Below are 57,671 nucleotides of genomic sequence, written 5' to 3' on the forward strand. Positions count from 1 at the left end.
TGTTTTGATAAGGCCAAAAGGTATGCTCCGGGTAAGAATCTGTGCCAAGTCCATCCTGGTTCGTTACCATGACCAACTCGTAATCCAGCTCATTGTATATTTTGTATAGATTGCGGATCACTTTCGGCAGAAACTCAAACTTCTCAAAAGAATCTACCTGAAAATCCGTTTTCGGCTCCACCAGAATGGTACCGTCACGGTCTATGAATAATGCTTTTTTCATTTTGTTATTTATAGCATTTTTAAGTGAGATGGCATTTACATATTGTTCTCAAATACCAAGCACTTGTGATTATTTAAAATTAGAGATGGCTTGAAACAGCTGTTGGTTTTCATCTACTGTCCCTACTGATATGCGCAGGCAGCCCTCGCAGCCAGGCAAACTGGAGCGATTGCGCACCACGATACCTTGATCCAGCAAATAGCTATACAGACGATTAGCTTCTTTTACTTTTACCAGCAAAAAGTTAGCATCCGATGGGTATACCTGCTCTACCGCCTCGAGTGACGGAAGTGCCTGCACAAGCATCTCTCTTTCCTGCACGATTTCTTCGATCATGTAGGCCAGTTGTTCGGTCTGCTCTAACGCTTTAAGCGACAACTCCTGGGTTGCTTCGTTTATATTATAAGGCGGTTTGATCTTATCGAGTAGCGCAATGATTTCCTCTGAGGCAAAGGCCATCCCCAGCCTCAAACCTGCCATGCCCCATGCTTTGGAAAATGTCTGCAGGATAACCAGGTTCGGATATTCGGCTAATCTGGTAGACCAACTAGGTGCATCAGCAAAGTCTATGTAGGCTTCATCAACCACTACCAGACCGTCGAAATTATCCAGTAGCGTTTCGATGCTTTCCGCTTCGATCAGGTTACCGGTTGGGTTGTTAGGAGAACAGACAAAGATCAGTTTGGTCGTGTCCTTCACCTGCCGCAGCACTTCCCGTACCGGAATTTTAAAGTCAGGTGTCAGCTGTACAGCATCCAGCTGCACCTCGTTCAGATTAGCCGATACTTCATACATGCCATAAGTTGGCGGAAGGTGCAGCATGCTGTCCTGCCCCGGTCGGCAAACCATGCGGAACAGCAGATCGATGGCTTCATCAGATCCATTGCCTAAGAAGATCTGCTTTGGTGAAATCCCTTTAATTTCTGCTATCTTCTCCTTTAGCTTTTTCTGATGCGGGTCCGGATAGCGATTGTATCCTTCTCCGGCCAAACTACCCAGATTATTTTCATTCGCATCGATGAATACATTGGCTGTACCTTTAAACTCATCCCGAGCTGAGGAGTAGGCTTTCATCTTGAGTACGTTAGGACGTACAATATTCTCCAGGTTAAACATTCTGCACCTCCTTCAGTCTGATACTTACTGCATTTTTGTGAGCTTCCAATCCCTCCGCTGCCGCCATAACTTCAATCGTTTTTCCGATGTTCTGCAAGCCTGCCGAGGTGATGTGTTGGAAGGTAATTTTCTTCACAAAGCTATCCAGCGACACACCGCTGTAAGCACGGGCATAGCCATTCGTGGGTAAGGTATGGTTAGTGCCAGAAGCGTAGTCGCCTGCCGATTCAGGACTGTAGTTTCCTAAAAAGACCGATCCTGCATTGGTGATCTCGTCGAGCACTTCTTCAAAATTTTGGATAGAGAGAATTAGGTGTTCAGGGGCATACAGGTTCGAAAAACTTAGCATTTCTTCCACACTGTTGAGCAGTATACCTAAGCTGTTATCCAAGGCTTTAGCTGCAAATTCATGCCGTGGTAAAACAGATAATTGTGCTTGCAACTCCTGCTCTACCCTGCTTAGCATGTCAGCAGAATTACTTAGTAGTATTACCTGCGAATCGGCTCCGTGCTCTGCTTGCGAAAGCAGATCTGCTGCTACAAAAGCGGGATTAGCAGAATCATCAGCGATCACCAGTACTTCGGAAGGACCGGCCGGTAAGTCAATGGCTACTCCCGTCTTGCTGAGCATTTGCTTTGCCACAGTCACATATTGATTGCCCGGCCCAAAAATCTTGTTCACAGCAGGTATAGATTCCGTACCGAATGCCATAGCCGCGATAGCTTGCGCACCACCCACTTTGGCAATCTTATCTATACCTAGCAGCGCAGCGGTATAGCGTATAGCCGGGTGGATGTTTCCATCTTTAGACGGAGGTGTGCAGAGTATAACTTCTTTACAACCTGCCAATCGGGCTGGAACGCCCAGCATGAGCAAAGTAGAGAACAGAGGTGCTGTGCCACCCGGTATGTACAAGCCAACACGATCGATCGCAACACTTTTTCGCCAGCAAGTCACACCCGGCATTGTCTCCACCTGCTTCGGCTGCTCAGCCTGCTGCACATGAAAAAGCTGTATATTGCTGTAAGCTTGGTGAATGGCGGCTTTTAGTTCAGAGCTAAGTTCGTTCTCAGCCGCTGCTATTTCCGCTGCAGAAGCAAAAAGGCCACTTAAGGTTACACCGTCGTACTTCTGAGTTAGCTCGTGCAAAGCAGCATCACCCTGCTCCTGCACTAGTCGGAAAGTCTGAGCGATACCTGCTTCCAGGTCCTCAAAATTCTGTGTTGGTCGCCTCACTAAGTCCTGCCAAGTTGCGCTGGCCGGATATTCTATTCTGCGCATCATACAATCATCTTTTCAATAGGTACAACCAATATACCTTGTGCTCCGGCAGCCTTTAGTTTCTCAATGATCTCCCAAAAATCATCCTCGTTAACTACAGAGTGCAGTGAACTCCAACCTTCTTCGGCTAGTGGTAAAATAGAAGGAGATTTAGCGCCAGGCAGTAACTCGCTGATCTCGGCTATTTTATCATTTGGGGCATTCAACAGAATATACTTAGCCTTTTGAGCACGTTGCACGGCATGAATACGGAACAACAGCTTATTCAGGATCTCCTGCTTTTCAGCATTCAGGCCACCGTTAGCGATCAATACAGCCTGTGACTTGAACACACGCTCTACTTCACGCAGCCCATTGCTGATCAGGGTGCTGCCGGAACTTACAATGTCGCAGATGGCATCTGCAAGACCTATGCTAGGAGCAATTTCCACAGAGCCACTGATGGTATGAATATTGGCCTGAACTCCTTTTTCTTCAAGATATGATTGCAGCAAATTCGGATATGAAGTTGCAATGTTTTTGCCCTGCAGATCACTGATGTCTTCGTAGCGGTCACTTTTAGGTACAGCCAGGGACAAACGGCACTTCGAGAAACCAAGCTGTTCAACGGCCAGGTGCTGCATGCCTTCTTCTACCAGCACATTCTCTCCCACGATGCCAATATCGGCTACGCCATCGGCTACATAGCCCGGGATATCATCATCGCGCAGGTATAGGATCTCGAGTGGGAAATTCGTGGATTCAGTTTTGAGTTTTAGAGAGCTGGTGATGAAAGAGATACCACACTCACGGATCAGTTTAAGCGAGTCTTCACTCAGCCTACCGGACTTCTGGATTGCTAAACGTAGCATATATGTTGATTGGATTAATTAGGTACAAATAAGAATAACCTTGCTGCTGGCAAAGTATAATAAGGGTACGATGACCCTATTGGGGGCTATATGGTGCTATGATTCCTCTTACGAGGAATGATGGAAATGATGATGGTGCGCAGCAGAACCACAGGCAACAGGTGCTGCCGTGATAGAGGAAAGAATGATATGTAGCGTGGTTTTGCTCATACTGCTGTCGCAAAGGTACTGTTGATTTTGATTTATACAAATTTCAACCGATAATGTTTTTTTATTGGCATAATTTGGCCCTTAAATAAAAAGGCACCCGTCAGTTACGACAGGTGCCTTTTTATTTAAGGGCCAGAGACCCTGCAAGCGTTAGCTTACTTCTTAAGGATCATTTTAATGGTCTGTGCTTTAGAACCGGTGATCAGGCGGGCAAAGTATACGCCTTCTGCCAGGTGACGGGCATCCAGTTCATACTCGTATACCTGTCCGGCCTCAGCCTTGCCAGTCGCCACTTTCTTGATCAGCGAGCCTCTCACATCGTATACTTCCAGCGCAAAACTCTGATCCGTATCGAAAGCGAAGCGAATCGTCGTGCGATCAGCGAAAGCGTTTGGATAGTTGTCAAAGCGGGCAGTTGATAAGCCTTCCAGTTGGTCAGCAGTTTCGAGTTTTTTGCCGCCTGGGCTAGCCGCAACTGCTTTATTCTCGTGGATTACGATAGAGCCGCCGCCGAGGGCTGTTGCAACACTTCCTGGTTCTGCACTCTCGTCAGAAGTGTATTCATTGTCATACACAACTGTGCCAGAGTGCTTTTCCCAGATCTTAATTCTGAATTGGTCAACATTTCCACTGCCTTTAAGTTCACCATCTACAGCAATTACTCTGAATGCATAGCCTCCATTACCATTGATTGTACCTTCACCAGTGTACGTTGCTTTGTGTTTGGCGATTACAAGTGACATGGCAGTATGCGAAGAGCTCTTGAAATCCAAATTACCTGCATTGAGGTGGAATGTCGTATTACCGTCCACCTCGTTCACTTCGTTCTTGCCTTTCTTGTACTTAGCGTTGAAACCAAAGTTAGCTTTACCTGCAACTTGCATATACTGGTAAGCTGTATATTGTGGAGAAGAAATCCAGCCCCCACCTGTTACGAAACCATCTGTTGGATCATACACAGGAAGATAAGCAACAGCTTCATCACAACCACCTTCAACTTTGGCTTCTACTTTATAAACCTCTACAGGGAGTGCTTCTGTCATAGCATAGTTGGCTACACCATCAGCACCTGTAATACCAGCACCTCTGAAAGCTCCATTAACATAGAAATTAACTTTCACCCCATCTACAGCTGGAGAAACTTGGGCGCTTAAAGTAGCTAAAGATCCAACTTTAACCGGATTGCTGCTTGCACTTGCGTCTACAGTTACTGTGTTGACTGTGAGAGTGCCGTTGACATAAGTTACATTGTAGTTGCTCAATTTAGGATCTGTACTAGCTGGTATAACTGTTGTGCCGTCGAAACTATAGCTAGTAGTGATCACTTCACCATTTACAGCACCAGATACTGTGCACTTAAGATCTGTTGGATTTACTTGACCACAGTATTTACTCATGCTAGGGGCGGTGATGCTTAGCGGGGCCTTGCCGATGGCGAAGGTCTTGCTGTCGGCAGATGGCTCGTAGTTGGCATCACCGGCGAAGCTGTAGCTGGCCGTGGCTGTACCGGCATTTGTGTTGTCGGCGTACTCAGCAGCTGGAGTCAGGTTCAAGTTACCAGGACCGGTTACGCTAACTGTCGCTGGCGTCTGAGCAGAACCCGTGTAGGTGAACGGACCGCCGTTGATCGTAACGGTGGTTACTGTGCCCGCCTTGCCGATGGCGAAGGTCTTGCTGTCGGCAGATGGCTCGTAGTTGGCATCACCGGCGAAGCTGTAGCTGGCCGTGGCTGTACCGGCATTTGTGTTGTCGGCGTACTCAGCAGCTGGAGTCAGGTTCAAGTTACCAGGACCGGTTACGCTAACTGTCGCTGGCGTCTGAGCAGAACCCGTGTAGGTGAACGGACCGCCGTTGATCGTAACGGTGGTTACTGTGCCCGCCTTGCCGATGGCGAAGGTCTTGCTGTCGGCAGATGGCTCGTAGTTGGCATCACCGGCGAAGCTGTAGCTGGCCGTGGCTGTACCGGCATTTGTGTTGTCGGCGTACTCAGCAGCTGGAGTCAGGTTCAAGTTACCAGGACCGGTTACGCTAACTGTCGCTGGCGTCTGAGCAGAACCCGTGTAGGTGAACGGACCGCCGTTGATCGTAACGGTGGTTACTGTGCCCGCCTTGCCGATGGCGAAGGTCTTGCTGTCGGCAGATGGCTCGTAGTTGGCATCACCGGCGAAGCTGTAGCTGGCCGTGGCTGTACCGGCATTTGTGTTGTCGGCGTACTCAGCAGCTGGAGTCAGGTTCAAGTTACCAGGACCGGTTACGCTAACTGTCGCTGGCGTCTGAGCAGAACCCGTGTAGGTGAACGGACCGCCGTTGATCGTAACGGTGGTTACTGTGCCCGCCTTGCCGATGGCGAAGGTCTTGCTGTCGGCAGATGGCTCGTAGTTGGCATCACCGGCGAAGCTGTAGCTGGCCGTGGCTGTACCGGCATTTGTGTTGTCGGCGTACTCAGCAGCTGGAGTCAGGTTCAAGTTACCAGGACCGGTTACGCTAACTGTCGCTGGCGTCTGAGCAGAACCCGTGTAGGTGAACGGACCTTCAGCTATAGTCACAACTGTAGTTGTGGGAGCTTTAGCAATAATCAGAGAGCCTGTACCGTTGGTAGCAGAGTAGTTACTGTTACTTAACACAGCTACCACAGCATAAGTACCAGCAGCAGTTGGAACAGTGACAGAAGCTGTACCTGTAACACCATCTACAACTGGAGCATAAGTCACATTTACTGCAATGTCAGTAGGTAAAGTAGTTACAGTAGCACCTTGGGCAGAACCGTTATAAGTTTTCTCCAAGCCAGTTACAGTAATAGAAGCAGGAGCCTGAGTAATGGTGGCAGTTGCAGGAGTTATTGTACCCAGGCTATAGTTGCCAGCGGCAGTTCCTAAAAGAGACACGTTACCTGTTACTGTTCTTGAACCAGCATCAGCAGAGCTGAACAAAGCGTTACTAACTTCTCCGGTTACATCATCTCCTGCGAGCACTCCTACTAAAGAAGCAGTAGTGCCTGGAGCAGCTGTGTTGCCGTCGTAAGTTTTGCCCGAGTTAGCCAAAGTGGCTGTGATGCCCTTGGGATTTACAGTTAACATAGCTGTATTACTAGTTACACTAGTATTACATCCAGAGACAACAACACGGTACTCATACCCATTCATCGAAACAGTAGGTGAAGCAACAGTATAAGAAGTTGAATTTGCACCTGCTATTTGTATCCAGTTAGTACTGGTGTTGCTAGTTCTATATTCCCATTGGTAAGTAGGCGTTGTGCCAGATGCAGTAACAGAAAATATGGGGTTATTGGTACCACCATAAGTAACTGATTTAGCAGTGGGATGAGAAGTAATAGAAGGAGTAGTGCAAGTTATAAAGTTACCTGTAACTGAATTATTCCCAGTATAATTTCCATTAACTATAAATCCTTGATCATAATTCGAACTATTAGAAATATATATTCCAGTAGAATTGAAAGTCCAATATATTGGAGTACCATCTAAAGCTGCGACTCCACCATTACTTTGCGACTTAAAACTTACTATTTCTGTTTTAGTAGCAGCTCCTATAGGGGTAGCAGGTGTATAGGTTACAGTAACTGAGACGTCGGTATTGTTAGGTAATCCAGATGCTTTAAACTGAACATTACCATCTGTAAAATGTGTAGTAGCCTCAGCTTTAGTTTGCTGGCCAACCACAAGCACATCGAATGCAACACCAAGATGCCTTTTTTCGATCTGGTAAGTAATCATCCACTTCCCATCTTTATCAACTGGTATATTATGGAAATCATGCTCATGTTCTCCATGGTATGCAGGAGTTTCTTCAAAGTGGATATCAACGTAATCATCCTGCGTCCAGCCATAACCAGTAATGATGGCTACTTCTCCAGGCGCATAGTCAGCCTTATCGGACATTACCGTAGGAGAATAACTATCAAAGGCATTTACGCCCGCAAAGGAAAGCGAAGCAATGAGCGTGACTACATAAAGTAGTTTCCACTTCGCCATGTGATTTAGTAAAGTTTTACCATTCATACATTTTTAATAAAGGGTTTAGGGTTAAAAGCTTTTCAATCATCTCACCTTTTAGATCTAAGGTGCAAGTGGTAGTAGAACAATGGTGACCGTTCAGGTATGGACACAAAAAAAGAACATACCTTTCCTGATTGATGCATAGCAACACTACAGAAGTCATGTTCTTTAGAAATCACACCTAAGCTTATATAATTTAAACTAATTAATAGCTTTATACAAAAATACAGCTAAAAGGTTATACTCTTCAAATAATTTTTTAACTTATTTCCATAAAATATTAAATTTTATATATCTTTCAGCTGATGTTAAGATGATAGCTATCCAATTAATTGCTCTATTAGAAGGCATATATTATGTTATACCACTTAGGAGGATTAAAAACAGTGCTATTTTTAGCTAACTTTGTATCAGAATCTTGATAAATTTTTTTACGTGTTTTGGCATAGTTTTTTCAGTAAAGCCCTATACTACCAAGGACACTCCATACGTATAATGATCATGAAAAAGTATCTGCTTAGCTTATTGACACTGGCTTTTTGCTTTGCGCTCAGTCAGCAGCACGCCGAAGCACAGATTAAACTGCCTCAGGCCAGCCCGGAAGCAATGGTGAAACAAACCATTGGACTAACAGAAATAAAAGTGCGCTATCATGCACCCGGTGTTAAAGGCCGACAGATTTTCGGATCACTCGTACCGTATGGCACACTGTGGAGGGCTGGTGCAAACGAGGCTACTTTGATTACCTTCGAGGATGATCTCTTCCTGAATCACGAGCGAGTACCAGCTGGTACCTACTCTTTCTTTATTTTGCCAGAAAATGAAACGGAGTGGAACATCGTACTGAACAAAGACACGACCCTGTGGGGTTTGGAAGGGTATAGCGAATTGAATGATGTAGCCTACCTGCGGGTGACACCTAAGAAGGTACCTTTCCATGAAACACTACAATTTTCGTTCAGTGATATCAGCACCAATACAGGCACGATGCACCTGACGTGGGAAAACTCACAGGTGTCGATCCGCATTGAGACTGAGATTGAGAAAAAAGCACTGGCTAATATCAAGAAGGCTATCAATGCAGCTGCTCCGGACGATTGGTATACTTGGGCGCAGGCAGCAAACTATCTGCTGGCACGCAGAGATCAGCACGAGAAAGCGCTCGAGTACATCAACAAGTCTATTGCGATAAAAGAGAATTTCTACAACAATTGGGTAAAGGCCAGGCTCTATGCACTGAACAGAGAGTATCAGGTAGCAGCTAACCTAAGCGCGAAAGCTATGCAGCTGGGACCTAAGGAGCCGGAGTCGTACCAGACTTATGCCCGTGAAATTGAATCGTCATATAACGAGTGGAAAAAAAGGAGGTAATCTAAAATCGGGCGATAAAACGTAAGTTAACCCGGCGACCCGTCAAAAAGTTAGGTATAGCGTAAGTCAGTTCATTTACATCGGTCACGTAGCTGTAAGAAATACGGTTCTGGGCATCGATGATGTTAAGCACTTCCAGGCCGATCCACAGGCTTTCCAGTGATACTTTCTTGCGATCCGTCAAGTCGTCACCCAAGGCGATCAGTTTCGAGAAACCAATATCGACTCTCTTATAAGATTTACCGGAGAAGGCACTGCGGAACTCCGGACGATTAGGTGGACCGAAAGGCAAACCACTGCCATACACAGCGTTCAAATACATCCGGATGGTAGGATTATCAGGCAAGTGGTCCTGGAAGAACACGCCTATGTTCACCAATTGGTCTGTTGGGCGCCGCATATAGCCCCGGTCCCTGCTCCCGATTATCTCACCTGAACTGCTATACACCAGCGTCGAGTCGCCTTGTACATTTTCCCTGGTCTGTATCAAACCTAAGCTCAACCAGGACTCCGCTCCTTTTATAAACTCCCCGTTTACCCGCACATCCAAACCGGCTGCATAGGCTTTCGCATTGTTCTGTCCGTAATAGCGCAGTCGCACGTTATCCAGATCATAAGGCACGACATTGGTCATGTGCTTGTAATAGGCTTCCGTAGTCAGTTTGAAGTCACGGTCCCAAGCCTTGAACAGATAGTCGCTTCCGATGACAGCATGAAGGGAGCGCTGTGCCTTCAGATCTGGATTGAGTTCTCCCTGGAAGTTACGTAACTCTCTATAGAAAGGCGGTTGATAATAAAGGCCCACAGCAGCTTTGAAGGAAAGGTCGGGGTTGCGGCGGGTAATGAAAGAATACTGTACCCGCGGTGTGATAGTCAGTTCATCATTGTAGCTCCAGTAGCTGACCCGAATGCCATAGGTGATGGTCTTAAGCGAATCCAATTCGTAGGTATGCTGGACATAGCCATTATAGCGTTGTGTGTGCAGGTTAAGGTCAGAATTCAGCTGGTAGGCAATCGTCACAAAGTCAGAAGAATCTACAAAGCCGTACTCAGATAATCGGTCATTGATGCGCTCCAGACTGGCTTTGGCACCGGCCAGCACAGTGCTGCGCGAACTAAGGCGCCAGGTATTACGACTCTCAGCGGCCAGTACAAGCGCCTTTAAAGCATTGCGGGCATGATCAAACTGACTGCCGATGCCCCTATCCCGCAGGCATTCTCCCATGTCGTTGCGGCCCAAGGTGTTGACGTCACAGAGACGGTACAATGCCTCAATATCACGAAACTCCCGCTCCAGTGAGTGCACACCTGATACAATAAACTCAGTCAATAAGTTATCAGAAACCTGATGGCTCAGATTAGCCCCCACCTGATAGGTATCATATTCCATGTTTTCCTGCCCTTCGTAGGCCACAAGCAGCCGAAGCGGTGCCTGGCGGGTTCCGAAAGTGGTGGTGCGGTTCTCAGGCTTCACCCTGAAATTATTGCGGGCATAACTACCAAGTAGGCCAAGTGTGGTTCGCTGTGGTTCTTTGCCCAGGTCGAAACTCAGGTATACCTGACCGTCTGTAAACACTGGCCGATACTCTCCGTCAACCTGAAGTCCTTGCAACATGTACCGGCTGTTCTTATGGCGCAGGCCCATCAGGTAAGTTACTCGCTTGTTCTTCGAGGCTTCCTCCAGGTGAATCGCACCACCGGTCAAACTACCGGTCACAGAGCCGGCAAAGGCAGTTGGTCGCTTATACTGGATGTTCAAAACCGAGGATAGCTTATCGCCATACTTGGGCTGCCAGCCGCCAGAGGAGAATTCTACATTGGCCACCAAATCAGGGTTGACAAAGCTCAGGCCTTCCTGCTGAGCCGCTGAGATAAGAAAAGGGCGGTAGATCTCAATGCCGTTGACATATACCAGGTTTTCGTCATAATTACCGCCGCGCACCGAGTAGGTGGAGGACAGTTCGTTGTTGCTGGTCACGCCGGGCAGCGTAGCCAGTATCATGTTGAAATCACCGAAAGCAGATGGAAGTGTTTTGGTGAGTGTCGGATCCAGGCGGGTTACGCTGACCTGCTCCCGGGTATCGTCTTCGCGTTTGCCCCGCACATCCACTTGCCGCAACTGCTGCGGGTCGGCTTCTAATACAAAGTCGAGCACCAGCTCCTGCCCTGCCTCCAAGCGCACTCTCTGCTCCTGCAGCTTATAGCCCAGGTAACGTACGACTAACACCAATTCTTCTGCTGCAGGTAGTTTCAGGCTATACCTCCCTTGAGCATCGGTCTGAACACCAAGGGGACGGCCCTGCACCCCGACCGTTGCCATTTCTAGTGGCTGACGACTAGAGCCCTGAACCGTACCCTTCACGATACCCTGCTGTGCGAAGACACCTGCTGGCAGCAGCATTACGAGCCATACCGCAAGATATCGAAACATAGAGGGTGTTTAGGTTAAATTTAAGCCTGGTTTTTCAGATTGGCGATGGTCTGCAACGGATCGGCCGAGTTGAACACAAAGCTACCGGCTACCAAAGCATCAGCCCCTTTCTCCAACAACAAAGGCGCGTTCTGCTGGTTCACACCGCCGTCTATCTCGATCAGCGCATTGGAGTTGCGGGCAATGATCAGGTTCTTCAGTGCTTCAATCTTGCGGTAAGTGTTGTCGATGAACTTCTGTCCACCAAAACCCGGGTTTACCGACATCACACATACCAGATCCACGTCAGCAATTACATCGTCGAGCAGTTGTACGGAAGTATGCGGGTTAAGGGCTATACCTGCCTTGGCTCCTGTTGCTTTTATTTGCTGAATGGTACGGTGCAGGTGGTTGCAAGCCTCCAGATGCACGGTAATGATCTCGGCTCCAGCCTCTCTGAACTGCTCAATGTAAAGCTCTGGCTCCACGATCATCAAATGCACATCCAGTGGCTTTTTGGCGTGGCGCTTAATGGCCTGCAGCACTGGAAATCCAAAGGAGATGTTGGGCACAAAGCGGCCGTCCATAATGTCAATGTGCAGCCAGTCGGCCTGGCTTTCGTTCAGCATTTCTACTTCAGACTGCAGATTGGCAAAATCAGAAGCTAGTACAGAGGGGGCGATAATTGGTTTCATGAAGCAAATATAGAAATTAAGATAGAATCTGTCTTGTGAAAAACACTGGCGCTAGAGTCTAACAAAGCGTAGGGTAATATTTTTACTGTTTGAACTCACCTGGCATAAGTATACACCCTTTTTAAGTTGAGTCGGCCTGATGCTAATTGTATGCATTGCCTTCTGAGCAGGTAGCAGTTGGGTATGTACCAGTTTCCCGGAAGCATCGTAAAGCCGCACCATGGCATGTTCTTTTTGCCAATGCTCGTCCATTCGCAATACGATGGGGGCCTCGGATACGGGATTAGTGATGCTTATACCTGCTGCCTGTTCATCAACTAAACTTGTGACAAGACGGGTATAGTTTGGAATGCCGTAGCCGATGGTATTGTTCGGGTTGTTGTAATTGCTGCCCATCTGGCGCATCAACTCCAGCAATTGTAAGTTGGTGAGCTTAGGACGTGCTTGCCAGATACAGGCAACCATACCGGCCATGATCGGACCTGAAAACGAGGTACCGCTGGAGCGGTTTAGATTACCTGCAGAAGACAACACGTATACCTGTTGTCCCATGGCCACTACATCCGGTTTCAATCTTTGGTCCGCCGTGGGGCCTACCGAACTGAACAGTGCATGCACGGCAAGCGAGTCTACCGCTCCCACCGTAAGCACAGAGTCAGCATCAGCCGGAGCAGAGATAAAACGCCACGCTTTGTTGCCTTCGTTGCCGGCGCTCGTTACTACCAGCATGCCAGTAGCAGCAGCCAGGTCAGCAGCTCGTGTCACAATGGTAGTATTACCGTTTAATTCACTATAAGAATAGCTATAAGAAGGAGCATCGAACAAGGTATAGCCGAGCGAAGAATTGATCACATCCACCCCGGCACTATCAGCAAACTCAGCGGCCAGCAGCCAGTTCACTTCTTCAATGTTATGCTCGGTAGCAGCATCTTCGGTCCGGAACAGGTAATAATTTGCTTTGGGAGCCGTGCCTACTATGCGACCCGGATCGTATGCAGCCATGGTCGATAAGACAGATGTGCCGTGCTGGCTGTGGCCGTACACATTGGTCTTGTTTCCTACAAAGTCGTAAGTACCTTTCAGCTGATCATTTTCGAAAAGATGGGAGAAAGCACCGATGGTGTTCACGCCCGGAAAGCCAGCGTCGAATACGGCAATGGTCATACCTTCGCCCTGATAGCCAGCCGCGTGTAGCTCCGGTATACCCAGCATGTTGGACTGATGAAAGGAAGGTCCGAAGTATGATGCGTCGAAAGAAGCAGCTGTAAGTGCCAGGCTGTCGTTAGACTGTGTGCCACTTTTCTTGTTAGTAGGACCTGGTAACCGGTTGAGTTGCTGTGTGCCTTTGATGAAAGCAAGGGTTTGCAACTCAGCCAATTTCTCAGGAGTGCACTGTACGACTGCGGCATTGAACCAGCGGGAGGTGTAAAGCACTGTTGCACCTGTAGCCTTGAGGCCGCTCACATAAGCAGGGTTTACCGGCAGGTCACGAACAGAAAGCGCTATACCCTGCTTGCTGCGGCGTTCAATTGCCTTGGCAGAAAGGTATAGCGCTGGTTGTTCTAAGGTATAGGGTGAATTGTTCTTGTCAGTAAAATAGATCAGATGCTTTTGCTCTGTGCTGCCACTCCCCTGCCCCCTTGTGGAAGGAGCTATTATCAGGAGACAGATAAGCAGCATCAGAATACGCATAGGACTTACAGTTTACCGTGCTCGACTAAGACTACTTCGCGTTCGTGGCCACTCGTAACTTTAAACCCATCAACGCAACCAGCGCCATTTGCACAATTCTCGTAGTTCAGTCGGTCGGATACACGATGCACCAATCCAATTCCTTCAGCATATACTTCAAAGCGATCATCGAGTTTAGTACTGTTCGTTAACAACTTCTGAATTACGGTAGCTGTATTCGGGTAAGATTGCCCCCCTACTTCGTAACTCAGTCCTACATTTTCGTAGGTATACACTTCTTTTCTATCACGAATCTTATATGTTGAGCCATCAGTCACCTGACCAGTATTATACAAATCGCCCACGAACTCTAAGCCGTTCTTAACCGGAAATACAAGTTTAATGAAACGAGTATTATCCTTGGTAAGCACGACCATTTGTTCGTTCTTGACAACTGTCATCACCGAATCATCAAGCCATGCTGCTGCTGCATTTGGCCGAATAGACCGAACAATCTTATAAACAAGCTTTCCGGTCTGGTCATAAAAGCTGGTATCAACCCGTTCCCTTAGTTGATAGTTGAGTTTAGAAGGTGTTTCACTGAAATAAAGTGTCTCCTTCACGTCATAAATCCGATACTGCCCTTTTTCCAGTGGATAATAATCATAGCCCATCACCTGTGGGTCGGGGTCCTTATATTTATTTTCGCAGCCAGCCACGAAAGCGGCCAGCACAACCAGAAGCAAAAGGGCTCTTCTCATTATTGCAACACGTTCAGGTTATAGTCTGAGTTATAGTTTGACTCGATCCAGCCACCACCTACTACGTCGTTTCCTTCGTAGAAAACTGCAGCCTGACCAGGAGCAATCGCATGTACACCACTCAGGAAGTGTACTTTCATTTTGTCTCCTTCTTGCTCAATAATAGCTTCTGTCCCCGGGTCATTATACCTTACCTTTGTAATGGTTGGAATAGGCTGACCAATCAGGTTCTCATACTTCACCATGTTAAGCTTGCCTACGGTCATGGCATTTTTAGCCAGGTCCTCATAGTTACCCAATATTACACGGTTAGTCTCTTTCTCAATTCGGGTCACATAAGCCGGAAAACCAAGTGCTATACCCAGGCCTTTACGCTGACCGATGGTATAGAACGGGTAACCTTCGTGCTTGCCTACAATAGTGCCATCTTCCAGCACAAATTCACCACCGGCTACCTGCTCTTCCAGGCCTTCAACGCGGCGCTTCAGAAAGCCACGGTAGTCGTTGTCAGGTATAAAACAGATCTCATAAGACTCCGGCTTGTTTACCAGTTCCGTAAATCCACGGTCCATGGCCATCTGACGAATCTCTGTTTTACGCAGTTTACCCAAAGGAAACATCGTACGGCTCAGACTTTGCTGCGAAATGCCCCATAACGCATAAGACTGATCTTTATGCTCATCGAGCCCCTTCGAAATCACAAAACGGCCATTTTCTTCACGTATGTTGGCATAGTGCCCGGTCGCGATAAAATCGCAGCCTAACTGATCGGCGCGACGCAGCAAAGCATCCCATTTAATGTGTGTGTTACACAACACGCATGGGTTTGGCGTGCGGCCTGCTATGTATTCATCTGTGAAGTGGTTGATCACATAATCACCAAATTCTTCGCGTATGTCTATAATATAATGTGGGAAGCCAAGCTGAACCGCAATGTTTCGGGCGTCATTTATGGAGTCGAGGCTGCAGCAACCGGTTTCTTTCTTGCTGGCGCCGCTCGATGCATAATCCCATGTCTTCATGGTCATACCCACCACTTCATAGCCCTGCTCGTGCAACATCACAGCCGCCACGGAGCTATCAATGCCGCCGCTCATGGCTACCAATACCCTTCCTAACTTACTCATTTATCTTTAGAATTGTAATTCGAATTGCTATAATTTTACTACAAAGATAGTAACATCAAGGCACTAATAAAGATTCAGCGTGTCAAATATTGTAGCAACAACTATTTGAGAAGAGATGTCACATTAAAAAAAACATTAAAAAATATGGCATCGTACCCGATAAGGAACTTACTTTGGAATTCAATAAGATTAACTGAACCGATCCGGTTTTTAAAAGACAGATTGCTATGGGCTTACGTACCTCTGTAATAGTAAATGGTATTAACAATTTGAGCGATGCTCGTTATTGCGCCGGTATGGGCGTAGATATTATCAGCTTTAACCTGAAACTGGACGATAAGGAGCGCATGTCTTCTGATACGTTGAAAGAGATTGTAGGCTGGATATCTGGTGTAAAGCTGGCCGGAGAGTTTGAGCGCGCCAAGCCTGATATCATCAACCAATATGCAGACGACTTTGGCCTGGATTATATTCAACTTGACACTCCTTACCTGATTGACGAAATCGAAGAGATCAATCGTCCTGTAATTCAGAAGGTGTTTATCAATAAGGATACCGTTGAGAGTGAATTGCTGGAAATGATGGAGCTATACGGCCCATCCGTTGACAGCTTTCTGATCTATTCATCAGATTTCGAGAATATTGACGAAACTAACACCAAGTTTCTAAAAAACCTGGCGAAACGCTTCCAGATATACCTTGGTTTTGGAGTTCACCGCGATAACATCAACTCTGTATTGAAGGATATCAAACCAGCAGGTATAGGTCTGCGTGGTGGTCACGAGATCAAACCGGGTCTTAAAGATTTTGACGAACTGCAAGAGATCTTCGAAGAAATAGAAGAGAACTAGTCAGTTCAAATGTTGAGGAATCAGGGGGATGAACGCTTGGAAGAGACAGCTTAAATTGGGCTAGATCCCATAGAGACTGACTTGAACCAGCCTAGGTAATACTAACTATACCTTTTCTGTTACGAACTGAATTTGAAACTATTGTACTTACAAAACGGGCCGCTATACCTTCGTATAGCGGCTCGTTTTAATTTAATTAAAAGCTCTAATTAATATACGCTTATACCTTAAACTGCAGGTATTTAATAGTGATTCCTTCTGCCAGGTAGCGTTTTTCGTAAGTAGTATAGATTCCCATGGTGTGGTCTTGCAAATCAGACTTGTAAAGGTCATGCGTATACAAAACATCTTTAGCCTGCCGCTCCTGCAATACTTCCAATGTAAAATCAAAAAGCATCTGGTTATCGGTCTTCAAATGAAGGATCCCTCTAGGCTTTAGTATCTTTGCATATAGATCCAGGAAGCGTGGAGAAGTAAGGCGGCGCTTGATGTCGCGGTCCTTTGGTCGTGGATCCGGGAAAGTAACCCAAATCTCATCTACCTCTCCTTCAGCAAAGTTATCTTCCAGATTTTCAATAAAGGTGCGTAGGAAGGCAACATTATCAAGCTCCTCATCTTCGGCTAAAGAACTGCCTTTCCAGATACGGGCTCCCTTGATGTCAAGTCCAAGAAAGTTCCTCTCAGGGAACAGCTTGGCCATACCGACAGTATACTCGCCACGTCCGCATCCGATTTCAAGGATCAGTGGATTGTCATTGTCAAAAAACTCGTTCCGCCACTTTCCTTTCAACTGTCCATAAAGCTCATCTCCAGGCTCTACTACATTCTCTCGCTCCGCTATCGCGGCAAACTTTGCTAGTTTACTTCTTCCCATTATTTATAAATCATCAATCTCTGCAACCACAAAGGTACTACCTCCAATAAAAATAACCTCATCCGGTTTCGCATTTCCCTTCGCTGCAGCAATGGCTTCCCGCACACTTTCATAAGCTTCACCTTTCAGTCCGACCATATCCGCTTTTTCCTGCAACTCTGCCACAGGTAATGCACGTGGTATCTGTGCCTGACAGAAGTAATAGGTATAGCCCTTTGGCAGAAGCTTTAGAATTGTTGTCACATCTTTGTCGTTCACAGCACCAAAAACCATGTGCACATGGTGAGGGTGCAAGGCCTCTAACTGAATAAGTATTTGTTTAATACCATCCACATTATGACCTGTATCACAAATGGTTAAAGGATGATCACTTAATATATGCCAGCGACCTTTCAGACCAGTAATGGATTTGGTATGCGCTATACCTTGACGGATAGCATCATCTGAGATAATGTATCCTTGCTCTCGAAGTAGCAATAAAGATTGCAGCACGCCGGGCAGGTTAAACTGCTGATACACACCGGCCAAATCGGCCTGTAAAGCAGATAGCCACAATTTGTCGTCCAGGTATACGTCGTATACCTGTCCATCCAGATGCTGCTCAAGCACCTGTACTCGCACGCGATCGGTAGCAAAAAACAAAGGAGCCTGTTCTCTTGCAGCCTTCTGTTCAAATACCTGCACAATCTCCGCTTGTTTCGTGCTAATCACAGCAGGTGTACGGGGTTTGATAATACCAGCCTTCTCTCCTGCAATTTCGGCTAGCGTGTCGCCAAGCAGTGCCTGGTGATCAAAGCCAATGTTGGTGATTAGCGAAAGCTCCGGCTCGATGATGTTGGTAGAATCAAGTCTGCCTCCCAGACCAACCTCAATAACAGCTACATCCACCTGCTCATCAGCAAAATACTGAAATGCCAGCGCCACCGTCATTTCAAAGAAGGAAGGCTTTACCTTTTCAAACAGGTCTTTGTGCTGTTCTACAAAAGAGATGAGATAATCCTGAGGCAGTTCGGCGCCGTTCACTCGCACTCTTTCGGTAAATGACTTGAGATGAGGCGAGGTATAGAGCCCTGTCTTATAACCGGCACTTTGCAGCACAGCGGCTAGCATGTGGGAGCTGCTGCCTTTACCGTTGGTACCAGCCACATGTATTGTCTTAAACTTGTGCTGCGGCTGACCCAGTGCATCACACAACGCAATGATGTTGTCGAGGCTCTTCTTAAAAGCAGCATTGCCGATGCGTTGAAACATCGGCAATTGCTGGTATAGGTAATCAAGACACTCTTGATAAATCATGAATTCAATAGAAATTAGCGTGATCTGATCACAAAGGTAACGGTTCCAGTGGCTCCTGTTGTGCTTCGTCCTCCACCTGTGCGGCTGAAAGTAGTTTTCTGAAGTTGTTCGCGGTACCACTTCTCTACGTGAGGCGATACGGTACTCTCCAGTCGATCGATACCGATCAAGCTGCCGTCTGCGTCAATACGAATGCGGAACTTCACAAAACCAGTTTCATTCTCGTAAGGGTCACGCTTTGGAGAGATGTCGTAGCGCCATCCGGCCATATCCAGACCGTCACCGCCGCCACCGCCGCCAGGCGTACCGTCGTAGTTTTTGGCAGTCATCTGACCACGCGGGTCACCTTTGTCTCCTACTTTGTTCGCGTCATCGCCATTGTTGTTACCAGTAGCCTCGCTGGATGTACCTGCTTTACCAGTACCGGTGCTTTCGGTAGGCTTACCCGGGTATAGCGTACGTGGCTTCTCAGGTTCAGGCTTCTTCACCTCTTCCTTCGGCTGCTCTACCGGTTTCTTTACCTCCTCCACTTTAGGTTGTGGTTTTGGCTGTGGTTTTACTTCCTCTTTCACCGATACGGGCGATTCAACAGGGGCAGTTACCACCTTAGGTGTTTCAACAGGTGTAGGCGGTGTGGGAGTGGCTGCAGCAACAGGCTTAGGCTCAGGTAGCGGATCCGGCTGTGTTGGCGCTGGCTTGCTGTCCTGCACGTTCTTCGACTCGTTCGGAGTAGCCTTTGACTGTACGTCGCCGCTTCCCATGGCATCAGTGCCATAGTTTATCTCAATGCCGATCTCCTCGTCTGGATTGCCAGGGGCACCATTCCAGGCCAGCAGGAAAAAGAGCAGCAATAGAATAATGATGTGCAGGGTAATACTTATACCTGCCGCAATCTTCTTATTCTTTTCCTCTTCCTGTGATAATGCTATCTCCATGTGTAATTCAATGCTACTTTGTAGGCTCAGTGGCCAAAGTTACTTTCGCTTTCAGACTGGCAGCTATACCTGCCACCTTAGCCAGGTACTCCACCGGCACGGTCTTGTCAACGTTCAACACCACCACGCCTTCTTCTGTTCCCTGCAAAAGTGCTGCCAACTGTGACTCCAGCTGCGACTCGTCAATTTGCTTACCGTTCAGAAAATACTGTATGTCTTTCGTTATGGTAATGTTCACCTTCTCCATCACGATGTTAGACACCTTGCTGGAAGGCAAACTAACCGGTAGACCAGTAGGTGTCACAAAATTAGAGGTAAGCATGAAGAAAATAAGCAACAGGAAGATGATGTCCGTCATAGAGGACATGTTGAAATCGGGATTGATCCTGTTTTTAGAGCGTAAATTCATGCTTAAAGTTGTGGTTCTTGTAACAGATCAATGAATTCAATAGATGAGTACTCCATAGCGTGCACGATGTTATCGATCTTAGACACCAGGTAGTTATACCCTACGTAAGCTGGCAGACCAATCATTAGACCAGCAGCCGTTGTTACCATCGCCTGGTAGATACCAGCTGACAGCAACTGCGGACTTACAGAGCCCTCTGCCTGCGCAATCGCAATGAAGGCCTGGATCATACCAGTTACTGTACCCAGGAAGCCTAGCATTGGAGCAGCACCAGCAATGGTTGCCAGGGCAGCCAGGTTACGCTCCAAACGGCTGATCTCGATCTTACCAACGTTCTCGATGGAAGTCTCAATATTTTTGAGCGGGTTACCAATGCGGCTAACACCTTTACCCAGCATGCGTGATACGGGCGTATTGGTCTGAGCACACAGCATGCGGGCACCATTGATGTCACCAGCTAATACCATGCTTTTGATGCGATCACTAAAGCCATCAGGGTTTTTGGCAGCCTTCTTCAGCGTGAGATAACGCTCAAAAAAGATGTAAACGGCAGCCAGAGACAGCAGCAGCAGCGGGATCATGGCCCATCCACCTGCCATTGCCAAGTCCAGTAAGGAAACTGAGCTTTCTGCTGTTTCTGCTCCATCAGCCAACATAGAAGTCGTGTCAGCAGGAGTCGTTGTAATTTGTAAGAAGAGAGATGTCATGTTAATTATTAAAAACCCAAATATTTTCTCCGAATGATTGTCTGTAAGTGTTCATGGCTGCCTGTGCCTCCTCTGCCGTCGCAAAGTCGGCTACAGATACTTTAAAGAGCCTATTGCCTTTGCCAGGCTCTAGTACTTTGGCCTCATGGCCGGTTTCTGCAATTTCCTGACGGCTAAATTCTGCATTCAGCATGCGGGCATAACCGCCAGTAATAATATAAAAGCGTCCGTCCCTGCCGCTTACCGTTGTACTGGCCACAGCTGGCGCAGCAGCTTCTGCAGCAGTAGTTTCTTTCTCATTAACGAATTCACCTGCAGCATATTGAGTGCCCGCGTCAGAAGTAGTGGTAGAAGATTCGTCCCAAACATCTGCATCGCTCTCTATACCTGATCCCGCAGTATCACTTGCATCGGCTACAGCTGACTGCTCAACGATAGAACCGTTCTGCACAAGAGCTGCAGTTGAAGCCTGCTGCGCATCCCCTGCCTGCTTCTCTTCACTCAATAGTGAAATAGGATTTAGGCTGCTGAGGTTATAGTCCGTTTGAAGCGAGAGCATATACAAAGCTGTACCGACCAAACCGGTTAGGGCCAGTCCTGCCGCCACGTGGTAGGCGCGCTTCAGTCGGGCTTTGAAAGGCTTTTTGGCTGGTACTTGTTCTGCTGCCTGTCGCTCCTTTATCAAGGTGCGCAGTACGGCTGGCTCTTCAGGACGGATAGGCCTGGCAACGATTTCAGGCAACCCAAAACTCGCCTCCAACAGGTTATCACCTTCCGTATATTCAAATACCAGCTTCCGTTCATGGTTGTATTTGAACACACCGATATCGGTCAGCTCAAATCGCTGTTCGTTATCCAGGCGGGTCCGCACCGTATGTACAAAAGAGATAACCAATTGTCTGGCCTCTTCTTTTGAAATACTGTTGGCGTAAGCGATCGTACTGATGAGCAACCCATCGTTTAGAACCAGCTTTTCATTGAACGCAATCTTTTTGGACGGTGGCACCAGTGTATGCTTCACCGGATTGATCCGGGCAGGCACATACCTCGTGATCAACCCGCCAAAGTCAGGTATGATCACGCAGTCGTGATTGTAGAGCAGGTGCTTAATGTGCTTTTCTACCATAGGCACTTAGAATGAATAAGAGACGCCTCCTATCAGGTTTATACTTTTGTTCGGGTAATTTACAAACCTTTCGTACTTCTGCGCAAACAAATTATTTACCATCAGGAAAGTGGTGAATCTGTTGGAGAACTTGTAGTCCGCCTTCAGGTTCAGGTCCACGATGGTATCCGTTTCCCGCAGCGCAAATGTGCCGTCAGGACGGCTAATGCGCCCGAAAGAACTCCCAATATAGTAAAGTTCTGAATTAAAGAGAATCTTGTCATAGAAGTTGTAAGTGGCAAAAACGCTTGCCATCAACCCTGGACGGTGAAACGGCTGCTCTAAGGTGGCTGTGCTATATTTGTTATAATCAGCCTTTAATCCAATGCGCAGTTCATCTGAATAATTAAAGGTAGCCTCCCCATAAATATTCAAAACATTTGTCACGCCGTCATCATACACCAGGTCAAACTTAGTAGAGTCGCTTGCCGAGTTGTTGTAGAAGTACATGTTACGGAAGTTCTGGTAGGCCACACGACCTGTCAGGTGCACAAAGTTGGCAATATTAGCCTGCATACCGCCGTAAACCTCCAATCCTTTGTTCTGATCGGCTACTCTTACATTCGGCGCCAGGAAAGGATTCTCCTGGGTCAGCTGATATAAAGTAACTCTTTGCAGGTCACCGCCTATACCTGCATATATCAATAGGTTATCCTTGATAGGCTCCACTCCTACGCGTACTGTTGGGTATACATTAAACTTGCGGGCGTCATTCACGGTGTCACCTGTGTAAGCCACGTTGGCACCAATCGAAAGGCGAATGGCGTTTAACTGACGTTCATACTGCGGATGAAGCTTGAACAATGTACGGCTCACAGATGCAGAGTCCTTGTGAGAAACAAGTGAGAGGTCCGCGTCAACTTTAAAAGCTGACACCTCGTCCAATCCATACTCGGTATTCAACTTGGCTGCAATGTTGGTCTCCCGCATGTCGTAATGATCATTCAGGTAGTTTACATTCAAGCCTGCTCTGAACAACAGCGGCATGCCTGCACCGTGATTATGCATATATCCTTCGGCATTAACGCGGTTGAATACCTGACTGATGGTATCACGGTCCACGGTAGTTTCCTGCACGGGGCTATACCCATAAAAATGGTACTTGTCGCGTCCGTAGCCTAACTTACCACCCAATGTCAACCCTTGCAGGTAGCTTTCGCCGTTCACATTGATCGCTGAGTTAGTTACAGCAGAATTTTTGCCATCTACAGGTCCTCTGGCAGAGGTTATATGACTGACATCCGCTCCATAAGAAGCCACATTGCTGCGCTTGTTATGGAAGTAGCCCTTCAGGTATAGGGTGGCATAGTTGCCTATACCTGCCTTTACATAGTTGCCATAAAGCTTGGTCAGTTCGTCCTGCTTGATGGTGAGCACACGCATCTGCAAGTCCACATCCTGATCCTCGAGGCGGTAGTCATTGAAGCGGTAGCGCACATTGCGTTCGCCTGGCTCAGGGGTCACTACTGCGAATTTCTGGTAGTTGCGTGATGCCCGCGGCAGCTCTATCTTGCGATCCTTCTCTACCACTACTTCCGAATCCTGCAGTTTGGCACCTTCACCCCAGCCCGTTGTCTGTGCCTGGGCACTGTTCAGAAAGCTATAGCCAGCACACAGTACAATTGCTGCTATGGAAGCCTTTTTCAATCTATTCTTCATGTTGATGTTTCTCTTCAGCTTGATCTGATGCATTATCTTTTTCTTCCCTTCACTGAGTCAGCCGGAGCAGTGCTTGGTGCGCCACCCAGCTTAGCCAGCTTTTGCTTCGCTTCTGCCACAATCTCCGGAACTGGCGAGTGCTCAATAATGGAGTTAAGTGTTGAAGTTGCCTGGAAAGTTTCGTTCTGAGCCACATAGTTGTCCGCGATGATCAGGAAGGACTTGCCCAGCCAGAAATCATAATTGGAGAACTTGGTGTTGAAGTCAAATGCTACGTCAATCGATTCTGCATACTTCTTCTGCTTGTAAAGAATCTCTGCTACCAGGTATTGCGCCTCTGCTCCATTTTCATCCGTGGCAGATGCAGCAGCCTCCCGAAGTTCTTTCAGTGCCTGCTCCAGATTGCCTTCAGCATAGGTTGCTTTGCCTTTGTAGAGAAGGGCTGTATTGTAAACGTACAGCGCCGCATTGCCCTGGCTGATCAGTTCATTGGAGATGCGCTTCGAAGCGGCATAGTCTTTTGTGAGGAAGTGGCTCTTCATCAAACCTGTCAGTGCAGTTTGCTGCTCACGACGGTTGATCGCCGTATCACGCAGGCGGCTGTAATACTTGATAGCCTCTGCATAGTTTTTATTCTCAAACTCTGCATCAGCCACTTTCTGGATGGCACGGTTCACGTACTCGCTCTTGTTCTCATCCACAACAGCTTTCATGCGCTGCAAGCCCTGCTCTTTCTGGTTGGTGCGCAAATAAGAATCAGCCAGGAAATAACGGGCATCGCTCACGAAAGGACTATTCGGATAAGTCTTCAGGTAATTCTCCAGTTTAGCTGCTGCCTGGTCGTATTTTTCGTTGAAATAAAGCGTTTTAGAGGCTTCAAATTCAATACTTTCTAGAGCATTGCTCTCAGGGTTTGCGGTCTTGAATTTCTCAGCATACGTATCAAACTCACTGCTGCGGTTCTGACTGGCCAGCACTTCCTGCAGACTATAGAGTGAGCCACTGGCAGAACGGGAGCTCGGGAATTCGTCGAGTACACGCTTGTAATCTGCAGCGGCCTCGGCATTCCTGCCTAGGTTTGCATAGGCTATACCTCGTTTCTCCAGCGCATTTGGTACTAATCGGCTTTGTGGCTTGCCCTGAATCAAGGCCGTGAAACCTGAAACAGCAGATTGGTAGTTGCCGGATTCAAAATCGATGATAGCACGCTGGTACATAGCGGGCTCCGCGTAGCGCGACTTCTGATATTGGCTGTAAACGGTCTGTAGGTTCTGTTTAGCAGCTTCCTTGTTCCCCATCAAACTAAGCACAATTCCTTTCTGGAAGTACACGTAATCTTTATCAGGAGAATTGGAGTTTAGCACTTTGTCATAAAGTGCAAGTGCCGGTGCATATTGCTTGTTCACGTAATGCAAATCAGCCAGTCGCATCATGGCATCGAAGTGGTTCGGATCGCTTGTGCTGGTACCATCTACATAAGCTTTGAAGTGCGGCATGGCTTTGTCGTACTCCTTGTTATTATAGTATGCGTAGCCAATGCCGTAGCGTGACTTCATGTAATACTCTGATTTACGGGCTTCGCTGTTACGGAACACAGCAGCGTAGCTGTTCACGGCATCCACATAACGCTGCCCCATAGAGAAGGCTTCGCCTTTTACAAAATGGCTCGCCGCCGTGATCTCTTTATCGTAAGGATACTGCAGTGACTTGTCCAGCATCGAAACCGCTGTCGGGAATTTACCTTCATTGAAGAGGTTCACCCCATACAGGTGCGTCACGCGCTGGTAAGTTTCCAGCATGCGGTAGCTCTTGTTTGGCATGCTCTCAATGTGACGAATAGCCTCTGGGTAGTTGTTAGAGTTGAAGTAGGCTTCTGTCAACAGGTTGTCGACATCAGCAGCCAACTCAGACTTTGGAAATTCCTGGTTGAAATTCTGCAGCGAGTTAAACACATCACGGAAATTACCCAGCTCGTAGCTAACCTGTGCAAACTTTACAGTTGCGGCTTCTGTGATCGTTTTATCCTGATCATTTTTGCGGGCCTGGTCAAAAGCGGTAAGGGCATATTGCTTATTGTCCTCACGCAGATAACTCATACCTAAGTAATAGGCCGCATTTTGTCCGAGTGCGTCTTTCTTGCTGGCTACTTCTTTAAAATTGGCAATTGCATTCTTATAGTTGCCGTTCTTATAGTCGGTATAGGCAATTTTATACTGTATTACGGGCTCTAGTTTCCGCTTGCCCTGTGCATATTGGCTGAAGTACTTTTCAGCAGTTTTGTATTCGGCACGTTGGTAGTACGCGTCACCAACTAAAAGCGCGATTTCGTCTGCCTGCTGCACCTTAGGTGTTTTAGCCAATGCTGCCTCACCGTATCGGATCACTTCGAAGATATCATTTTCCTTATACAGGATTTCCGTGATCATATAAGGCACGATCTGCGCGTAAGCCTCGTTTTTTTCGGCTATGAGAAGGTCAGCCTTTGCTGCATCGTAGTCTCCTTCGCGGTATGCGATATAGCCGGCGTAGTAGTTAGAGGCATAGGCAAAACGATGCTCATCTTCTCTGAAGCCAGTTGTCTTGTTCTTGTCAAACCAAATCTTGGCGTTCTTGAAATCTTTGTTAGCGAAGTAAGAATATCCCAGTTTGAACTCCAGTTCCTTGGTCTGCTTGATACTCAGAAGATGCATAGGAGCGCTTTCGAGCTTCTCCACTGCCTTTTTGTAGTCTTTGTTCTCGAAGTAATATAGGCCCAGTTCATAATTTGCCAAAGCCGTCTTCGGGTGCGTCGGGAACTTGCGGGTGAAGTTGAGAATCAGCTGCTCAGCATCCGGATGCAACAGGTATAAGCCACTCAAGGCGTAATAGTACTGTGCGTCTGCCGTCTTGGCATCATCACCGATCAGATTAATGTACTTGCGGAAAGCCTCCTGCGCCGCGCCGTACTTGGCTCGGTCGAACAGCTCTACGCCTTCATGGTAATGCTTGTCTTTTGCGGTGAACACCTGTGTGTGCTGGGCCACCGCTATGTGGCTACCTCCAGCCAAAACCGATGCCAACGCTACTTTATAGGCTATCTTCATATGTATCTTACTGCTCGCTTACGAGCTATTCTTATGGCTTTATCTTAGAAAACAGGTATAGACACTCTACAGCGCCATGCCTTGCAGGCAAATTCAAAGTTAGTCAAAAATCGATAACCGCACGAACCATAGGTGATAAACATCGGGCTCTCAAAACCGGGCGAACACCTCACACCTCTATACAATGCCGCAGCAGTAGCAAATATTGTGCTGTTCGTATGAAATTGTGCTTACTGAAAGGCCAAAGTTCTAGGAACCGGATGCAATATCTTGAAAACCAGTTCCTTTAAAATTTCTGATTCTCCCATATCACCTCCGCATATGCCTTTCACCTGTAGGTCAGCTACCCGGATATGATGTATAATGTCCACCACTCGCATCAACGGAAACACCCGAAGTGCCTGCAAGTATTCCTTTACCAGGAAGCCCCGGTTACCCAGGCTCTTCCGGACACCCGACTCTGACTTGTCAGCAGACTGATGCAAGGTCAAAAGCTTGGTGAAAAACGTAAAGAGCAAACTCAGGTTAGGTATAAGCGGGTTATTTTTGGGATTCGCCTCAAAATAGAGGATAATCCGGTTGGCCTTGAGAGCATCCTGCGCGATAAGGGCTGACTGGAGTTCAAAGATATTGTACTCCTTGCTAATGCCCACATTCTCCTGCACCACCCGCTCATCAATCGACTGTCCTGGCTTCAGATTGATCAGTAGCTTGTCGATCTCATTGGCCTGACGTGACAGGTCTGCGCCGATGAATTCACTGAGCAGTAGCACTGCCTTAGGACTTATCTGCACCCCTTTGCTCTTCACATACCCGGTGATCCAGGCAGGTATTTGATTATCGTAAAGCTTTTTGGTGGTTAGCAGCACGGCGTGCTTCTGAATGGCCTTCCCCAAAGCTTTGCGACCATCCAGGGTCTTGTGCTTGTGGCAGAACACCAGAATGGTAGAGGGTAGCGGATTTTGGAGGTAAGCCTCCAACTGTTTCATGCCTTCTTCGCGCTCCAGATCCACAATACTTTGCGCCTCTTTCACAATCACGACCTGCCGCTCAGACATCATCGGGAATCGCTTGGCCTGTAGCAGTACCGTGGCCACATCCACATCCTTGCCGTATACTACCACCTGGTTAAAGCCCTTTTCGTGCTCCTGCAGGGCGTTCGCCTCGATAAAGTCTGCGATCTGGTCAATGTAAAAAGGCTCCTCTCCCTGCAAAAAATACACGGGGGCGAACTGCCTTTTCTTTAATTGCTCCATTATGCCCTCCGGGGTGTGCGACATGCTATTGCTCAGGTATAAATTGGTGGTTGATCATGTATACTGACATCAAATATACTGGTATCTGCCCAGCAAATAAAAGGTCAGAAGACCAAAAAAAGAATAAACTTCCAATATGTTCTGACCGTCCTGAATATTATCTAATTTTATAAAGTGAACACCTACCTGCTCTTTGTCGACACCGAAACCTCGGGCCTGCCTAAGGACTGGAGCAAGCCCTATTCGGCCCGAGACAACTGGCCCCACATTGTACAGGTGGCCTGGGAGGTCTATACCTGGCAGGGAGAGTTAGTGAAGACTGAAAACTTCTATATCAAGCCATCAGACTATGAAATGAGTTCCGTTTCAGAGCGTATACATGGTATCAGTGTAGCCTTTTTGGAGGAGAATGGAATTGGGCGCCACGAGGCTTTACACTGCCTGCAGCAGGATCTGCTTCAGTTCCAGCCGCTGGTTGTGGGGCATTTCATGCAACTTGATTACAAGATGCTGGGGTTTGGCTTTTACAGAGCTGGTCTGGATAATCCGCTGGAGCAATTACCTACCTTCTGCACCATGCTCGCCACAAACCATTTTGTGCGGGAAGCAAGACACCGGCAGATGCGCCTGGGTGAGCTGTATATGCGGCTTTTCGGAGAACCGCTGCAAAACGAACACGATGCACGCCATGATGCCCATGCAACGGCTCGCTGTTTCTTTGAGCTCTGGCAAAGAGGCGACATTGACGACCATACTATCCAATTACAGCAGATGCCTTCGCCTCCACAGCCGCTCCGACGAAAACCACGCAGCCATCGGCGCAGACTCATGTACTTCGTCGGATTCTTACTATTGATCATTCTCCTATACCTAATCGCCTTACTGCTGACATGAATCCAAAATATGAATTTCTAAAAACCGTCAGGCCTTTTGACGTGCTGCCTGATGAGGTGCTGCAAGGGGTGGCAGAACTGCTTCAGGAGGTACAGCATCCAAAAGAGAGCATTCTATACCTGCAGGATGTGTCGAAATTACGTGGAGTGGATTTGATCGTGCGGGGCGCATATGAAGTGTTTTTTTATGATAGCGAACAAAATAAACGGCTGGTAACAAACTACGCTAGTGGCACTTGCTATGGGGGTGCCTCTCTCCTGCTCAACCGGCGCCGTTCGTTTCGCACCGTTATTTCGCGCAAAGGCACAGTGGTCTATACCTTGCACCGCAAGGAGTTTTTAGCGCTGTGCCAGGCCTATGAAGCCTTCTTCCATTACTTCACAGCCGAATACGGTCGACGGATGCTGGATGAAGAGTACGCACATTTTATAAGGCCATCGCACATTCAGCCTGAAAACAACATAGCCGCTGACCAACTCTACTCCCGCAAGCTCGAAACCATAGAGCCGCGCACCATAGTAGCCTGCCCCGGTAGCACCTCTATTGCCGCGGCCGCTCAACTGATGATCAGCCAAAAAGTGAGCTGCCTATTTGTGCAGAACGAGCAAAACCAGATCAAGGGCTATATTACGGACCTCACCCTGCGCAACAACGTGGTGGCACGGCAGGTACCCTATACCCAGCCCGTGCAAGACATCATGGATCAGCCCATCATATCGATTGAATCCAAGGCTTATATTTATGAAGCGGTGCTGCTGATGTTTCAAACCCGCGCACGTTACCTACTGATTACAGATGACAGTGGCTATACAGGTTTTATTAGCCGGAATAAACTGCTGAGCAGTCTGGCTCAGTCCCCGTTCATGTTCATACAGTCGGTCAAACTAGCACGTAGCGTATCCGAACTAAAGCAGCGCTGGCAAAAAGTTCCGGAGCAGGTATACCAGCTGCTTAACCGAGGTGTCAAGTCCGAAATTGTGAACCAAGTCATTACGACAGTGGCCGACACAATAGCCATTAATGTAATTGAAGGCGTTATCGAAGAAATGGGGCCACCTCCCGCCAGGTTTGTATTTATGGTGCTGGGGAGCGAAGGCCGAAAAGAGCAAACGCTACGGACTGACCAGGACAATGCCATCATTTATGAAGACAAGGCCAATGAACAAAGGGAGATGGTACGGGCATATTTCCTGGCCTTTGCGTCCACTGTATCCGAACGGCTTGACCATATAGGTTTCAGTTTCTGTGAAGGAGGATTTATGGCCAAAAACTCAAAATGGACGCATTCCCTCTCCCACTGGAAGCGTAATTACAGCAATTGGCTGCAGGAATCTGCCCCGGAGGCGGTACTGAAAGTAGCCACCTTCTTTGATTGTCGCTTCTTGTATGGAGAACAAAGCATCATGGATAACCTGAAAGGCTTTCTGCATGAAGAACTGGAGCACCCTAGGTATAAGTTTTTGCATCACATGGCCCAAAATGCATTGCAGTATGAGCCGCCGCTTACTTTTTTCAACAACATCAAAACCTTCAGCAAAGGTAGCCAGCAGGTGTTTAACCTGAAAAAGACCATGACACCGATTGTGGATCTGGTCAGGGCCTATGCACTGCGCAACCGTATCTTCCTAACCAATACAGGGGAACGACTGGAGGCCCTTGCCAGCATGGGTATTTTTACCGAAAAGGAACGCCAGGAATTGCTACAAGCCTATTATTACCTGATGGGGATGCGCTTGAAAAAACAGTCTATCCAGATTATCGATGACCGCAAAGAACCTGACAATTTGCTTGACCCGAAGACACTTACCAAAATTGAACAGGTAACGCTGAAGGAAATCTTCAAGGTCATCAGTGATTTCCAGACCAAAATACGGGTCAACTTCATGGAAACACTTTACTAAAACAAATAAGACTTTAAGAAAAGAACATATGCAGAACAGCCTACGGATAGGTATAGCGGTACTACTTCTGACCTGGTTTGGAACCACTCTGACAGCCTTTGGCCAGAGTAACAATCCTGTGTATGTAGATAAACAAGGCGTGCTGCGCTGGCAGAAAAGCAAGGCCGAAGCCAACTTCTTTGGTGTGAATTATACTGTGCCCTTCGCTTATGGCTATCGTTCCCACAAAGCTTTAGGTATAGACATTGAAAAAGCTATAGATCAGGATGTTTATCACATGGCCCGGCTGGGTTTCAACGCCTTCCGAGTGCATGTCTGGGACACCGAAATCAGCGATTCGCTGGGCAATTTGCTGGAAAATGAACACTTGCGCTTATTTGACTATCTGATCTACAAACTAAAGGAGCGGAACATCAAGGTCCTGATCACCCCTATCGCCTTTTGGGGACCTGGCTACCCAGAGCCTGATTATAAAACCGGCGGCTTTTCGAGCGTTTACAACAAGCAGCAGGCCGTCACCGAAGATGCGGCTTTTCAGGCACAGGAGCGTTACTTAAAGCAGTTTTTTGAGCATGTTAATCCCTATACCAAGGTTTCTTACCAAAACGACCCGGATGTGATCGCGACGGAGGTAAACAACGAACCGCACCACACAGGTCCGAAAACACGCGCTACCGAATATGTTAACCGCATGGTGAAGGCCATCAGAGGCACAGGCTGGACCAAGCCGATCTTCTACAACATCAGTGAATCGCCGCGCTATGCCGACGCGGTAGCCAACGCCAATATTGATGGCGTCAGTTTTCAGTGGTACCCGACGGGACTGGTCGCAAACCGCACCCTGCAAGGCAACTACCTGCCCCACGTAGACAGGTATAGCATCCCCTTCGATACCATACTTGCTTTTGCTGGCAAAGCCCGCATGGTGTACGAGTTCGACGCGGGTGATATATCCTCTCCCACCATGTATCCCGCCATGGCTTGCAGTTTCAGGGAAGCCGGTTTTCAGTGTGCTACGCAGTTTGCTTACGACCCTATGGCGACAGCATACGCCAACACCGAATACCAGACCCATTACGTTAACCTCGCCTATACCCCCGAAAAAGCCATTAGTCTGCTTATCGCCTCCAAGGCTTTCCAGAAACTGCCCCGCTTAAAAAGTTTCGGTGCTTACCCTGCTGATAGCGTATTTGATGTGTTTCGTGTAAGCCACAAGCAGCAACTAAGCGAAATGAACACCTCTCAGGAGTTTTATTACGCCAATACAACCAGTACCAAACCTGTCAACTTAAACAAACTCGAGCGTCTGGCCGGTGTAGGAAGCTCATCAGTTGTGGGTTATGGTGGCCACGGTGCTTACTTTCTTGACAAACTTGAAAACGGAGTATGGCGACTTGAAGTGATGCCGGATGCTATACCTGTTAGTGATCCCTTTGCGAAAGCCTCGCCACAGAAAGAGGTTGTGCGGATACAATGGCGTGCTCATACCATACAGGTAAAACTTCCTGAATTGGGTGAAAACTTTACTGTTGAGGCTTTGAACGAAGGCAACAGGTATAGCACTAAAGCCAACCAAGGTAGTTTCACAATTCAGCCGGGTACCTACCTGCTCGTCAAAAGCGGCAAAATATTTAAACGCAGCCAAAGCAAGCTTCACAACTTACAGCTCAGTGAGTTTGTAGCCCCACAGCCGTATTCTGGTGAACCTACCCTTCATCATCAACCCAAACAGGAAGTAACAGCTAACAAATCCTTATCAATCAGCGCTGTAATTGCAGGTATAGCACCCAACGATAAGGTCACACTGCTGATGAACAATTTCTCTGGCGTTTGGAAAACAATTGAAATGCAAGAGAACAAAGCTTACACCTGGCAAGCTGATGTGCCAGCAGATATTCTGACCCCTGGTCTTAATCAGTACCGCATTCTGGTGCAGAAAGGACAGGATGACTATACTACTTTCCCTGGTGGCCATAAAGGCAACCCACATGCCTGGGACTATACTCAGCAGGATTATTGGCAAATGAGAGTGGCCGCTGAAAAAAGCGCGTTGGAGCTGTTCAATGCTGCGCAAGACCGAAATCTCACCGTATACCCCAACCTGTGGCGGAGCGAAGAGAGACAGTTGCTCACAACCGAAATACCAGGCCAGATGGCATTGAAACTCAGCCGTCCGGATCTGAAAGAAGGAGAACCTGTAATCGCCTGGCAACACTACATTGGTGATAAGCTGCATAACAGGCAAACTGCACTGTCTGATTTCAAAAAGATCGTTGTAAAAGCACGTACAGACAATAGTGCCCCTTTACAAATGAAAATCACCTTCATCACTAAAGATGCCGCTGCCTATTCTGCTTTTGTAAATATTAATCAGCAACTGCAAGAGATTGAAATCCCATTGAATTCGCTTAGACCAGACAGTTTTATCCTACTCCCAAGGCCATACCCGGGTTTCCACCCTTTCCGTTTCAAGTCCGCTTCAGCTGATAAGTTTGATTTAAGTCAGGTCGAAAAAATAGAGGTTTCCATTGGTGAAGGAATAACAGCAGCAGCTTATGGGCAACCCTATAGCTTCGAAGTGGCATCAGTCTGGCTCACGCGTTAAGGACTTACAGGCCGTTAATCTGCCAACTCTTTTATATATTTGCCCTGAACAGACGATTATTTAGGCTTACATGAATCTGATAGAAGAATTAAGATGGAGAGGCATGCTCCACGATTTCATGCCCGGTACAGAAGAACAATTAGCTTCAGGTATGACCACGGGTTATATTGGTTTTGACCCGACTGCATCTTCCCTGCACATCGGTAACCTGGCAACCATCATGCTGCTGGTTCACTTACAGCGTGCAGGCCATAAGCCTATCGCACTAGTAGGCGGTGCCACTGGTATGATCGGTGACCCATCAGGCAAGTCAGCTGAGCGAAATCTGCTGGATGAAGCTAGTCTTCAAAACAACCTGGCAGGTATACGCAAGCAGCTCGAGAAATTCCTGGATTTCAATAGCGGTGAAAACTCTGCCGAGATCGTGAACAACTACGACTGGTTCAAAGAGTTCAGCTTCCTGGGTTTCCTGCGTGAGGTGGGCAAGCACCTGACCGTAAATTATATGATGGCCAAAGACTCGGTAAAGAAGCGTATCAGTGCTGACGAGGAGGGCAACCGTGCCGAGGGTCTTTCTTTCACTGAGTTCTCTTACCAACTCATACAGGGCTACGACTTTTACCATCTGTACAAGAACAAGAACGTGCGTCTGCAAATGGGCGCATCTGATCAGTGGGGTAATATCACGACAGGAACAGAACTGATCCGACGCATTGACGACGGCAAGGCCTTCGCGCTGGTAGGTAAACTGGTAACCAAGTCGGATGGTACTAAATTTGGCAAGTCCGAGGGTGGCAACGTATGGCTCGACCCGGCTTTCACCTCTCCTTACAAGTTCTACCAATTCTGGCTTAACTTATCGGATGAAGAAGCCGAGAAGCTAATCAAGGTATACACTCTATTACCGCAAGAGGAAATTGAGCGCTTAACTGAAGAGCACAAACAAGCCCCTCATTTGCGTGTATTACAAAAAGCCTTGGCTAAAGATGTTACAATTCGTGTGCATTCCGAAGAAGATTACAAATCCGCTGTCGATGCATCTGAAATTTTATTTGGAAAAGGCGATTTAGAGACACTTAAAGGCCTAAAAGAGGATGTTTTGCTTTCTGTTTTCGAAGGCGTACCGCACATTGAAGTGAGCCGCGGAAGCTACGAAGCAGCTGCCACAGTAAGTGATTTGCTTTCTGATGTAACTGGCGGACAGATTTTCGAATCGAAGGGCGAAGCTAAGCGCATGATCAAAAATGGTGGCGTGAGCATCAACCGCCAGAAGATACAGGGAACAGAGGACGCTGTAAACTATGAACTATTACAGGCGAAATACCTGGTGGTGCAGAAAGGAAAGAAAAACTACTTCCTTGTTTCAGTTAACTAACTGAATAACAGCCAACTACAAACAAAAAAGGTGATCTTTTCAGATCACCTTTTTTGTTACTATTGCTTAAAGAGTTACTTATTTAGTCTCTGTCGCGCTGTTTTTCATGTCCTGAACTTCCTTACGGATGTCCTGAGCCATGTTTTTCAGGTCCTGCATGCCTTTACGTACACGAGTACCGGCAGCTGCGTTGTTCTTGTCATAGAATTTTTCGAAGTCAGCTTCCAACGACATTACTAGGTCCTTGAGTTTGCTAAAGTTGTTGTTCATTTGAGGTGTTTATTATAGTGAAACATTTGTTTTTACTGCTCCAATATACACATTAAATGATAACATGCAAAGATTAGCAAACTTTAATATATGCCTCTAAAGCAAATTAAACAGACACTGTTGACTTAGAGTATAGACCTTTATCTAGTTTTTGTGCAATCTTTTCGAATGCGTCGATTGTCTCTTTCACATCGTCCAGCGTATGCACAGCTGTCGGGATAAGACGCAGCATGATCACGTCTTTAGGTACAACCGGGTATACTACGATAGAGCAGAAAATGCTGTAATTTTCACGAAGATCAAGTGTCAACTGCGTTGCATCCGGAATTTGACCGTTCAGGAACACAGGTGTTACCGGTGATTCAGTTGTACCGATATTGAAGCCTTTATCACGAAGACCTTTCTGCAGGGCATCTACTACTTCCCACAGTTTATCTTTCAGCTCAGGCTTGGTACGGAGCAGTTCCAAACGCTTGATAGCACCCACTGTCAATGGCATAGGCAGTGACTTGGCAAAGATCTGAGAACGCATGTTGTAGCGCAGGTACTCTACCACTTGCTCGTCAGCGGCTACAAAGGCACCAATGCTGGCCATAGACTTTGCGAAAGTAGAGAAATACACGTCAATTCCATCCTGCACACCCAGGTGCTCACCAGTACCGGCACCAGTCTTGCCCATGGTACCGAAACCATGCGCATCGTCAACCAACAGTCTGAACTGGAACTTCTTCTTCAGTTCAACCACTTCCTTCAGCTTGCCCAGGTTACCAGACATACCAAACACACCTTCTGTGATCACCAGAATAGCGCCACCTGTGTTGTCTGCCCAACGTGTAGCACGCTCTAGCTGCTTTTCAAGGCTGGCCATGTCATTGTGACCGTAAACAAAGCGTTTGCCCTGGTGCAGGCGCACACCGTCGATGATACATGCGTGCGACTCAGCATCGTACACGATCACGTCATGACGATCTACCAGCGCATCGATGATCGATACAACGCCTTGATAGCCGAAGTTCAGCAACAGCGCGTCAGGCTTCTGCACAAACTCAGCCAGGTCAGACTCCAGTTTCTCGTGCAGGTTTGAGTTACCAGACATAATGCGGGCACCCATTGGGTAAGCCATACCCCATTCAGCAGCGGCGTCAGCGTCAGCTTTACGCACTTCCGGGTGGTTAGCCAGACCCAGGTAGTTGTTAAGGCTCCAGGTAAGTACTTCCTTGCCCCTGAACTTCATGCGCGGAGCGATCTCCCCTTCAAGCTTTGGAAACGTGAAATAGCCATGCGCATAATGTGAGTGGCTGCCTAACGGACCTCTGTTGGTCAACAACTTTTCAAATAAATCCACCTTGTGTTTAATTAAGTTTCGGGATAATTTAAGGTTCTGATATAGTTAGTTATACTATATGTTCAGTTCTGAGTATAATGCCTGCAAATTTATGATTTTATAGATTCATAAACAATTTCTAATACTCTTGCCGCCCCTTTTTCGACAGCTCATTTTTAAGTTTGCCTCTTATACCGTTTCTTTGAAGAAAATAAAGCTTAGCTACTGCATGAGAAAAATCAATAAGATACTCGTAGCCAACCGTGGTGAAATAGCCCTGCGTGTGATGCGCTCTGCCAAAGAAATGGGAATCAGTACCGTTGCCGTATACAGTGAGGCTGACCGCAATGCCCTGCATGTGCGCTACGCTGACGAAGCTGTGTGCGTAGGTGGTCCCAAGTCAAATGAATCATACCTGCGTGGGGATGTGATCATTGAAGTATGTAAACGACTACAGGTAGATGCGATCCATCCAGGCTACGGCTTTCTTTCTGAGAACGCAAATTTTGCCCGTCAGGTGCAGGAAGCCGGTTTGATCTTTATCGGCCCGTCTCCGGAAGCCATCGAACTGATGGGTAGCAAACTGGCCGCCAAAGCAGCTGTTGCCAAGTACAAGATACCAATGGTGCCGGGTACCGAAGAGGCTATTTCGGATGTGGAAGAAGCCAAAGAGATCGCCTCAAACGTTGGATTCCCCATCCTGATCAAAGCCAGTGCCGGTGGCGGTGGCAAGGGGATGCGCGTAGTAGAAAGCGTGGAAGTGTTTGAAGAACAAATGAAATTGGCTGTCAGCGAAGCGACTTCTGCTTTCGGTGATGGTTCTGTTTTTATAGAAAAATATATCGGTTCTCCTCGTCACATTGAGATACAAGTACTGGGCGACACCCATGGCAATATTGTTCATTTGTTTGAGCGTGAGTGTTCTATTCAACGCCGCCACCAGAAAGTGATCGAAGAAGCCCCTTCTGCTGTCCTTACACCTGAGCTCCGTGATGAAATGGGCCGATGCGCTGTGGATGTGGCCAAAGCCTGCGATTATGTGGGAGCTGGCACAGTGGAGTTTTTGGTAGATGAAAATCTGAACTTCTACTTCCTGGAAATGAACACCCGTCTGCAGGTAGAGCATCCGGTGACAGAACAGATAACGGGCCTGGACCTGGTAAAAGAGCAGATCCTGATTGCAGAAGGCAATCCGCTTAGCTTTCGCCAGGAAGACCTGACCATAAACGGCCATGCCTTGGAACTACGTGTTTACGCTGAAGACCCTGCCAATAACTTTTTGCCTGATATCGGTCGCTTAGAAACTTACGTTCGCCCACAGGGACTTGGTGTGCGTGTAGATGACGGGTTTGAGCAAGGGATGGACATTCCAATTTACTATGACCCGATGATCGCTAAATTGGTGACTTTCGGCAAAGATCGTCAGGAAGCGATTGAGAAAATGCTGCGAGCTATCGACGAATACAAAATCACAGGTATAGAGACCACCTTACCTTTTGGCACATTTGTCTTGCAGCACGAGGCATTTGTTTCTGGTAACTTCGATACCAAATTCATTGAGCGATACTTCACGCCTAGTGTACTGGACGCAAAGCCAAATAGCGACACGGAAGAAATTGCGGCTGTACTTGCAGCGATGCTGCTCGGAAACAACAAGCCTAAAGTGACCGCCGGCAGTACTGGCACACAAAATGGTACTGGTTCGAACTGGCGCAAGAACAGAGTAAAATAGGTATAGCCTGTTTTAAAATAGCAGAAAGGGCCGGTCAAATGACCGGCCCTTTCTGTGAGTATACTTAGTCCAAAAGTTAAATCAGATCAAAGAGGCTGCGGACCCCTACCTGCTTGGCAGAGGTGAAACCTTCGCCGAAGGTCACCCCGATCGCATGTCCATACTCACGTGCTCTGGCTTCGATGAAATCCAGAAACTCGGGCGATGAGATGTAGGTATTCGGGGAGCTGTCGTCGGGATTGTAAAACTGTGTTCTGAAAGCCCGGATGGTCTCCAGTTTCTTCTCCCAGTGAGGCGTTACATCCATGACAAAGTCAGGCTTGATATAGCGGTCCTGGATAAAGTTGTAAGTTGCCTTCGGGCGCCAGGCTTGTTGCTCCAAACCATCATCACCCAAGGTTTTGATCATTTTGAGCCCTGCCAGGAAACAGGCCTCCGCTACTACGGCTGCACCACGTCCATGATCGGGATGGCGGTCATGCAGGGCATTCATCAAAACTATATCTGGCTGGTACTGGCGTACCTTGCGCACTATCTGCAACTGGTGCTCTTTGTCATTTGCAAAGAAGCCATCAGCAAAGCCTAAATTATCACGCACCGAGAGTCCCATGATCTTGGCAGCTTCATCTGCTTCCGCTACCCTCTCAGCAGGTGTTCCTCTTGTACCGAGCTCCCCTCTAGTGAGGTCTACAACCCCGGCTTTCCTGCCAGCGGCAATATGAGCGATCAGTGTACCGGCACAACCGAGTTCTACATCATCCGGGTGTGAGGCAAAGGCAAGTATATCTAACTTCATTCTTGAGTGCTTTCTTATCTGATTCGGAGCGAACGTCCAACTTTCAGGGTAGTACGGCTGCTAATACCGTTCAGTTTGGTAATCTGCCCAACAGAGACGCCATAGCGTTTCGCTATACCTGAGAGTGTATCACCGCTTCGTACTTTATGGTAGGTTGCCTTACGTGAGCCACTGCTGCTGCTTCCCTTGGACTTGTTGTAATAATTAAATAGAGCCGATGTGATCACAAAACTCTGCCCTTTGAGCAGGTAGTCCGGGAAGTCATACATCAATTCCGGGTCAAGTGGGTTGCCCTGGTAACGTACTTCATAGTGCAAGTGAGGTCCGGAACTACGGCCGGTACTACCACCCAGACCAATTACCTCACCGGCTTTTACAAACTGCCCGGTCTCCGCGATGGTCTTACTCATGTGGCCATATAGCGTCTCTAAGCCGTTGTAGTGACGTACCACAATGTAATTGCCATAGCCACCGCCATCCCACTTGTTAATGCGTACCACGCCGTCAAATGCGGCATAAATAGAGTCTCCGGTATTCAGGTCTATGTCAGTACCGTAATGCCAGCGGTAACCTCTGTGGCCGAAACGGCTAGTCACAGGCGTTTTCTCCAATGGCATTTTATAATCACGTTTAACTCTCGGATCATAAAGTGTGATGTCTACTGTATCCTGTAGCTGACGGCCATCCATTCGATACGGGTTAATATTCCGTGTATCCCAAATGGCATAATAACCCGCTATCTTGATCCAGGTGGAGTCGATCAACACCTCTTCCGACACCTCTACGATGTGCTGCTCCCCCAAATCAAGCTCGGAGGTATCTTCACTCACAATGGATAGCTCTTTCTTTGGATTAAAGAAAATTGACTTTCCAGCATCCGATTCATCATCCGGAAATTCCTCGTACTTGATCAGGATCGTGGTGTCAGGCCGTACGTAATCTATTTTAGGCGACTTCACCTTAAATAGATCTTTGACCTTACCCTGAGCAAAGGCACTGTTCGCCCCAAAAACGAGACAGAACAAAAAGAGTGCAATCGTAAGGGGTGCTTTATACTTTAGCATTGTATTGATTATTAGGCAGAGCTGCTGTGTTATGCTCATTCTCGCAAAATTAACTACAGCAACGCCATTTTATTGTGGTCTTACCTTAACAGCCGCAAAAGTTTCTGACTGCCGGGCAAACCGTATTGGTCATTTTTAGTGCAAATCCTGGGCAGCCAGATAGCGCTCAGCATCCAGCGCGGCCATACAGCCTGAACCTGCAGCCGTCACTGCTTGACGATAGGTAAAGTCCTGCACATCGCCACAGGCAAATACACCGTCAATATTGGTCTTGCTTGTACCAGGTATAGTGCGGATATAACCATTCTCGTCCAGGTTCAGGTACTCGGCAAAAATATCAGAGTTCGGTTTATGACCAATGGCCACGAAGAAACCGCTCACCGGAATCTCTCTCAGTTCATCTGTCAGAACGTTGCGTACCCGCACCGCTTCCACTACCTCTTCACCCAAGATCTCGTCGGTCACAGAGTTCCACAGTATTTCGATGTTCTTGGTTTTCTTCACACGCTCCTGCATGATCGTGGATGCACGCATCTCATCACGGCGAATGATCATGTATACCTTACTGCAAATATTGGAAAGGTAGGTAGCTTCCTCAGCAGCCGTATCACCGGCACCTACTATTGCTACTTCCTGACCACGATAAAAGAAGCCATCGCATACAGCACAGGCACTCACACCATTGCCATTCAGGCGGGCTTCCGACTCCATACCCAGCCACTTTGCTGATGCTCCTGTCGAAATAATAACGGTATGCGCCTCTATTACTTTCTGGTCATCGATGGTCACCTTGTGTGGCTGCGAAGAGAAATCTACTGCTGTGGCAATGCCATACCTTACATCGGTGCCAAAACGCTCTGCTTGTCGCTTGAAGTCTTCCATCATCTGCGGACCGTTGATTCCGTCCGGATAGCCAGGGTAATTCTCTACATCATTCGTAATAGTTAGCTGTCCACCAGGCTGCAATCCCTGATACAAAACAGGACTAAGTCCGGCTCGGGAAGCATAAATGGCTGCTGTATACCCGGCGGGACCTGAACCAATGATCAGGCATTTTACTTTTTCTATTTCCATGTTTATGTGATGCTTATTCGAAATTGGTTGCAAGTATACAAAAAAATCTCATGCTCTGCCTGCATACCTCCTATGTTAATTAGAGGGAGACACGCCTGAACAAGTATACCTGGCATAAAAGAAAAGAGCCCTGACCTTACGGACAGGGCTCTTTTTAATAGGTAATTAGCTTAACCTAAATAAGGCTTCAATGCTTTGCTTCTGGATGTATGACGCAGTCTTCGGATTGCTTTCTCCTTGATCTGACGCACACGCTCACGAGTCAAATTGAACTTCTCTCCGATCTCTTCGAGCGTCAGTGAGTGCTCACCGTTCAGGCCAAAGTAGAGTGTGATCACGTCAGCTTCACGCTTGGTAAGCGTAGAAAGGGCGCGCTGCACTTCCTTACGAAGTGAGTCGTTCATCAGGCCAGTGTCCGGAGACTCTTCGTCTTCGTTTTCCAGCACATCCAACAGGCGGTTTTCTTCGCCTTGCACAAACGGAGCATCTACTGATACGTGGCGACCAGAGATCTTGAGCGTATCCACCACCTCAGCGGTCGTTAGCTCCAGCACCTCTGCGATCTCTTCCGGAGAAGGCTCACGTTCAAATTTTTGCTCTAATTCAGAAAAGGACTTAGAGATCTTATTAAGGGAACCAACTCGGTTCAGTGGCAGACGCACAATACGAGACTGCTCGGCCAAAGCCTGCAGAATAGACTGGCGGATCCACCAAACGGCATAAGAGATAAACTTAAAGCCTCTAGTTTCATCGAATCGCTTCGCAGCTTTGATCAGACCAAGGTTACCTTCATTGATAAGGTCGCCTAGTGAAAGGCCCTGGTTCTGGTACTGCTTAGCCACCGACACAACGAAACGCAGGTTAGCTTTGGTTAATTTCTCAAGCGCAAACTGATCCCCCTCTTTGATTCTCTGAGCAAGTGATACCTCCTCATCCGGTGTAAGCAAATCAACTTTACCAATCTCCTGAAGGTACTTGTCCAGCGACTGGCTTTCGCGGTTGGTGATCTGTTTGCTTATCTTGAGTTGTCTCATCAGAGTATAATGTTATTGCAAAAATGTGAAAATCTTAATTTCGGGCTCGTTGGGGTAACATCAGAAAATCGCGCAAAGTTCTTACATATTACGAATAAAATCAAGAACCTCTAACGCGACATGTAAACATAATACTCCTGACACCGCTCAGCCTTATACGGAGCAGTTGTCAGGAGTATCAAATATCAGGATTATTTCTGCTCTTCAGCGCCTGGCTTCGGTAGGATAGCCTTGCGTGACAGCTTGAATTTACCAGTTTTCTTATCGACGTCGATCAGTTTCACTTTCACTTCCTCACCGATCTCCAACACACCGTCCATTGTTTCGAGACGCTCGTGCTTGATCTCAGAGATATGCAGCAAACCGTCTTTGCCTGCCATGAACTCAACGAAAGCACCGTAAGGCTGGATCGATTTCACCGTACCGATGTATACCTCTCCTATTTCCGGCTGCGCAACGATTGCCTTAATTTTGGCAACGGCGTTGTTCATAGAGTTTTGGTCGCTGGCGAAGATGTTTACGTGACCTTTCTCGTTCTTCTCTTCGATGATGATCGTAGCGCCAGTATCTTTCTGGATCTGCTGGATCACTTTACCACCTGGTCCGATCACTGCACCGATAAACTCTTTATCGATCACGATGTTGAATGAACGTGGCGTATGTGGCTTGTAGTCAGCATTTGGAGTAGCGATGGTCTTGTTCATCTCGTTCAGGATGTGCAGACGACCTTCTCTTGCCTGGGCTAGTGCCTGGCTCAATACGTCGTGTGACAAACCTTGTACTTTGATGTCCATCTGGCAGGCTGTAATACCTTTGCTGGTACCAGCTACCTTGAAGTCCATATCACCCAAGTGGTCTTCATCACCTAAGATATCAGAAAGAACGGCAAAATTGCCTGTGCTCTCGTCTGTGATCAAGCCCATGGCTATACCTGAAACGCCATCCTTTACAGGAACACCGGCGTCCATCAAAGCAAGTGAGCCGGCACAAACTGTAGCCATAGAAGATGAACCGTTAGACTCCAGGATGTCAGACACGATACGGATCGTGTATGGGTTCTCAGAATCTGCAGGAAGCACTTTCTTAAGGGCACGAAGCGCCAGGTTACCGTGACCGATCTCACGACGGCCAGGACCTCTGTTTGGCTTCACCTCACCTGTTGAGAAGGCTGGGAAGTTATAGTGCAACAGGAATTTGTTGTAACCAGATACCATCGCACTGTCGATCATCTGCTCGTCCAGTTTAGTACCCAATGTCACAGTAGTCAGTGATTGTGTCTCACCACGTGTGAATACGGCAGAACCGTGCGTAGCTGGCAGGTAGTTGATCTCAGACCAGATAGGACGGATCTCGTTCAGCTGACGACCATCCAGACGTACACGGTCATTCAGGATCATCTTACGAACAGCGTCTTTCTCTACATCATGATAGTAAGTTTTGATCAGACCCATGTCATAACCATGGTCCTCACCAAGAGACTCAACGAATTCGTTCAGAACGGCTGCAAAACCTTCCTTGCGTTCCGCCTTATTCGCTCTGCCACGCTTGGCAACTTCATATGCTTTGTCGTAAGTCGCCTCGTATACCTTCTGACGAAGCTCGTCATCGTGTGTTTCGTGTGAGTACTCACGCTTCTGCAGTTTGCCTACCATTTCGGCAAGTTCCATCTGCGCCTGGCATTGCACCTTAATGGCTTCGTGCGCGAAAGCGATTGCTTCGAGCATCTCTTCTTCTGAAACCTCGTTCATCTCGCCTTCTACCATCGCTACGCTGTCGATAGAGCCACCAACGATCATGTCGATGTCTGCGCTCTTCAGGTCAGATACTTTCGGGTTGATCACGAACTGGCCATCGATACGCGCTACGCGTACTTCAGAGATAGGTCCGTTGAAAGGAATATCAGATACTGCAAGTGCTGCAGAAGCTGCCAGGGCCGCCAGGGCATCCGGCATAATCTCCGCATCAGCAGAGATCATATGTATGGTCATTTGCGTTTCGGCGTGGTAGTCTCCCGGGAACATTGGTCGCAGGATACGGTCCACCAAACGCGAAATCAGAATTTCGTAGTCAGAAAGTCTTGCTTCTCTTTTCAGGAAGCCTCCTGGTATCTTACCGGAAGAAGCAAACTTCTCCTGATAGTCTACAGAGAGAGGCAAAAAGTCAACCCCTTCACGGGCTTCTTTGTTGGAAACAACGGCTGCCAGGAGCATGGTAGTACCCATTTTCACTACGACAGATCCGTCAGCCTGCTTGGCTAGTTTACCAGTTTCGATTATGATCTCCCGGCCATCCGGAAGAAAGATTGTTTTTGTGATTGCGTTTTGAGACATCTTCAATTATTATTTTTTGGCATCTAATAAACAGGGCTGCCGTTTGCAGCCGCTGCTGGGGTACTGGCAAAGAGGAAGGGAAGGAATGGTACTGAAAAAATTAGGGAATCCCTGTAAGAAATTCCCTAATTTTCTGTAAGCTTATTTACGGATACCAAGTTCGGCGATGATCGCTCTGTATCGTTCAATGTCGTTTTTCTGCAGGTAGTTCAGAAGTCTTCTTCTCTTACCTACCAGCTTAAGAAGACCAAGACGAGTGCCGAAGTCTTTTCTGTGAACCTTCAGGTGCTCTGTCAGATCAGCAATGCGCGTAGTGAACAGCGCGATCTGGCCTTCTGCAGAACCAGTGTCAGTCTTAGACTTGCTCAGGCTGTGCTTTTCAAAAATTTCTTGTTTCGCTTCAGTAGTTAATTTCATTGCGTATAAAAAATATCAATCTGTTATATTCAGTGGATAGTTTCCCGTATAAGCCGCAAAGTTAAATAAAATATCTATATTAAAAAACTATTTGCAGCGAGTTATTTTAGCGCAGGATTATATTTTATTGCGCTTTAAGCGAGCCATCAGCTTGCGCCAGAAATCTATTTCGAGGAGACTGGAGTCATTCTGTGCCTGGTATAGGAAAAACAGACCGATTGGCAGCAGGATAGCGTTCGCCCCCCACATTCCCATCTCAACAGGTATAAGCCCCTCTCTGGCCCACTTCTCTCCCAGTATACCCAGCACATACATCACAATAAAGAACATGATGGAGATGATCACAGGCACTCCCAACCCCCCTTTCTTGATGATTGCTCCTAGTGGAGCGCCAATCAAAAACATAATCACGATGGCGAATGACTGCGTATACTTGCGCCATATCTCAATTTCGTAATTGTTAGCGTCACGGCTTAGCGTAGTCACCCGCTCCTTGTAGCTTCCTGTAAAGCTCTTCACGTTTCGTGCCTTGTTAGCGGCTGCCAGCATAACATCCGCAGTCAAAGGTGATATAGCCTTGCGCTCATGCAAAGAGTCCGGCAATGTTTTGGTAAGCGGCAATCCATTCTTCACCTGGCCTGTATCGGCTTTAAAGTACATATAGAACGGATCGACGTTTGGCGCATACATCTGACGCTCACGCGTGCCAGATCGGCGCAGTGAGTCTGTTACCGCTGTCAGCTGCCCAATGTTCTTCATCATCTTGTTGTCCGAGAAGAGCTCCTCACGGGTACGGCCCAATTCAAACGAGGCTAAACTGAAAATGATCTTTGTAGCGTCAAACTTTTCCCGCACAAACTGCTCGGAAGAATTCCGGAAACCACCATTATTTTGATCAACATAGGTATTACCCCGGAAGAGTTCCAGAATAAGGTAGTTGTCATTATGCTCGGTATACATCTGTCCTGAATCGGCCAGAATCACAGTAGTGTTGTTACCGCCCTTGGAGTGATCATAGATCATGATATCACGCAACGAACGACCGTCATTCAGTTTTTCGTTGATCTTGATGCTGTACCCTGGCAAACCGTTGTAGAAAGCCCCTTCCTTAAAGTTCATGGCAGGCTTTTTCTGCCTGATGTCCCATAACAGACTATAGGCCTTCAGGTTCGCCTTCGGTACCACAAAATTATTGAAGTAAAAGGCTCCAATGGCAATCGTAATCACAACGAAAGCAACCGGACGCAAAATGCGTGGCAAGGCTATACCTGACGTCTTGATGGCTGTGAGTTCGTGGTGCTCTCCCAAGGTACCGAATGTCATCAGTGCCGAGAGCAATACGGCCAGCGGCAGTGCTACAGGAGCCATGTTGATGCTGAAATAAAACAGCAGCTCAGCAAAAACGTCGTATCCAAGGTCCTTCCCTACCAGTTCATCAAGGTATTTGAGCATGTACTGCGTGAGCAGGATGAACTCCACGATGGCAAACGTGAGCAGAAAAGGGCCGGCAAATGATTTTAAAATTAGCTTATCTAGTTTCTTCATGTGGGCCAGGTGGCAAGCGGGCAATAGAAAAGCCCGGTTTTTTTCTTTAACACCGGACTTTCAAAAATCGTGCAAAGATAATCCTTTGACGGGAAGAAACGCTACCCTCCTACTATTTCGCGCAGTTTCTGCAGCAGATGTTCCCACAACTCTTCCAACTCCTCTTCATCATTCTCCTCTGAGTAATCCACTACTTTCAAATACTGCTCCTGCGTCAGCTCACTGGATTCGATTGAAAAATCAATATAAGACGGATCAGATACATGGGATTTATCGTCATTCAGGAAAAGGAAGCGCACAGAACGATTTGTACGATGGCTTGTCATCTCAGCATAATGGTTGCGACCGTCCCAAAAGAAGTTGAACACTTTGTCCTCGTTTATGGACACATCATCACAAAACCACTGGGCAAGGCCACTTGGGGTGCTCAGATAGGGATATAATAAGCGGGCAGATGCATTTATAGGGTACTCATGCACAAATTTCGTCTTGGTAGCTTTCATTATCTGGTATTGTAAGTGACTGAGTAAGTATAGTGTTAATTTCTGATTTGCTAAATATACAGAAAATAAAATATTTTTTTGTGCATCAATTGTTGCTTTTTTAAAAACTTACCCCTTATATTTGCACCACAATTCGGCGGGGTAGCTCAGATGGTTAGAGCGCAGGATTCATAACCCTGAGGTCGGCAGTTCGATTCTGCTCCCCGCTACAAAGCTCCAGACATGGTCTGGAGCTTTTTTTTATGCCCATAGCCCAGTTCAAGCAGCTTCCTTTCAGTTGCACTATCCAGTTGCACTATCTGACAATGGCTTTGACCTCTCGGAAGAGATTTCACTTTCTTTTGGCGCTAGCCCCTCTTTTTCATATCTTAAAATTTATGGGCTCCACCAACTTATTATCCCCAGAGCCTTTTATGATTCTTTTTTTAATCTAAACCCTTAAAACAACCGATCATGAAAATGAAAAAGATTTTGTCAGGTGCACTCGTTCTCTTCGCTCTTGGATATACCAATACGGCCTCAGCGCAGCAAGCTACAGAGGCTCCGCAGCAGGAACAGCTTCAGCAGGACAAGTTCTCAGAAGAAGAACTTAAGAAGTTTTTGCAGGCAAATGCCAAAGTGACGGCTATTCAAAAGGAAGGTCAGCAAAACATGCTCCGTATTATAGAGGAAGCAGGTATGGATGTAGAGCAGTTCAATAAATTTGCGCAGGCGCAGCGTGAGCAGAAACTAGCGGAGACAGGTGCAAGCCCAGAGCAGCTCGCCGCTTTTGATAAGGCTGCAAAACAGATAATAGAAATACAGCCGGCGGTAAAAGAGAACGTTAAAAGCGCTCTTGAAGAAGAAGGTCTGACAGAAGACAAATACAAAGAGATTGTAACCGCCTACCAGCAGGATGAAGCCGTCAAGGCTAAAGTGCATGAACTGATGGCCCGCTAACAGGAATCGATACAAGAATAAAAAAGCCCTTGCAGTGTGTAAGGGCTTTTTTTAAACCACGTAACTTATGCTTTCTCAAAAGAAATCAGCAGAAGTCGCAGTTAAATGTTTATTAAGTAAATGGATAAAGTAAGACATGAATGCATACAACTTATTGCATCTGGTATACTGCATGTTAAAGGGACATTTAGTCATCTCAATTCCAGCCCTACCTGAGAAAAACATGGCCTGGACGTGATTCTGTTCGGTAGGATAAAATAGAACAGTTCCGCTACTACCAAGCACTATTCGATTCATATACCAGTACTATAACATGCGCAAAGTCAACTTTGAATAGTTTGCACTAAGGTATAAAAAACAAGAAGGGCCTGACTTGCGTCAGGCCCTTCTTCTAATATATGTGAAGTAAATTACTTTACCTTCTCAACGATGCTCTTGAAAGCTTCTGGGTGGTTCATCGCCAGGTCAGCAAGTACTTTGCGGTTCAGGTCGATGTTAGCCTTCTTCAGGCCGCCCATTAACTGTGAGTAAGACATCCCGTGCTCACGTGCACCTGCGTTGATACGCTGGATCCAAAGGGCGCGGAAATCTCTCTTTTTCGCTTTTCTGTCACGGTAAGCATAAAGCAAACCTTTTTCAATTGCGTTTTTCGCAACTGTCCAAACATTCTTGCGACGGCCAAAGTAACCTTTGGCCATTTTCATCATTTTTTTTCTTCTGTGTCGCGCTGCGACAACGTTTACCGATCTAGGCATTTCTAAAAAGTTTTGGCGGCTGGTGATTAAATCTAATCTTCAAAAGACCAGACACCGGGTTCGTACTAATAATTTAACCTTCTAATTCCGGAGAATTAGATTTGAAGCATCAATTTCACGCGGTCCATATCAGCTGAGCTAACAAGGCCAGTGTGAGTCAAGTTACGCTTCTGCTTCGTCGTTTTCTTGGTCAGGATGTGGCTTTTGTAAGCGTGCTTACGCTTGATCTTGCCAGTACCTGTCAAAGAAAAACGCTTCTTTGCACCAGATTTTGTTTTAACTTTTGGCATGTGTATATAATTAATTAAACAAATTACTTTTTAACAGGAGGCGCTACCTTTGGCGAAAGGATCAAGAACATTCTCTTTCCTTCCAGTTTAGGCAACTGCTCCACTTTAGCAATATCCTCCAGTGCCTGAGCGAATTTAAGAAGCAGGATCTCTCCTCTTTCCTTAAACACGATCGTACGTCCAACGAAGTGCACATAAGACTTTATCTTGAAACCACTCTCGAGGAAAGATTTCGCATGCTTCAGTTTAAACTCAAAATCGTGATCATCAGTGTTAGGGCCGAAACGGATCTCCTTGATGACTACTTTCTGAGCTTTCGCCTTCATCTCACGGGTTTTCTTCTTCTGCTCGTACTTGAATTTCGAGTAGTCGATGATACGGCATACCGGTGGAACAGCTGTTGGCGAAATCTCAACCAGGTCAAGATTCTGCTCGTTCGCTATTTTCTGAGCATCTCTAGTCGAGAATACTCCCTGCTCTACATTGTCACCAACCAACCGGACTTCTCTGGCAGTTATTTTATCATTGACTTTGTATGGCTCCTCCACTTTTCCGCGTGGGATGTAGCGCTTGTTTGGCGTAGCTATGGTTTTACCTCCTTAAATTTAGTTTCTACAATCAGGGTGCGAATATCGCAAATTTTATATCAAGAAAAAAATATCTTCCTTTAATTGTTCAGCATCTCAGCAATTTTTGACTGGAAAGTAGCGATGAATTCGTCTACAGACATGGTGCCTAAATCACCTTCTCCGTGCTTACGCACTGATACTGCACCGTTCTCCTGCTCCTTCTCTCCCACGATCAGCATGTAAGGCACTTTGCTCACTTCTGCGTCACGGATCTTGCGGCCGATCTTCTCATCACGGTTGTCAACGAAGCCGCGGATATCCTCCTGCTGCAGTCGGTCGTATACCTGCTGCGCAAAATCCTGGTACTTCTCTGAAATAGGCAGAATCGCAAACTGTTCCGGGCTAAGCCACAGTGGGAAATTACCACCACAGTGCTCGATCAGTACAGCCACGAAACGTTCCAGTGAACCGAATGGCGCGCGGTGGATCATTACTGGGCGATGCTTGGCATTGTCAGCGCCGATATATTCCAGCTGGAACCTTTCTGGTAAGTTATAATCTACCTGAATAGTTCCAAGTTGCCACTTTCTGCCCAATGCATCGCGCACCATGAAGTCGAGCTTTGGTCCGTAGAACGCAGCCTCTCCTAATTCAGTTACAGTGCGCAGTCCTTTCTCTTCAGCTGCTTCAATGATGGCGTTTTCAGCCTTCTCCCAGGCTTCGTCCGCACCAATGTACTTTTGCTTGTTCTCTGGGTCACGCAGTGAGATCTGGGCTGTGTAGTCCTCGAAACCGAGCGCATTGAACACATAAAGTACCAGGTCAATAACTTTGGTAAACTCCTCCTTCACCTGGTCCGGACGGCAGAAGATGTGGGCATCATCCTGGGTAAAACCACGCACGCGTGTCAAACCGTGGAGTTCGCCACTTTGCTCGTAACGATATACCGTACCAAACTCCGCATAGCGCACGGGCAGTTCTTTATAAGAACGCGGACGTGTTTTGTAAATCTCGCAGTGGTGCGGGCAGTTCATTGGCTTCAGGAAGAACTCCTCGCCCTCATTTGGTGTCTTGATCGGCTGGAAAGAGTCAGCACCGTACTTTTCGTAGTGTCCTGAAGTTACATAAAGCTCCTTGCTGCCAATGTGCGGCGTCACTACCGGCTGGTAGCCAGCTTTTACCTGTGCCTTGCGCATAAATTGCTCCAGACGCTCGCGTAACAGCGTGCCTTTCGGTAACCAAAGGGGCAAGCCCATACCTACTTTCTCAGAGAAGGCAAACAACTCCATCTCTTTACCCAGCTTACGGTGGTCACGCTTCTTGGCTTCTTCCAGACGCTCCAGGTATTCGGTCAGCTCCTTCTGTTTTGGGAAAGTGACGCCATAAATACGGGTTAGCTGCTTGCTCTTCTCGTCGCCTCTCCAATAGGCACCAGCCACGTTCATCAGCTTAGCCGCTTTGATGAAGCCGGTATTCGGGATGTGTGGTCCACGGCAAAGATCTACGAAATTGCCTTGGGTATAGAAAGTAATAGAACCGTCTTCCAGGTCTTTGATCAGGTCTAGCTTGTACTCGTCGCCTTTCTCAGTGAAATACTTGATAGCATCCGCCTTCGAAACCTCCTGGCGCTTGTACTCATTTTTAGCACGCGCCAATTCCAGCATCTTCTGCTCTACTTTGGCAAAATCGTCCTGCGAAAAGGATTTGCCTTCTCCCAGGTCTACGTCGTAGTAGAAGCCGTTCTCAACGGGAGGTCCGATACCGAACTTTATACCTGGGTATAGCTCTTCCAGTGCTTCCGCTAGTAAGTGGGCAGAAGAGTGCCAGAACGTATTTTTGCCCAGATCGTCGTTCCAGGTAAGCAGCTGCACCCTGGCATCTTCTTCTATGGGGCGAGACAGATCCCATACGGAATCGTTCACCTTTACGGCCAAAACATTGCGGGCAAGTCCCTCGCTAATGCTGGTGGCGATCTCAAGGCCGGTTACACCTTTTGAGTACTGGCGTACAGAGCCGTCTGGCAAAGTGATGTTGATCATGTTTTTTTCTTAGGTATCGTGTTAATAAACCTTTTGCCTAACAGCCATGCTGTCTAGCTGGGGCCTGGGTCTTTCTAATCTATATCGGAGCCTGGCTACACTCTGTAAAGCGTACGTATGCTTCGGCTCAATTGTCAGCATGCGTTCGTAAGTTCGCAATGCTGCCAGGTTCTCCCCTAGCCGCTCCAGGCTGCTGGCCCGTACCGATAGGTACTTTAGCAAGTTGCTATACCTTGGAGCGCTCTCCAGGTGCTGCAGGGCAAGCCCATATTCGCCTAGACCATGTTTTAACTGGGCTAGCTGAAAGTGGGTCACCTGCATCGTATCAGACAGTGATAGCACCTTTTCAAAGCTCGCCAGGGCGCTGTCTTTGCGTGCTGCCTGTAATTGTAGCATCCCTTTGTAATGCCACAGCTGAGGATCTTGCAAAGACTGTCGCAATCCCAGCTCAATATGCTTTTTAGCCTGTGGCAGATCCTGCTGCGCCAGGTATAGCCCGGCAAGTGAGCGATGCGTCTCCGTAAACTCAGGCTTTAGTTCCAGCGCCTGTAAGTAATGCTTGATCGCTGTTGCTGTATCACCAGTTACTTCCAGTACCCTTCCCTTATAATACACCGCATGCGCGTCATCCGGTGAAAGCTCAATCGCCTGTCGCGCAAACCGGGCTGCTTTTGCGTATTCGCCCTGGTCCAGGTATAGCTCTGTCAAAAGCACATAAAGTGATGAACTTTCAAAAGAGTTTCGTTCTGCCTGTAAGGCCAATGGCAGTGCCTCGTCGTGACGCCCCATCAGGTACAGTACCTGTGCTTTTACAAAGAAGTTGGCAGGCTCTTTCGATAACCTGATCGCTTCGTTCACATCGCTCAGCGCACGCTCAAGCTCGCCTTGCCGCAGCAGTACCATTACTCTCCTAGCGTACAGACTGCCATCGCGCTTCGATCGCTCAATGGCTTCGCTGAGGCTAACTAGCTGCTTGGCAGGATCTTCAACGGCCACTGCCTCCAGATCTACCATCTGCTCTCTTGTGCCCTCTTCTTTACCGCATCCGGAAAGCGCCAATACTGCCACCACTACCCAACTTAAGCCCAAACGAGACATCATGCGCTGTCTTTACTTACAAACTAGAATGGCGCTAAATTATAGATAATTTGCCTAAATACCGACATGAGGACTGCCATATAGTTTAGAAGATAAACAAAGGGCCTGCTACCGAATGGAAGCAGGCCCTTTGCATTGCATCGTTATCGCATCACTTCAGCGAATCCTGCAGCATGATCTTACAGCGCCTGCTTAACTCCAGTTCCTCCTTCGTTTGCAAGTCAAGGTTCTGGTCCATGGCACGCTGTAACGTAGTGACGCAGGCGTCTTTGTTCTTCATTTCCTGATAGATATTAGCCAGGTCAAAGTAATAGCGTAAGTTCTTCGGGTTATGCTGAATGGCCATCTCCATCGCATAAATGGCATCATCATTTGTAGCAGGCTTATTAGCCATGCCTCCCAGCATCACTTTATAGGCGGTGATCTCGGCGAAATTGAGGTTTGCCATTTTGAAATACCAGCGACCCAGCAAGTGCCAGGCATCTGCATGCTTAGAATCCGCAGTCAAAGCCCCGTCCAGGTAGCGCTTTAAGTCACTGAAAGTAACGAGCCGCTGCTTGGGGCCTGAAATAGTGGACAATGAGGCCATAGCAAGTGCCATGGCGTAATTAGAGCGAGCATCGATCGAGTCCATCTGATAAGCTCGTTGAGCATACGCTTTGGCAGTACTGAAGTGGTTGAGCTTTCGGCTATCATCCGAGAAGCGGTTACCCATCATACTGTGTAAAAGGCTAGCCTGACAGAGAGCCTCGTAATTAGTCTCATCAGCTGCTATAATCTGTTCGTATACCGCTAGCGCTTCCGTCTCCTTGTACTGCTCCTTCAGTTCGTACGCCTTCTTTAAAAGCACATCATGCCCGGAATCTCCCAGCACGTCCAATGGACGAATCAGGAAACCGAGCATGATGAATAAAATAGGTATGACCTTGAATAGTATTCGCATAATCTGTAATAAGCAACCTAATATATTGCTTTAAAACGACTTATGCAAAAAAGGATTTAATTTAGAACAAATCCAGCTGCTTCTTTTTCTTCAAAGCTTCTTTTGCACTGCCGTCATCTGATAGTTCTTCTACGGTTTCAAGCGCATCAAGTTGAGCCCCACTGACTTTGGCTGCTTCTTCTGCCAGTTCCTTTAGTTCGGAGGGCAGTGTTACGGGCTCACGCTTCGTGGTAACTTTCTTAGCTTTTGGCTTTTCTTCTTGCTCTACTTCCTCCTGTCTTGGCATTTTCACGTCAAAGATCTTAAAGTAGCTGAGCTTGTTGCCCATTGCCTTCCAGCCTTTTACATCGATGAATTCGCTTAGTAGAAGTTTCTCCGTTTCCTTCTCCCCGCGCAGCGAACGTTTGAAGCTGATAGTAGCCATCGGAAGCGAATGCGTTGAGACAGCTTCCAATCTGGAGTTTTTGGTCTCAGGTATAAAGCTGAATTTCTTACCTACAGTAGAGGTCTCGATCTTGAAACGCTTCACATAGTAGGTTTTATTATCGCCTTCAAAATAGATTGCTGAAACCACCAATTCCGGATCGAACTTCTGCAGCACCTTGATCTTCTCTACCGTGTAGTGGTTAGCCAGATCAAAGGTCGTCTGTTCGTATGTACCGTCTTCGAAAACCACCAGGATCGTGTCGTCAGTATTAAACGAACCCAGGTAACGACCACGGCCTTCCGTGTTCAAACGGCCGATCACTTCGTCGTAGAAGATCTCGCGTCCACCCAAGGTCGACTCGCCCAGACTCTTCTGCACGATCTTCTTGATCGGGTACTTCGTCACGATATTACCGTTTGATCCTTTGCCTTTTATCATCAATTCGGCAAAGTCATAGTCGAACTGCTTAATGCGGGCCGTTGACTGCGGAGCAAGGGTAATGTTCACCACCTCCGACTCCGAGTTCGGGTTGGCAGTCAGGTAATGCACCTTCGAGCCTTTGTTGCCTTTTGTCAGATCGTACTCCTTGTCACGGGTGATTGACTTCACAGAGAAACGTTTCGCAAAAGATACGCCGGTCTTGCCGTCCACATAGATCATGTTGTAGACCATGTGCTCGTCATTTTTGTTGTAAACACCGGCCATGATGATGTCTTTGCCCACGAAAGTCTTGTCTGCCACCTTGGTCACGGTGAACTTGCCGTCCTTGCGGAACACGATGATATCGTCCATGTCAGAGCAGTCACACACGAACTCATCTTTGCGCAGACCGGTACCGATGAAGCCGTCCTTCGCATTCATGTAAAGCTTCTGGTTGGCGATCGCAACTTTCTGTGCTGTAATTACATCAAAAGTTTTCACCTGCGTCTTGCGGTCACGTCCCTGACCATATTTCTTCAGCAATCCTTCGAAGTAAGCTATCGCGTAGCGGATCAGGTTGGCCAGATTATCGTCCACCTCGGCCATCTCCTCTTCCAGCTTTTTGATGTACTCGTCGGCCTTGAAAGAGTCGAACTTAGAGATACGCTTGATCTTGATCTCCGTCAGGCGAATGATGTCGTCCTCTGTCACCTCGCGACGAAGCAGCGGCTTATAAGGATCGAGTCCTGTGTCAATCGCGTTGAGCACAGCCTCCCATGTTTCGCACTCTTCGATGTCGCGGTAGATGCGGTTCTCGATGAAGATTTTCTCCAGTGATGAGTAATGCCACTTGTCTTCCAGTTCACCTTTGCGGATCTCGAGCTCACGCTTAAGCAGGTCCACCGTTTTGAAAGTAGAAATGCGCAGCAACTCATCGACACTCAGGAAGTGCGGCTTGTCATCGATGATCACACAAGTGTTTGGCGAGATAGACACTTCGCAATCGGTGAAGGCGTAAAGCGCGTCCATGGTCAGGTCAGGAGATACACCCGGCGGTAGCTGTACCTGTATTTCTACATCAGCGGCCGTGTTATCGATCACCTTCTTGATCTTGATCTTGTTGTTCTCGCTCGCCTTCACGATCGATTCCATCAAGCCCGTGGTCGTGATACCGTAAGGCACGTCACGGATGATCAGCATGGTCTTGTCCACCTTCTCGATCGTAGCACGCACCCGGATCTTACCGCCACGCATACCATGGTTGTAGTTGGTCACGTCCACCATGCCGCCGTTCGGGAAGTCAGGCAGCAAAGTCGTTGTGCGGCCTTTCAGCACATCAATAGAACCTTTAACCAGTTCCTTGAAGTTGTGCGGCATGATCTTGGTCGAAAGACCAACGGCTATACCTTCCACACCCTGTGCAAGCAGCAGCGGGAATTTAACCGGAAGCGTTACCGGCTCGTTCTTACGGCCGTCATAGCTCAGCTGCCAAATTGTGGTTTGCGGGTTGAACACTACATCCAAGGCAAACTTTGAAAGGCGTGCCTCGATATAACGTGGTGCAGCCGCGCTGTCACCGGTACGTACATCGCCCCAGTTACCCTGCGTCTCGATCAAAAGATCTTTCTGCCCCAGGTTCACCATGGCGTCGCCGATAGAAGCATCGCCGTGCGGGTGATACTGCATGGTCTGGCCGATAACGTTAGCCACCTTGTTGAATCGACCATCGTCCATTTCCTTCATCGCGTGCAGAATACGGCGCTGAACGGGTTTCAAACCGTCCTCTATGGCAGGTACGGCACGTTCTAAGATTACATAAGAAGCATAGTCGAGGAACCAGTTCTCGTACAGACCCGAAACAGGCGTCACGTTATGGATCACTTCCTCTTCACCGTCTGTAAACGCGATCTCCAACTCGTCTTCTCTTTCTATACCTTCGTTGTTCAGTTCGTCGTTATGCATATACTTCCTCAACTATATCTTTCTCAAACTTCAGATTCTCAATGATGAATTGCTGGCGCTCCGGCGTGTTTTTGCCCATGTAATAGCTCAGCATTTTCTGTATCGTCGTGTCCTTCTGCAGGAACACTGGCTTCAACTTGATGTTATCGCCAATAAACTTACCGAATTCGTCCGGCGAGATTTCACCCAGACCCTTGAATCGGGTGATCTCAGGGCGCTTGCCCAGTTTCTCGATCGCAGCCTGTTTTTCGGTTTCGTTATAGCAATAGATCGTTTCCTTCTTATTGCGCACCCGGAAAAGCGGAGTCTCCAAAATGTACACGTGGCCGTTTTTCACCAGATCAGGGAAGAACTGCAGGAAGAAGGTCAGGAGCAGCAAACGAATGTGCATACCATCGACGTCCGCATCGGTAGCGATCACGACACGGTTATACCTAAGCCCTTCCAACCCTTCTTCAATATTCAGGGCGTGCTGCAGCAGGTTAAATTCTTCGTTTTCGTATACCACCTTCTTCTTGAGGCCATAACAGTTCAGCGGCTTACCGCGCAAACTGAAGACCGCCTCTGTGTCCACGTTGCGGGATTTGGTGATAGAACCACTTGCCGAGTCACCCTCCGTGATGAAGAGCGTGGAAAGGATGGAGTTCTCGTGCTTGTCCTCGTTGAAGTGCAGACGGCAGTCGCGAAGTTTGCGGTTGTGCAGGTTGGCTTTTTTGGCACGCTGGTTGGCCAGCTTCTTCACACCAGCCATGTCCTTGCGCTCCCGCTCACTCTGCTCAATGCGCTTCTTCAGTGCTTCAGCCGTCGTCGGGTTTTTATGAAGGTAGTTGTCAAGCGACTCTTTGATGAACTCATTGATATACGCTCGCACCGCAGGACCGTCAGGACCCATGTCTATTGAACCTAGTTTGGTTTTGGTCTGCGATTCAAACACAGGCTCCTGCACACGCAGGGAGATCGCGCCTACAATAGAGCCGCGGATATCAGCTGCGTCGTAGTCTTTCTTATAGAAGTCACGCACCGTCTTAACGATCGCCTCACGGAAAGCCGCCAGGTGCGTACCGCCCATGGTCGTATACTGACCGTTCACGAATGAGTAGTACTCCTCGCCGTAATCGTTGCCATGTGTTATCGCCAGCTCGATGTCATTGCCTTTAAGGTGAATGATCGGGTAGCGCATGCTCTCCTCGTCGGCTTTGTTTCGCAACAAATCCAACAGGCCGTTCTCAGAGTAGAACTTCTTGCCGTTGAAGTTGATCGTCAGGCCTGCGTTCAGGTATACATAGTTCCAGATCTGGTTCTCCAGGTAATCCGGATTGAACTGGTAGTTCTTGAAAATGGTATCATCTGGCGTAAAAACCGTCAGGGTACCGTTACGCTGCGAAGTCGCCTCCAAGGCC

At 47.6% G+C, this 57,671-nt stretch carries 46 protein-coding genes and 1 tRNA gene (2 of these 47 only partly in view); 10 read left to right on the plus strand and 37 right to left on the minus strand.

Going from position 1 to position 57,671, the window contains the following annotated elements:
* From hisB to AC5FX6_RS04790, 5 genes are all read right to left on the minus strand, one after another.
* Positions 1-223 carry the beginning of a bifunctional histidinol-phosphatase/imidazoleglycerol-phosphate dehydratase HisB gene (gene hisB / locus AC5FX6_RS04770; RefSeq protein WP_493595880.1) on the minus strand. 872 nt of this gene lie to the left of the window's left edge, so only the first 223 of its 1,095 coding nucleotides appear in the window; its start codon is at positions 221-223; its stop codon lies off the left edge, out of view.
* A gap of 69 nt (positions 224-292) precedes the next feature.
* Positions 293-1,339, minus strand: a complete 1,047-nt coding sequence (hisC, locus tag AC5FX6_RS04775; protein WP_493595881.1) for a histidinol-phosphate transaminase — start codon at positions 1,337-1,339, stop codon at positions 293-295.
* A complete protein-coding gene (hisD, locus tag AC5FX6_RS04780) occupies positions 1,332-2,621 on the minus strand; it encodes a histidinol dehydrogenase (protein WP_493596644.1) in 1,290 nt (429 codons plus the stop codon). Before hisD ends, hisC begins: the two co-directional genes overlap by 8 nt.
* On the minus strand, positions 2,621-3,472 hold the full coding sequence (gene hisG, locus AC5FX6_RS04785; protein ID WP_493595882.1) for an ATP phosphoribosyltransferase: 852 nt from the start codon (positions 3,470-3,472) through the stop codon (positions 2,621-2,623). Before hisG ends, hisD begins: the two co-directional genes overlap by 1 nt.
* 365 nt (positions 3,473-3,837) lie before the next feature.
* Positions 3,838-6,759, minus strand: coding sequence for an MBG domain-containing protein (locus AC5FX6_RS04790; protein ID WP_493595883.1), 2,922 nt, complete (start codon positions 6,757-6,759; stop codon positions 3,838-3,840).
* Between the two features lie 561 nt (positions 6,760-7,320).
* On the opposite strand from AC5FX6_RS04790, the gene AC5FX6_RS04795 reads away from it, so the two are divergent.
* Together AC5FX6_RS04795 and AC5FX6_RS04800 are read left to right on the plus strand one after the other, a co-directional pair.
* Positions 7,321-7,656 carry a hypothetical protein gene (locus AC5FX6_RS04795; RefSeq protein ID WP_493595884.1) on the plus strand — a complete coding sequence of 112 codons (336 nt, stop codon included), beginning with the start codon at positions 7,321-7,323 and terminating at the stop codon, positions 7,654-7,656.
* Positions 7,657-8,196: 540 nt separating this feature from the next.
* Positions 8,197-9,066 (plus strand): DUF2911 domain-containing protein, encoded by an 870-nt coding sequence (locus AC5FX6_RS04800; RefSeq protein ID WP_493595885.1) that lies wholly within the window; start codon positions 8,197-8,199, stop codon positions 9,064-9,066.
* A 1-nt stretch (position 9,067) separates the two neighbouring features.
* Here AC5FX6_RS04800 and AC5FX6_RS04805 read toward each other — a convergent pair whose 3' ends face one another.
* Genes AC5FX6_RS04805 through mnmA form a run of 5 tightly spaced genes read right to left on the minus strand, consistent with a single transcriptional unit; the run spans position 9,068 to position 15,730 of the window.
* A complete protein-coding gene (locus AC5FX6_RS04805) occupies positions 9,068-11,497 on the minus strand; it encodes a TonB-dependent receptor (protein WP_493595886.1) in 2,430 nt (809 codons plus the stop codon).
* Between the two features lie 20 nt (positions 11,498-11,517).
* A complete protein-coding gene (rpe, locus tag AC5FX6_RS04810) occupies positions 11,518-12,171 on the minus strand; it encodes a ribulose-phosphate 3-epimerase (protein WP_493595887.1) in 654 nt (217 codons plus the stop codon).
* 51 nt (positions 12,172-12,222) lie between these two features.
* Positions 12,223-13,863, minus strand: a complete 1,641-nt coding sequence (locus tag AC5FX6_RS04815) for a S8 family serine peptidase (RefSeq protein ID WP_493595888.1) — start codon at positions 13,861-13,863, stop codon at positions 12,223-12,225.
* Positions 13,864-13,868: 5 nt separating this feature from the next.
* Entirely contained in the window at positions 13,869-14,603 is a 735-nt protein-coding gene (locus tag AC5FX6_RS04820; protein WP_493595889.1) for a hypothetical protein, read from the minus strand.
* Positions 14,603-15,730 carry a tRNA 2-thiouridine(34) synthase MnmA gene (gene mnmA / locus AC5FX6_RS04825; RefSeq protein ID WP_493595890.1) on the minus strand — a complete coding sequence of 376 codons (1,128 nt, stop codon included), beginning with the start codon at positions 15,728-15,730 and terminating at the stop codon, positions 14,603-14,605. Before mnmA ends, AC5FX6_RS04820 begins: the two co-directional genes overlap by 1 nt.
* A 227-nt stretch (positions 15,731-15,957) precedes the next feature.
* On the opposite strand from mnmA, the gene trpF reads away from it, so the two are divergent.
* Complete coding sequence (trpF, locus tag AC5FX6_RS04830) at positions 15,958-16,581, plus strand: phosphoribosylanthranilate isomerase (RefSeq protein WP_493595891.1); 624 nt, start codon at positions 15,958-15,960, stop codon at positions 16,579-16,581.
* A gap of 220 nt (positions 16,582-16,801) precedes the next feature.
* On the opposite strand, the gene trmB is transcribed toward trpF, so the two are convergent.
* The 9 genes from trmB to holA form a co-directional block, all read right to left on the minus strand.
* The gene (gene trmB, locus AC5FX6_RS04835; protein WP_493595892.1) at positions 16,802-17,455 is read right to left on the minus strand and encodes a tRNA (guanosine(46)-N7)-methyltransferase TrmB; all 654 of its coding nucleotides are present in this window, start codon (positions 17,453-17,455) and stop codon (positions 16,802-16,804) included.
* Between the two features lie 3 nt (positions 17,456-17,458).
* Positions 17,459-18,751: a bifunctional folylpolyglutamate synthase/dihydrofolate synthase gene (locus AC5FX6_RS04840; RefSeq protein ID WP_493595893.1), complete on the minus strand. Its 1,293-nt coding sequence runs from the start codon at positions 18,749-18,751 to the stop codon at positions 17,459-17,461.
* 14 nt (positions 18,752-18,765) lie between these two features.
* Positions 18,766-19,686 carry a hypothetical protein gene (locus AC5FX6_RS04845; RefSeq protein ID WP_493595894.1) on the minus strand — a complete coding sequence of 307 codons (921 nt, stop codon included), beginning with the start codon at positions 19,684-19,686 and terminating at the stop codon, positions 18,766-18,768.
* 13 nt (positions 19,687-19,699) lie between these two features.
* Complete coding sequence (locus AC5FX6_RS04850) at positions 19,700-20,095, minus strand: ExbD/TolR family protein (RefSeq protein WP_007656468.1); 396 nt, start codon at positions 20,093-20,095, stop codon at positions 19,700-19,702.
* A gap of 2 nt (positions 20,096-20,097) precedes the next feature.
* Positions 20,098-20,751: a MotA/TolQ/ExbB proton channel family protein gene (locus AC5FX6_RS04855; RefSeq protein WP_493596645.1), complete on the minus strand. Its 654-nt coding sequence runs from the start codon at positions 20,749-20,751 to the stop codon at positions 20,098-20,100.
* 52 nt (positions 20,752-20,803) lie between these two features.
* Positions 20,804-21,928 (minus strand): HU domain-containing protein, encoded by a 1,125-nt coding sequence (locus AC5FX6_RS04860; RefSeq protein ID WP_493595895.1) that lies wholly within the window; start codon positions 21,926-21,928, stop codon positions 20,804-20,806.
* 6 nt (positions 21,929-21,934) lie between these two features.
* Entirely contained in the window at positions 21,935-23,626 is a 1,692-nt protein-coding gene (locus tag AC5FX6_RS04865) for a TonB-dependent receptor (protein WP_493595896.1), read from the minus strand.
* Between the two features lie 32 nt (positions 23,627-23,658).
* Positions 23,659-26,709, minus strand: coding sequence for a tetratricopeptide repeat protein (locus AC5FX6_RS04870; protein ID WP_493595897.1), 3,051 nt, complete (start codon positions 26,707-26,709; stop codon positions 23,659-23,661).
* A gap of 230 nt (positions 26,710-26,939) precedes the next feature.
* The gene (gene holA, locus AC5FX6_RS04875) at positions 26,940-27,989 is read right to left on the minus strand and encodes a DNA polymerase III subunit delta (protein WP_493595898.1); all 1,050 of its coding nucleotides are present in this window, start codon (positions 27,987-27,989) and stop codon (positions 26,940-26,942) included.
* A gap of 150 nt (positions 27,990-28,139) precedes the next feature.
* Here holA and AC5FX6_RS04880 point away from each other — a divergent pair, with 150 nt between their 5' ends.
* From AC5FX6_RS04880 to tyrS, 4 genes are all read left to right on the plus strand, one after another.
* Positions 28,140-28,859: a 3'-5' exonuclease gene (locus AC5FX6_RS04880; RefSeq protein WP_493595899.1), complete on the plus strand. Its 720-nt coding sequence runs from the start codon at positions 28,140-28,142 to the stop codon at positions 28,857-28,859.
* The gene (locus tag AC5FX6_RS04885) at positions 28,856-30,760 is read left to right on the plus strand and encodes a DUF294 nucleotidyltransferase-like domain-containing protein (protein WP_493595900.1); all 1,905 of its coding nucleotides are present in this window, start codon (positions 28,856-28,858) and stop codon (positions 30,758-30,760) included. The genes AC5FX6_RS04880 and AC5FX6_RS04885 overlap by 4 nt, the downstream gene beginning before the upstream one ends.
* A gap of 28 nt (positions 30,761-30,788) precedes the next feature.
* Positions 30,789-33,365, plus strand: a complete 2,577-nt coding sequence (locus tag AC5FX6_RS04890; RefSeq protein WP_493595901.1) for a cellulase family glycosylhydrolase — start codon at positions 30,789-30,791, stop codon at positions 33,363-33,365.
* Positions 33,366-33,435: 70 nt separating this feature from the next.
* Positions 33,436-34,740, plus strand: a complete 1,305-nt coding sequence (gene tyrS / locus AC5FX6_RS04895) for a tyrosine--tRNA ligase (RefSeq protein WP_493595902.1) — start codon at positions 33,436-33,438, stop codon at positions 34,738-34,740.
* A gap of 78 nt (positions 34,741-34,818) precedes the next feature.
* On the opposite strand, the gene AC5FX6_RS04900 is transcribed toward tyrS, so the two are convergent.
* Both AC5FX6_RS04900 and AC5FX6_RS04905 read right to left on the minus strand, forming a co-directional pair.
* Entirely contained in the window at positions 34,819-35,010 is a 192-nt protein-coding gene (locus tag AC5FX6_RS04900; protein ID WP_299708567.1) for a BF3379 family histone-like protein, read from the minus strand.
* Between the two features lie 106 nt (positions 35,011-35,116).
* Complete coding sequence (locus AC5FX6_RS04905; RefSeq protein WP_493595903.1) at positions 35,117-36,355, minus strand: aminotransferase class I/II-fold pyridoxal phosphate-dependent enzyme; 1,239 nt, start codon at positions 36,353-36,355, stop codon at positions 35,117-35,119.
* Between the two features lie 208 nt (positions 36,356-36,563).
* Here AC5FX6_RS04905 and accC point away from each other — a divergent pair, with 208 nt between their 5' ends.
* Positions 36,564-38,066, plus strand: coding sequence for an acetyl-CoA carboxylase biotin carboxylase subunit (accC, locus tag AC5FX6_RS04910; protein WP_493595904.1), 1,503 nt, complete (start codon positions 36,564-36,566; stop codon positions 38,064-38,066).
* 76 nt (positions 38,067-38,142) lie between these two features.
* Here accC and bshB1 read toward each other — a convergent pair whose 3' ends face one another.
* The 8 genes from bshB1 to AC5FX6_RS04950 form a co-directional block, all read right to left on the minus strand.
* Entirely contained in the window at positions 38,143-38,862 is a 720-nt protein-coding gene (gene bshB1 / locus AC5FX6_RS04915) for a bacillithiol biosynthesis deacetylase BshB1 (protein ID WP_493595905.1), read from the minus strand.
* Positions 38,863-38,876: 14 nt separating this feature from the next.
* The gene (locus AC5FX6_RS04920) at positions 38,877-39,926 is read right to left on the minus strand and encodes a peptidoglycan DD-metalloendopeptidase family protein (protein WP_493595906.1); all 1,050 of its coding nucleotides are present in this window, start codon (positions 39,924-39,926) and stop codon (positions 38,877-38,879) included.
* A 135-nt stretch (positions 39,927-40,061) separates the two neighbouring features.
* Positions 40,062-41,000 (minus strand): thioredoxin-disulfide reductase, encoded by a 939-nt coding sequence (trxB, locus tag AC5FX6_RS04925; protein WP_493595907.1) that lies wholly within the window; start codon positions 40,998-41,000, stop codon positions 40,062-40,064.
* A gap of 170 nt (positions 41,001-41,170) precedes the next feature.
* Positions 41,171-42,034 (minus strand): sigma-70 family RNA polymerase sigma factor, encoded by an 864-nt coding sequence (locus tag AC5FX6_RS04930; protein WP_007656436.1) that lies wholly within the window; start codon positions 42,032-42,034, stop codon positions 41,171-41,173.
* Positions 42,035-42,225: 191 nt separating this feature from the next.
* Positions 42,226-44,364 carry a polyribonucleotide nucleotidyltransferase gene (pnp, locus tag AC5FX6_RS04935; protein WP_493595908.1) on the minus strand — a complete coding sequence of 713 codons (2,139 nt, stop codon included), beginning with the start codon at positions 44,362-44,364 and terminating at the stop codon, positions 42,226-42,228.
* 141 nt (positions 44,365-44,505) lie between these two features.
* The gene (gene rpsO, locus AC5FX6_RS04940) at positions 44,506-44,781 is read right to left on the minus strand and encodes a 30S ribosomal protein S15 (protein ID WP_493595909.1); all 276 of its coding nucleotides are present in this window, start codon (positions 44,779-44,781) and stop codon (positions 44,506-44,508) included.
* Positions 44,782-44,898: 117 nt separating this feature from the next.
* Positions 44,899-46,326 (minus strand): LptF/LptG family permease, encoded by a 1,428-nt coding sequence (locus tag AC5FX6_RS04945; RefSeq protein ID WP_493595910.1) that lies wholly within the window; start codon positions 46,324-46,326, stop codon positions 44,899-44,901.
* A gap of 101 nt (positions 46,327-46,427) precedes the next feature.
* Positions 46,428-46,829, minus strand: a complete 402-nt coding sequence (locus AC5FX6_RS04950) for an START-like domain-containing protein (protein WP_493595911.1) — start codon at positions 46,827-46,829, stop codon at positions 46,428-46,430.
* A gap of 135 nt (positions 46,830-46,964) precedes the next feature.
* Here AC5FX6_RS04950 and AC5FX6_RS04955 point away from each other — a divergent pair.
* Together AC5FX6_RS04955 and AC5FX6_RS04960 are read left to right on the plus strand one after the other, a co-directional pair.
* Positions 46,965-47,038 (plus strand) — tRNA-Met (locus tag AC5FX6_RS04955).
* Positions 47,039-47,282: 244 nt separating this feature from the next.
* Positions 47,283-47,768, plus strand: a complete 486-nt coding sequence (locus AC5FX6_RS04960; protein WP_493595912.1) for a DUF4168 domain-containing protein — start codon at positions 47,283-47,285, stop codon at positions 47,766-47,768.
* 410 nt (positions 47,769-48,178) lie between these two features.
* Here the strand turns inward: AC5FX6_RS04960 and rplT are convergent, their stop codons facing one another.
* The 8 genes from rplT to AC5FX6_RS05000 all read right to left on the minus strand — a co-directional run.
* Entirely contained in the window at positions 48,179-48,523 is a 345-nt protein-coding gene (gene rplT / locus AC5FX6_RS04965) for a 50S ribosomal protein L20 (RefSeq protein ID WP_493595913.1), read from the minus strand.
* Between the two features lie 95 nt (positions 48,524-48,618).
* Entirely contained in the window at positions 48,619-48,813 is a 195-nt protein-coding gene (gene rpmI / locus AC5FX6_RS04970) for a 50S ribosomal protein L35 (protein WP_007656420.1), read from the minus strand.
* Between the two features lie 23 nt (positions 48,814-48,836).
* A complete protein-coding gene (gene infC / locus AC5FX6_RS04975; protein WP_493595914.1) occupies positions 48,837-49,361 on the minus strand; it encodes a translation initiation factor IF-3 in 525 nt (174 codons plus the stop codon).
* 119 nt (positions 49,362-49,480) lie between these two features.
* Complete coding sequence (thrS, locus tag AC5FX6_RS04980) at positions 49,481-51,421, minus strand: threonine--tRNA ligase (RefSeq protein ID WP_493595915.1); 1,941 nt, start codon at positions 51,419-51,421, stop codon at positions 49,481-49,483.
* A 21-nt stretch (positions 51,422-51,442) separates the two neighbouring features.
* Positions 51,443-52,522: a tetratricopeptide repeat protein gene (locus tag AC5FX6_RS04985; RefSeq protein ID WP_493595916.1), complete on the minus strand. Its 1,080-nt coding sequence runs from the start codon at positions 52,520-52,522 to the stop codon at positions 51,443-51,445.
* Between the two features lie 148 nt (positions 52,523-52,670).
* The gene (locus tag AC5FX6_RS04990) at positions 52,671-53,462 is read right to left on the minus strand and encodes a tetratricopeptide repeat protein (protein ID WP_493595917.1); all 792 of its coding nucleotides are present in this window, start codon (positions 53,460-53,462) and stop codon (positions 52,671-52,673) included.
* Positions 53,463-53,523: 61 nt separating this feature from the next.
* The gene (locus tag AC5FX6_RS04995; RefSeq protein WP_493595918.1) at positions 53,524-56,271 is read right to left on the minus strand and encodes a DNA gyrase/topoisomerase IV subunit A; all 2,748 of its coding nucleotides are present in this window, start codon (positions 56,269-56,271) and stop codon (positions 53,524-53,526) included.
* Positions 56,264-57,671, minus strand: partial view of a DNA topoisomerase IV subunit B gene (locus AC5FX6_RS05000; protein ID WP_493595919.1) — the 3' portion only. It continues 455 nt past the right edge of the window; only the last 1,408 of its 1,863 coding nucleotides appear in the window; its start codon lies beyond the right edge, outside the window — the gene reads right to left on this strand; the stop codon is at positions 56,264-56,266. The genes AC5FX6_RS04995 and AC5FX6_RS05000 overlap by 8 nt, the downstream gene beginning before the upstream one ends.

The sequence above is a fragment of the Pontibacter sp. LHS2 genome (assembly GCF_058932845.1).

Excerpts from the sequence above, each read along its gene's own strand:
- trxB (WP_493595907.1), bottom strand. The coding sequence starts at position 41,000 with ATGGAAATAGAAAAAGTAAAATGCCTGATCATTGGTTCAGGTCCCGCC.
- AC5FX6_RS04995 (WP_493595918.1), bottom strand. The coding sequence starts at position 56,271 with ATGCATAACGACGAACTGAACAACGAAGGTATAGAAAGAGAAGACGAG.
- hisD (WP_493596644.1), bottom strand. The coding sequence starts at position 2,621 with ATGCGCAGAATAGAATATCCGGCCAGCGCAACTTGGCAGGACTTAGTG.
- AC5FX6_RS04960 (WP_493595912.1), top strand. The coding sequence starts at position 47,283 with ATGAAAATGAAAAAGATTTTGTCAGGTGCACTCGTTCTCTTCGCTCTT.
- rpmI (WP_007656420.1), bottom strand. The coding sequence starts at position 48,813 with ATGCCAAAAGTTAAAACAAAATCTGGTGCAAAGAAGCGTTTTTCTTTG.
- AC5FX6_RS04805 (WP_493595886.1), bottom strand. The coding sequence starts at position 11,497 with ATGTTTCGATATCTTGCGGTATGGCTCGTAATGCTGCTGCCAGCAGGT.
- AC5FX6_RS04865 (WP_493595896.1), bottom strand. The coding sequence starts at position 23,626 with ATGAAGAATAGATTGAAAAAGGCTTCCATAGCAGCAATTGTACTGTGT.
- rpsO (WP_493595909.1), bottom strand. The coding sequence starts at position 44,781 with ATGAAATTAACTACTGAAGCGAAACAAGAAATTTTTGAAAAGCACAGC.
- AC5FX6_RS04945 (WP_493595910.1), bottom strand. The coding sequence starts at position 46,326 with ATGAAGAAACTAGATAAGCTAATTTTAAAATCATTTGCCGGCCCTTTT.
- AC5FX6_RS04800 (WP_493595885.1), top strand. The coding sequence starts at position 8,197 with ATGAAAAAGTATCTGCTTAGCTTATTGACACTGGCTTTTTGCTTTGCG.
- AC5FX6_RS04820 (WP_493595889.1), bottom strand. The coding sequence starts at position 14,603 with ATGAGAAGAGCCCTTTTGCTTCTGGTTGTGCTGGCCGCTTTCGTGGCT.
- AC5FX6_RS04795 (WP_493595884.1), top strand. The coding sequence starts at position 7,321 with ATGTGTAGTAGCCTCAGCTTTAGTTTGCTGGCCAACCACAAGCACATC.
- hisC (WP_493595881.1), bottom strand. The coding sequence starts at position 1,339 with ATGTTTAACCTGGAGAATATTGTACGTCCTAACGTACTCAAGATGAAA.
- AC5FX6_RS04840 (WP_493595893.1), bottom strand. The coding sequence starts at position 18,751 with ATGATTTATCAAGAGTGTCTTGATTACCTATACCAGCAATTGCCGATG.
- AC5FX6_RS04920 (WP_493595906.1), bottom strand. The coding sequence starts at position 39,926 with ATGCTAAAGTATAAAGCACCCCTTACGATTGCACTCTTTTTGTTCTGT.
- AC5FX6_RS04845 (WP_493595894.1), bottom strand. The coding sequence starts at position 19,686 with ATGGAGATAGCATTATCACAGGAAGAGGAAAAGAATAAGAAGATTGCG.
- AC5FX6_RS04900 (WP_299708567.1), bottom strand. The coding sequence starts at position 35,010 with ATGAACAACAACTTTAGCAAACTCAAGGACCTAGTAATGTCGTTGGAA.
- AC5FX6_RS04985 (WP_493595916.1), bottom strand. The coding sequence starts at position 52,522 with ATGATGTCTCGTTTGGGCTTAAGTTGGGTAGTGGTGGCAGTATTGGCG.
- rplT (WP_493595913.1), bottom strand. The coding sequence starts at position 48,523 with ATGCCTAGATCGGTAAACGTTGTCGCAGCGCGACACAGAAGAAAAAAA.
- AC5FX6_RS04950 (WP_493595911.1), bottom strand. The coding sequence starts at position 46,829 with ATGAAAGCTACCAAGACGAAATTTGTGCATGAGTACCCTATAAATGCA.
- AC5FX6_RS04815 (WP_493595888.1), bottom strand. The coding sequence starts at position 13,863 with ATGCGTATTCTGATGCTGCTTATCTGTCTCCTGATAATAGCTCCTTCC.
- AC5FX6_RS04850 (WP_007656468.1), bottom strand. The coding sequence starts at position 20,095 with ATGAATTTACGCTCTAAAAACAGGATCAATCCCGATTTCAACATGTCC.
- mnmA (WP_493595890.1), bottom strand. The coding sequence starts at position 15,730 with ATGAGTAAGTTAGGAAGGGTATTGGTAGCCATGAGCGGCGGCATTGAT.
- AC5FX6_RS04885 (WP_493595900.1), top strand. The coding sequence starts at position 28,856 with ATGAATCCAAAATATGAATTTCTAAAAACCGTCAGGCCTTTTGACGTG.
- AC5FX6_RS04790 (WP_493595883.1), bottom strand. The coding sequence starts at position 6,759 with ATGTTAACTGTAAATCCCAAGGGCATCACAGCCACTTTGGCTAACTCG.
- trpF (WP_493595891.1), top strand. The coding sequence starts at position 15,958 with ATGGGCTTACGTACCTCTGTAATAGTAAATGGTATTAACAATTTGAGC.
- trmB (WP_493595892.1), bottom strand. The coding sequence starts at position 17,455 with ATGGGAAGAAGTAAACTAGCAAAGTTTGCCGCGATAGCGGAGCGAGAG.
- accC (WP_493595904.1), top strand. The coding sequence starts at position 36,564 with ATGAGAAAAATCAATAAGATACTCGTAGCCAACCGTGGTGAAATAGCC.
- bshB1 (WP_493595905.1), bottom strand. The coding sequence starts at position 38,862 with ATGAAGTTAGATATACTTGCCTTTGCCTCACACCCGGATGATGTAGAA.
- AC5FX6_RS04890 (WP_493595901.1), top strand. The coding sequence starts at position 30,789 with ATGCAGAACAGCCTACGGATAGGTATAGCGGTACTACTTCTGACCTGG.
- pnp (WP_493595908.1), bottom strand. The coding sequence starts at position 44,364 with ATGTCTCAAAACGCAATCACAAAAACAATCTTTCTTCCGGATGGCCGG.
- tyrS (WP_493595902.1), top strand. The coding sequence starts at position 33,436 with ATGAATCTGATAGAAGAATTAAGATGGAGAGGCATGCTCCACGATTTC.
- hisG (WP_493595882.1), bottom strand. The coding sequence starts at position 3,472 with ATGCTACGTTTAGCAATCCAGAAGTCCGGTAGGCTGAGTGAAGACTCG.
- AC5FX6_RS04870 (WP_493595897.1), bottom strand. The coding sequence starts at position 26,709 with ATGAAGATAGCCTATAAAGTAGCGTTGGCATCGGTTTTGGCTGGAGGT.
- AC5FX6_RS04860 (WP_493595895.1), bottom strand. The coding sequence starts at position 21,928 with ATGGTAGAAAAGCACATTAAGCACCTGCTCTACAATCACGACTGCGTG.
- rpe (WP_493595887.1), bottom strand. The coding sequence starts at position 12,171 with ATGAAACCAATTATCGCCCCCTCTGTACTAGCTTCTGATTTTGCCAAT.
- AC5FX6_RS04930 (WP_007656436.1), bottom strand. The coding sequence starts at position 42,034 with ATGAGACAACTCAAGATAAGCAAACAGATCACCAACCGCGAAAGCCAG.
- thrS (WP_493595915.1), bottom strand. The coding sequence starts at position 51,421 with ATGATCAACATCACTTTGCCAGACGGCTCTGTACGCCAGTACTCAAAA.
- AC5FX6_RS04855 (WP_493596645.1), bottom strand. The coding sequence starts at position 20,751 with ATGTTGGCTGATGGAGCAGAAACAGCAGAAAGCTCAGTTTCCTTACTG.
- holA (WP_493595898.1), bottom strand. The coding sequence starts at position 27,989 with ATGTCGCACACCCCGGAGGGCATAATGGAGCAATTAAAGAAAAGGCAG.
- AC5FX6_RS04990 (WP_493595917.1), bottom strand. The coding sequence starts at position 53,462 with ATGCGAATACTATTCAAGGTCATACCTATTTTATTCATCATGCTCGGT.